The sequence below is a fragment of the bacterium genome, from assembly GCA_031082185.1.
Classification (GTDB): domain Bacteria; phylum Sysuimicrobiota; class Sysuimicrobiia; order Sysuimicrobiales; family Humicultoraceae; genus VGFA01.
This window is the reverse complement of record JAVHLI010000001.1, coordinates 1-55,931: the sequence shown is the minus strand read 5'-3', so window position 1 is coordinate 55,931 and position 55,931 is coordinate 1. Positions and strand designations below refer to the sequence as shown.

The 55,931-nt window shown below is 66.9% G+C and carries 57 protein-coding genes, 1 tRNA gene and 3 pseudogenes (1 of these 61 running past the window's edge); 11 read left to right on the top strand and 50 right to left on the bottom strand.

The features are described from left to right. The 5 genes from RDU83_00305 to RDU83_00285 form a co-directional block, all read right to left on the bottom strand. Positions 1 to 486: the 5' end (the start) of a tripartite tricarboxylate transporter permease gene (locus tag RDU83_00305; protein MDQ7839452.1), read on the bottom strand. 1,053 nt of this gene lie to the left of the window's left edge; only the first 486 of its 1,539 coding nucleotides appear in the window; its start codon is at positions 484 to 486; its stop codon lies off the left edge, out of view. Positions 487 to 496: 10 nt separating this feature from the next. Continuing rightward, positions 497 to 1,036 carry a tripartite tricarboxylate transporter TctB family protein gene (locus RDU83_00300; GenBank protein ID MDQ7839451.1) on the bottom strand — a complete coding sequence of 180 codons (540 nt, stop codon included), beginning with the start codon at positions 1,034 to 1,036 and terminating at the stop codon, positions 497 to 499. Between the two features lie 16 nt (positions 1,037 to 1,052). Beyond that, positions 1,053 to 2,039 (bottom strand): tripartite tricarboxylate transporter substrate binding protein, encoded by a 987-nt coding sequence (locus RDU83_00295; GenBank protein MDQ7839450.1) that lies wholly within the window; start codon positions 2,037 to 2,039, stop codon positions 1,053 to 1,055. Between the two features lie 84 nt (positions 2,040 to 2,123). After that, positions 2,124 to 3,140 (bottom strand): LLM class flavin-dependent oxidoreductase, encoded by a 1,017-nt coding sequence (locus RDU83_00290; GenBank protein MDQ7839449.1) that lies wholly within the window; start codon positions 3,138 to 3,140, stop codon positions 2,124 to 2,126. Further along, positions 3,137 to 3,883, bottom strand: a complete 747-nt coding sequence (locus RDU83_00285) for a FadR/GntR family transcriptional regulator (protein MDQ7839448.1) — start codon at positions 3,881 to 3,883, stop codon at positions 3,137 to 3,139. Before RDU83_00285 ends, RDU83_00290 begins: the two co-directional genes overlap by 4 nt. Before the next feature lie 119 nt (positions 3,884 to 4,002). Between RDU83_00285 and RDU83_00280 the strand changes: the two genes are divergently transcribed. Next, positions 4,003 to 4,872 (top strand): glucose 1-dehydrogenase, encoded by an 870-nt coding sequence (locus RDU83_00280; GenBank protein ID MDQ7839447.1) that lies wholly within the window; start codon positions 4,003 to 4,005, stop codon positions 4,870 to 4,872. 447 nt (positions 4,873 to 5,319) lie between these two features. On the opposite strand, the gene RDU83_00275 is transcribed toward RDU83_00280, so the two are convergent. The 14 genes from RDU83_00275 to RDU83_00210 all read right to left on the bottom strand — a co-directional run bounded on the left by RDU83_00275 (position 5,320) and on the right by RDU83_00210 (position 18,305). Next, the gene (locus RDU83_00275) at positions 5,320 to 5,502 is read right to left on the bottom strand and encodes a hypothetical protein (GenBank protein MDQ7839446.1); all 183 of its coding nucleotides are present in this window, start codon (positions 5,500 to 5,502) and stop codon (positions 5,320 to 5,322) included. A 556-nt stretch (positions 5,503 to 6,058) separates the two neighbouring features. Then, the gene (locus tag RDU83_00270; GenBank protein MDQ7839445.1) at positions 6,059 to 6,298 is read right to left on the bottom strand and encodes a hypothetical protein; all 240 of its coding nucleotides are present in this window, start codon (positions 6,296 to 6,298) and stop codon (positions 6,059 to 6,061) included. Next, on the bottom strand, positions 6,285 to 6,686 hold the full coding sequence (gene ssb / locus RDU83_00265) for a single-stranded DNA-binding protein (protein MDQ7839444.1): 402 nt from the start codon (positions 6,684 to 6,686) through the stop codon (positions 6,285 to 6,287). The genes RDU83_00270 and ssb overlap by 14 nt, the downstream gene beginning before the upstream one ends. 19 nt (positions 6,687 to 6,705) lie before the next feature. Then, the gene (locus RDU83_00260) at positions 6,706 to 7,014 is read right to left on the bottom strand and encodes a hypothetical protein (protein MDQ7839443.1); all 309 of its coding nucleotides are present in this window, start codon (positions 7,012 to 7,014) and stop codon (positions 6,706 to 6,708) included. 5 nt (positions 7,015 to 7,019) lie between these two features. Beyond that, complete coding sequence (locus tag RDU83_00255; GenBank protein MDQ7839442.1) at positions 7,020 to 7,688, bottom strand: CHC2 zinc finger domain-containing protein; 669 nt, start codon at positions 7,686 to 7,688, stop codon at positions 7,020 to 7,022. A 439-nt stretch (positions 7,689 to 8,127) separates the two neighbouring features. After that, positions 8,128 to 8,313 carry a hypothetical protein gene (locus RDU83_00250; protein ID MDQ7839441.1) on the bottom strand — a complete coding sequence of 62 codons (186 nt, stop codon included), beginning with the start codon at positions 8,311 to 8,313 and terminating at the stop codon, positions 8,128 to 8,130. Then, on the bottom strand, positions 8,255 to 11,026 hold the full coding sequence (locus RDU83_00245) for a type IV secretory system conjugative DNA transfer family protein (protein ID MDQ7839440.1): 2,772 nt from the start codon (positions 11,024 to 11,026) through the stop codon (positions 8,255 to 8,257). Before RDU83_00245 ends, RDU83_00250 begins: the two co-directional genes overlap by 59 nt. A 30-nt stretch (positions 11,027 to 11,056) precedes the next feature. Beyond that, on the bottom strand, positions 11,057 to 11,659 hold the full coding sequence (locus tag RDU83_00240) for a hypothetical protein (protein ID MDQ7839439.1): 603 nt from the start codon (positions 11,657 to 11,659) through the stop codon (positions 11,057 to 11,059). Beyond that, a complete protein-coding gene (locus RDU83_00235; protein ID MDQ7839438.1) occupies positions 11,650 to 12,729 on the bottom strand; it encodes a type IV secretion system protein in 1,080 nt (359 codons plus the stop codon). The genes RDU83_00240 and RDU83_00235 overlap by 10 nt, the downstream gene beginning before the upstream one ends. A 15-nt stretch (positions 12,730 to 12,744) precedes the next feature. Then, positions 12,745 to 13,671 (bottom strand): hypothetical protein, encoded by a 927-nt coding sequence (locus tag RDU83_00230; protein ID MDQ7839437.1) that lies wholly within the window; start codon positions 13,669 to 13,671, stop codon positions 12,745 to 12,747. 5 nt (positions 13,672 to 13,676) lie between these two features. After that, entirely contained in the window at positions 13,677 to 16,208 is a 2,532-nt protein-coding gene (locus RDU83_00225; GenBank protein ID MDQ7839436.1) for an ATP-binding protein, read from the bottom strand. Positions 16,209 to 16,217: 9 nt separating this feature from the next. Then, on the bottom strand, positions 16,218 to 16,538 hold the full coding sequence (locus tag RDU83_00220) for a type IV conjugative transfer system protein TraL (GenBank protein MDQ7839435.1): 321 nt from the start codon (positions 16,536 to 16,538) through the stop codon (positions 16,218 to 16,220). Positions 16,539 to 16,542: 4 nt separating this feature from the next. Further along, positions 16,543 to 16,836 (bottom strand): TrbC/VirB2 family protein, encoded by a 294-nt coding sequence (locus RDU83_00215; protein MDQ7839434.1) that lies wholly within the window; start codon positions 16,834 to 16,836, stop codon positions 16,543 to 16,545. A gap of 59 nt (positions 16,837 to 16,895) precedes the next feature. Continuing rightward, on the bottom strand, positions 16,896 to 18,305 hold the full coding sequence (locus tag RDU83_00210) for a hypothetical protein (GenBank protein ID MDQ7839433.1): 1,410 nt from the start codon (positions 18,303 to 18,305) through the stop codon (positions 16,896 to 16,898). Positions 18,306 to 18,388: 83 nt separating this feature from the next. Between RDU83_00210 and RDU83_00205 the strand changes: the two genes are divergently transcribed. From RDU83_00205 to RDU83_00195, 3 genes and pseudogenes are all read left to right on the top strand, one after another. Beyond that, complete coding sequence (locus RDU83_00205; GenBank protein ID MDQ7839432.1) at positions 18,389 to 18,964, top strand: hypothetical protein; 576 nt, start codon at positions 18,389 to 18,391, stop codon at positions 18,962 to 18,964. 154 nt (positions 18,965 to 19,118) lie between these two features. After that, on the top strand, positions 19,119 to 20,417 hold the full coding sequence (locus RDU83_00200; GenBank protein MDQ7839431.1) for a hypothetical protein: 1,299 nt from the start codon (positions 19,119 to 19,121) through the stop codon (positions 20,415 to 20,417). 55 nt (positions 20,418 to 20,472) lie between these two features. Continuing rightward, positions 20,473 to 20,805 (top strand): annotated as a pseudogene (locus RDU83_00195) (hypothetical protein). Positions 20,806 to 20,836: 31 nt separating this feature from the next. On the opposite strand, the gene RDU83_00190 reads toward RDU83_00195, so the two are convergent. From RDU83_00190 to RDU83_00175, 4 genes are all read right to left on the bottom strand, one after another. After that, positions 20,837 to 21,655 carry a serine hydrolase gene (locus tag RDU83_00190; GenBank protein MDQ7839430.1) on the bottom strand — a complete coding sequence of 273 codons (819 nt, stop codon included), beginning with the start codon at positions 21,653 to 21,655 and terminating at the stop codon, positions 20,837 to 20,839. Between the two features lie 55 nt (positions 21,656 to 21,710). Then, positions 21,711 to 23,105, bottom strand: coding sequence for a Na+/H+ antiporter NhaC family protein (locus RDU83_00185; protein MDQ7839429.1), 1,395 nt, complete (start codon positions 23,103 to 23,105; stop codon positions 21,711 to 21,713). A gap of 113 nt (positions 23,106 to 23,218) precedes the next feature. After that, a complete protein-coding gene (locus tag RDU83_00180; protein MDQ7839428.1) occupies positions 23,219 to 23,341 on the bottom strand; it encodes a hypothetical protein in 123 nt (40 codons plus the stop codon). Positions 23,342 to 23,496: 155 nt separating this feature from the next. Next, positions 23,497 to 23,883 carry a transposase gene (locus RDU83_00175; protein MDQ7839427.1) on the bottom strand — a complete coding sequence of 129 codons (387 nt, stop codon included), beginning with the start codon at positions 23,881 to 23,883 and terminating at the stop codon, positions 23,497 to 23,499. A 135-nt stretch (positions 23,884 to 24,018) separates the two neighbouring features. Here RDU83_00175 and RDU83_00170 point away from each other — a divergent pair, with 135 nt between their 5' ends. Both RDU83_00170 and RDU83_00165 read left to right on the top strand, forming a co-directional pair. Continuing rightward, positions 24,019 to 24,564: an integrase core domain-containing protein gene (locus RDU83_00170; protein ID MDQ7839426.1), complete on the top strand. Its 546-nt coding sequence runs from the start codon at positions 24,019 to 24,021 to the stop codon at positions 24,562 to 24,564. Positions 24,565 to 24,647: 83 nt separating this feature from the next. Continuing rightward, a pseudogene (locus tag RDU83_00165) lies at positions 24,648 to 24,746 on the top strand (alpha/beta hydrolase). Positions 24,747 to 24,762: 16 nt separating this feature from the next. Here the strand turns inward: RDU83_00165 and RDU83_00160 are convergent. The 7 genes from RDU83_00160 to RDU83_00130 form a co-directional block, all read right to left on the bottom strand. After that, complete coding sequence (locus RDU83_00160) at positions 24,763 to 25,800, bottom strand: Gfo/Idh/MocA family oxidoreductase (protein ID MDQ7839425.1); 1,038 nt, start codon at positions 25,798 to 25,800, stop codon at positions 24,763 to 24,765. Positions 25,801 to 25,816: 16 nt separating this feature from the next. Further along, positions 25,817 to 26,665, bottom strand: coding sequence for a carbohydrate ABC transporter permease (locus RDU83_00155; GenBank protein ID MDQ7839424.1), 849 nt, complete (start codon positions 26,663 to 26,665; stop codon positions 25,817 to 25,819). After that, on the bottom strand, positions 26,662 to 27,540 hold the full coding sequence (locus RDU83_00150) for a sugar ABC transporter permease (GenBank protein MDQ7839423.1): 879 nt from the start codon (positions 27,538 to 27,540) through the stop codon (positions 26,662 to 26,664). Before RDU83_00150 ends, RDU83_00155 begins: the two co-directional genes overlap by 4 nt. Positions 27,541 to 27,615: 75 nt before the next feature. Then, entirely contained in the window at positions 27,616 to 28,896 is a 1,281-nt protein-coding gene (locus tag RDU83_00145; protein ID MDQ7839422.1) for a sugar ABC transporter substrate-binding protein, read from the bottom strand. Between the two features lie 73 nt (positions 28,897 to 28,969). After that, a complete protein-coding gene (locus tag RDU83_00140; GenBank protein MDQ7839421.1) occupies positions 28,970 to 29,986 on the bottom strand; it encodes a Gfo/Idh/MocA family oxidoreductase in 1,017 nt (338 codons plus the stop codon). 200 nt (positions 29,987 to 30,186) lie between these two features. Further along, the gene (locus RDU83_00135; GenBank protein ID MDQ7839420.1) at positions 30,187 to 30,414 is read right to left on the bottom strand and encodes a hypothetical protein; all 228 of its coding nucleotides are present in this window, start codon (positions 30,412 to 30,414) and stop codon (positions 30,187 to 30,189) included. A 1,053-nt stretch (positions 30,415 to 31,467) separates the two neighbouring features. After that, positions 31,468 to 32,361, bottom strand: coding sequence for a hypothetical protein (locus tag RDU83_00130; protein MDQ7839419.1), 894 nt, complete (start codon positions 32,359 to 32,361; stop codon positions 31,468 to 31,470). 796 nt (positions 32,362 to 33,157) lie between these two features. On the opposite strand from RDU83_00130, the gene RDU83_00125 reads away from it, so the two are divergent. Together RDU83_00125 and RDU83_00120 are read left to right on the top strand one after the other, a co-directional pair. Then, complete coding sequence (locus tag RDU83_00125) at positions 33,158 to 33,469, top strand: hypothetical protein (GenBank protein MDQ7839418.1); 312 nt, start codon at positions 33,158 to 33,160, stop codon at positions 33,467 to 33,469. 458 nt (positions 33,470 to 33,927) lie between these two features. Beyond that, a complete protein-coding gene (locus RDU83_00120) occupies positions 33,928 to 34,593 on the top strand; it encodes a hypothetical protein (protein MDQ7839417.1) in 666 nt (221 codons plus the stop codon). Positions 34,594 to 34,758: 165 nt separating this feature from the next. On the opposite strand, the gene RDU83_00115 is transcribed toward RDU83_00120, so the two are convergent. The 4 genes from RDU83_00115 to RDU83_00100 form a co-directional block, all read right to left on the bottom strand. Beyond that, the gene (locus RDU83_00115) at positions 34,759 to 35,331 is read right to left on the bottom strand and encodes a hypothetical protein (GenBank protein MDQ7839416.1); all 573 of its coding nucleotides are present in this window, start codon (positions 35,329 to 35,331) and stop codon (positions 34,759 to 34,761) included. Between the two features lie 90 nt (positions 35,332 to 35,421). After that, on the bottom strand, positions 35,422 to 36,249 hold the full coding sequence (locus RDU83_00110) for a hypothetical protein (protein ID MDQ7839415.1): 828 nt from the start codon (positions 36,247 to 36,249) through the stop codon (positions 35,422 to 35,424). Positions 36,250 to 36,460: 211 nt separating this feature from the next. Continuing rightward, the gene (locus RDU83_00105; GenBank protein ID MDQ7839414.1) at positions 36,461 to 37,192 is read right to left on the bottom strand and encodes a response regulator transcription factor; all 732 of its coding nucleotides are present in this window, start codon (positions 37,190 to 37,192) and stop codon (positions 36,461 to 36,463) included. After that, positions 37,192 to 38,574 (bottom strand): sensor histidine kinase, encoded by a 1,383-nt coding sequence (locus tag RDU83_00100; GenBank protein MDQ7839413.1) that lies wholly within the window; start codon positions 38,572 to 38,574, stop codon positions 37,192 to 37,194. Before RDU83_00100 ends, RDU83_00105 begins: the two co-directional genes overlap by 1 nt. A 442-nt stretch (positions 38,575 to 39,016) precedes the next feature. Here RDU83_00100 and RDU83_00095 point away from each other — a divergent pair, with 442 nt between their 5' ends. Next, positions 39,017 to 39,205 (top strand): helix-turn-helix domain-containing protein, encoded by a 189-nt coding sequence (locus RDU83_00095; protein MDQ7839412.1) that lies wholly within the window; start codon positions 39,017 to 39,019, stop codon positions 39,203 to 39,205. Between the two features lie 312 nt (positions 39,206 to 39,517). Here the strand turns inward: RDU83_00095 and RDU83_00090 are convergent, their stop codons facing one another. From RDU83_00090 to RDU83_00060, 7 genes are all read right to left on the bottom strand, one after another. Next, positions 39,518 to 40,615 (bottom strand): tyrosine-type recombinase/integrase, encoded by a 1,098-nt coding sequence (locus tag RDU83_00090; protein ID MDQ7839411.1) that lies wholly within the window; start codon positions 40,613 to 40,615, stop codon positions 39,518 to 39,520. A 328-nt stretch (positions 40,616 to 40,943) separates the two neighbouring features. Further along, positions 40,944 to 41,021: transfer RNA gene (locus RDU83_00085), tRNA-Glu, on the bottom strand. Positions 41,022 to 41,053: 32 nt separating this feature from the next. Continuing rightward, the gene (locus tag RDU83_00080) at positions 41,054 to 42,436 is read right to left on the bottom strand and encodes a M20/M25/M40 family metallo-hydrolase (GenBank protein MDQ7839410.1); all 1,383 of its coding nucleotides are present in this window, start codon (positions 42,434 to 42,436) and stop codon (positions 41,054 to 41,056) included. Positions 42,437 to 42,451: 15 nt separating this feature from the next. Beyond that, complete coding sequence (locus RDU83_00075) at positions 42,452 to 43,261, bottom strand: SDR family oxidoreductase (protein MDQ7839409.1); 810 nt, start codon at positions 43,259 to 43,261, stop codon at positions 42,452 to 42,454. After that, entirely contained in the window at positions 43,173 to 44,018 is an 846-nt protein-coding gene (locus RDU83_00070; GenBank protein ID MDQ7839408.1) for a LytTR family DNA-binding domain-containing protein, read from the bottom strand. Before RDU83_00070 ends, RDU83_00075 begins: the two co-directional genes overlap by 89 nt. After that, complete coding sequence (locus RDU83_00065) at positions 44,015 to 44,647, bottom strand: histidine kinase (protein ID MDQ7839407.1); 633 nt, start codon at positions 44,645 to 44,647, stop codon at positions 44,015 to 44,017. The genes RDU83_00070 and RDU83_00065 overlap by 4 nt, the downstream gene beginning before the upstream one ends. Positions 44,648 to 44,748: 101 nt before the next feature. Beyond that, positions 44,749 to 45,471 (bottom strand): sigma-70 family RNA polymerase sigma factor, encoded by a 723-nt coding sequence (locus RDU83_00060; GenBank protein ID MDQ7839406.1) that lies wholly within the window; start codon positions 45,469 to 45,471, stop codon positions 44,749 to 44,751. A 178-nt stretch (positions 45,472 to 45,649) separates the two neighbouring features. On the opposite strand from RDU83_00060, the gene RDU83_00055 reads away from it, so the two are divergent. Beyond that, positions 45,650 to 46,453: an alpha/beta hydrolase gene (locus tag RDU83_00055; protein MDQ7839405.1), complete on the top strand. Its 804-nt coding sequence runs from the start codon at positions 45,650 to 45,652 to the stop codon at positions 46,451 to 46,453. Positions 46,454 to 46,456: 3 nt separating this feature from the next. On the opposite strand, the gene RDU83_00050 is transcribed toward RDU83_00055, so the two are convergent. The 7 genes from RDU83_00050 to rpsF form a co-directional block, all read right to left on the bottom strand. Beyond that, a complete protein-coding gene (locus tag RDU83_00050; protein MDQ7839404.1) occupies positions 46,457 to 47,596 on the bottom strand; it encodes a citrate synthase in 1,140 nt (379 codons plus the stop codon). Positions 47,597 to 47,674: 78 nt separating this feature from the next. Continuing rightward, the gene (gene dnaB / locus RDU83_00045; protein MDQ7839403.1) at positions 47,675 to 50,020 is read right to left on the bottom strand and encodes a replicative DNA helicase; all 2,346 of its coding nucleotides are present in this window, start codon (positions 50,018 to 50,020) and stop codon (positions 47,675 to 47,677) included. Positions 50,021 to 50,214: 194 nt separating this feature from the next. Then, entirely contained in the window at positions 50,215 to 50,661 is a 447-nt protein-coding gene (gene rplI, locus RDU83_00040; GenBank protein ID MDQ7839402.1) for a 50S ribosomal protein L9, read from the bottom strand. Then, positions 50,658 to 51,644, bottom strand: a complete 987-nt coding sequence (locus RDU83_00035; GenBank protein MDQ7839401.1) for a YybS family protein — start codon at positions 51,642 to 51,644, stop codon at positions 50,658 to 50,660. Before RDU83_00035 ends, rplI begins: the two co-directional genes overlap by 4 nt. Positions 51,645 to 51,692: 48 nt before the next feature. After that, positions 51,693 to 51,938: a 30S ribosomal protein S18 gene (gene rpsR / locus RDU83_00030; protein ID MDQ7839400.1), complete on the bottom strand. Its 246-nt coding sequence runs from the start codon at positions 51,936 to 51,938 to the stop codon at positions 51,693 to 51,695. Between the two features lie 37 nt (positions 51,939 to 51,975). Continuing rightward, on the bottom strand, positions 51,976 to 52,368 hold the full coding sequence (locus RDU83_00025) for a single-stranded DNA-binding protein (GenBank protein MDQ7839399.1): 393 nt from the start codon (positions 52,366 to 52,368) through the stop codon (positions 51,976 to 51,978). A gap of 24 nt (positions 52,369 to 52,392) precedes the next feature. After that, positions 52,393 to 52,863 (bottom strand): 30S ribosomal protein S6, encoded by a 471-nt coding sequence (gene rpsF, locus RDU83_00020; protein MDQ7839398.1) that lies wholly within the window; start codon positions 52,861 to 52,863, stop codon positions 52,393 to 52,395. 322 nt (positions 52,864 to 53,185) lie between these two features. Here rpsF and RDU83_00015 point away from each other — a divergent pair, with 322 nt between their 5' ends. Next, positions 53,186 to 54,841: a DNA methyltransferase gene (locus RDU83_00015; GenBank protein MDQ7839397.1), complete on the top strand. Its 1,656-nt coding sequence runs from the start codon at positions 53,186 to 53,188 to the stop codon at positions 54,839 to 54,841. Here the strand turns inward: RDU83_00015 and RDU83_00010 are convergent. Both RDU83_00010 and RDU83_00005 read right to left on the bottom strand, forming a co-directional pair. Next, positions 54,830 to 55,528 (bottom strand): annotated as a pseudogene (locus tag RDU83_00010) (IS1 family transposase). The gene RDU83_00015 and the pseudogene RDU83_00010 sit on opposite strands and share 12 nt — an antisense overlap. Positions 55,529 to 55,567: 39 nt before the next feature. Next, positions 55,568 to 55,931, bottom strand: a 364-nt coding sequence (locus RDU83_00005; GenBank protein MDQ7839396.1) for a transposase, incomplete at its 5' end; no start/stop codon positions are given.

The following is a 55,931-nucleotide window of genomic DNA, read 5'->3' as shown; positions in this document are numbered from 1 at the left end:
GGTCATGGCGGCCGACAGGCTGGCCAGGCCGAGCAGGGCCAGCCCGGTGAACTCCGGGCTTTGGAATTTCAGGGCCACCCCGGCTAGCAGCGGGGCGACGGTCATCAGCACCACGAACCCCAGCAGGCCGCCGAACCCCGAAGCCAGCGTCGCATAACCGAGGGCTTCCCCGGCCCGGCCCTTCTTAGCCATGGGATGCCCGTCGAGCTGCGTCACGATGGCGCCGGGCGTGCCGGGGATGTTCACCAGGATCGCCGAAACCGACCCTCCGTAGACACTCCCGTTGAACACCCCCATCAGGAACATCATCGCGTTGACTTCGTCCATGGCGAAGGTCAGTGGCAGCAGCACGGCGATGGCCATGGTCGAGCTGATGCCAGGCAAGGCTCCAAAGACGATGCCGATGACGACGCCGGCCAGCCCCATCCCCAGGGCGGCCGGCGAGGTCAACACGTGCTGGAAGGTGGTCAGGACGTGTTGGAGCATCCCGCGCCTCCTACGGCAGAGGGACCCTGACGAGGCTCTTGAACACGAAGTGGACCGCGCCCGTGACGACCGCGGCGATCACCAGCGATGCGGCCACGTCCCGCAGGAGCGGCCGTTGCTGCGCCTGGCGCGCCAGGATGAAGACCCACACCGTGCATAGGGCGAAGGTCGCCGGCCGAAAGCCGACCGCGACCAGCAGGCGCAGGTAGAGGGCCATCGAAGCGACAAACGCCGCCACCAGAAGCAGCCGGAGAGCGTTCTCGGGCCATCGAACAGACGGCGTCAGGACCCGGGCGGATCTCGCTAGCCGCCAGGCGCCCGCCGCCACGAGCACAATGCCCCCGGCTCCCACCACGAGCAGAAGCACCTCGGGGACCAGATAGGGACCGGGATCGGTGTCGAAGTCGAACTGCAGTTGGGCCTGCCCGGCGCGGACAGACGCCCGGCCAGCCCAGGCCACAACCACCAGAAAGAGCCCGGCAACGAGGTCCCCCAACACCTTGACGGCCTGTCCGGTTGGAGGCGCGCCCGGAGGATCACCGTGCTGCATGCATAGACCCCCGCTGCTACCTCGGCGTCCTCACCAGACCCAGTTCCAGGAGGATCGAGTAGATCAGCGCGTCCTCAGCCTTCAGGTATGCCTCGGTCAACCTCAGGCTCTTTGGGCTCACGATAAAGCCCGCCCGCCGCGCCCTGTCGATGAACCGCTCGTCCCGCAGCGTGGTCAGGAGCTTCTCCTCCAGCACGGTCAGCCTGTCGGAGGGGATCCCCTTCGGCGCCGCCAAGGTCCGCCACGTCCCGTAGACCACGTCGAAGCCCTGTTCCTTGAACGTTGGAACGTCGGGGGCGAGGAAGTGGCGCTCGTCGCCCATCACGCCGAGTATCCGCGCCTTACCCGCCTTGTGCACCTCGATCACATCGGGAACTGGAATGGTCGTGGACTGCGTCTCGCCCCCGAGCATGGCGACCACACTGGGCGCAAATCCCGCATATGGAACCTTGATCAGATGAATGCCGAGTCGCCGCTCAATCATCAGGACCGTGAGATGCGATCCTCCGCCCGGCGGATCGTTGGCGTTCCTGATGGTGTTTGGGGCCGCCTTGGCCGCGGTGACGAAATCCCGCAGGGTCCTCCAGGGGGTCTCTCCGCGAACCGTGAGGGCGCCGGGATCGAGACCGAAGAACGCCAGAGGCTGGATTTCATCGATCAGCGTGGGATTGGGGATCATGTACTGCTGCGCGATGAACCCTGAGCCGAACATACCGATGGTGTAGCCGTCTGGTGTGGCGTTGGCGATCTCGCGGTGTCCGATCGCCCCGGCGGCGCCTGGCCTGTTGACCACCACCACCGGCACACCAAAGTGGACCCGCGCGCGCTCTGCCAGGAGGCGCATGGCGATGTCGCTGCCGCCTCCCGCTGGCCATGGGACGATCAGGGTGATCTCGCGGGACGGAAACCGCTCCACTGGGCCTGCCCACCCGGTACCGGCGAGCCCGACCAACACCACGGCCAGCAACATGACACGCAACCTGTACGGCCATCGCCTGCTCATCGCCACCCCTCCTTGGACCTCTTCTCCTCCGGCCTTTGCCCCTTTGCCCGCCTGTCATGAACTAGGCTGACGACGCCTGCGACGTCACTTGATGATCCGCGGCCGGACCTCTCGCGCGAACCGCGCAAGCGTATCCCGGCCGGCCGCGTCGTCTGACCACACCTGCACCGTGAAGTCGGTGGTGCCGCCCCGAACAAGCTCTGCGCAGCGCTCCGCAACCTGGTCGGGATTCCCCACGATGACAACGCGATCGACCTCTTCGGCGCCCACGAAGCGGGTGGCCGCCTCCGGGCCCTCCTTCGCGAACGCCCCGTGCAGGCGCTCTATCACGTCGGGCCTGATGCCCATCCACGCTGCGACCTCGGGCGTCGTCATCCCGAGCAGGTAGGCCACCCACGCCCGCATGGCCTCGATGCCCGTGGCCCGGTCATCGGTGATGAGCACGCTCTGCCATGCGACGAACTCCATTCCTCCAAGCGTTCTGCCGGCGACCCCCGCGCCGGCCCGCACGCGTTCTAGCCCGCAGGCCTGCGACTCTGCCGTCACCAGGGATTCAAGCATGACGCCGTCTGCGACCTCACCGGCGACGGCCAGCATCCGGGGATTGCGCGTGCCGATGAAGATCGGCACGTCGACCGCGCCTTCCCGCTCGAGCCGGATGCCTCGCAGCGTCCACGCGCCCTCGTGGTGGACCGTTTCGCCCTGGATCAGCTGGCGGATGATCACCGCAGCTTCCCGAACGCGACTTGCGGCGTGCCGCCCGTCGATGGCTAGGCGCTCCAGAACATGCTTGCGGTTTCCCGCGCCCAGGCCGAGCAGGAATCGACCGCCGCACACCTCGGCCACGGCGGCCGCAGCCCTGGCGATCTGCACCGGATGTCGCGTGTACGGATTGGTGACCGCCATCCCGAGTTCAAGCCCTGGTGCGGCGGCGGCCACGGCCGCCAGCACGACGAAAGGATCCGAATGATACGTCTGGTCGGGCACCCAGAGTCGGTCGTAGCCGAGGTCGCGTCCATACCGCGCGAAGTCCACGAACCGCGCGATGGGTCCTGCCGGAACGCGCGTGAACGAGAACCTTGGACGCCCCGCGGTGCTCACAGTCTCCTCGCCACCCCGTCTGCCCGTCCGGCCGCTCGCTGCTTGCGCCGCGACTGCCGTTCGACCGAACGGACTTCCTCCCCGACGCGCCGGACATGGGCCCCCATCGCACAGCGCGCCTGCTCGGCGTCGCGCCGCTTCACTGCGTCGAGGATCGTCCGGTGCTCGGCCAGCGAGCGCTGCATACGCCCTGGGATGGCCAGCGTCGCCTCGCGGCTTCCGGAGAGGACCGATCCCAAGGACTCGATCATGTTGCAGAGCAGGTCGTTCCGACCGGCGCGCGCCAGCGTTCTGTGGAAGCTCGTGTCCAGACCTACATAGGCCGCGAGGAGCGCTTCGCTGACGTTCCCCGGGGCGTACCGGCTCAGCAGTCGCTCGGATTCAACCAGGCAGGCCTGCAGGCGGCGGAGGTCGTCTTTCCGGGCATTGTGCGCCGCCAGCTCCGCAGCCTTACCCTCGACGGCCTCCTGCACTTCGAGGTGGTCCAGCAGGGGGGGGGCGTGTTGCAGCACCCACTGCATCCATCGCGTGAACCACACCCCGTTGAGCGGGTTGCCGTCCGTGACGTAGATACCGGAGCCGTGCCGGATCGAGACGAGCCCGATCGCTTCCAAGGTGCGGAGCGCTTCACGGGTCGTCGGCTGGCTGACGGCGAACAGCTCTGTCAGGCTGCGTTCCGAAGGGAGGCGAGAGCCGGGTTTGAAGTCGCCCCTCCGGATCATCTCGGTGAGCTGCCAGGCCACCTCGTCAGAGCGCCTGAATGAACGAACTGGGGCGAAGGAAACCCCAGGAGAGCCCTGGAACTGATCAGGTGACCTGACCACCATGCGTAAATCCTAGCGCCTTGGAGGAGGGCTTGTCAATGATGAGGCAGGATGATCATCAGGCACCCTGCGGAGGGCACAAGGCGGGGCCGCCCAGCACGCGTCGTGATCCGGGTGCTGCAATGGAACTCGACGGGCGGGTGATCCTCGTGACCGGCGCCCGCCGGGGCATCGGGTACGCGATCGCCGCGCGCGCCGGGGCTGCGGGCGCGACAGTCATCCTCCATGCCCGAGAACGGGCGCAGGCTGAAGCTGCCGTGGTGAGCCTGCCCGGGCGCGCGACCGTGATTCCTGTGGGAGGTGATCTCGCCAGCGTGAGCGAGATCAGGCGGATGTTGGAAGCCGCAGGCGCGGCCGCCGGGCACCTCGACGGGCTGGTGAACAACGCCGGAGTAGCGGTGGTCGGTCCGTCCGCACAATTGGCTGAGAGCGACTGGGACCGTCAGTTCGATGTTAACGTCAAGGCCGCGTTCTTCTCGTCACAGGCCGCGCTCCCTCTGCTACTGAGGGGCACGGAACCGTCTGTGGTGAACGTTTCCTCTCTCCACGCCGAGACCGCCATTCCCGGGCGGGCGGCCTACGCCGCCTCCAAGGCCGCACTCAGCCATCTGACTCGCGCCCTGGCGGTGGAGTGGGCGCCGCTGGGCATTCGCGTCAACGCCGTCGCTCCTGGATATGTCAGGACCGAGCAGATCTCCGGACTGCTGGCGCGCAACGGAGCTCGGCTTGAGGCACGCACGCCGCTTGGCCGCCTCGCCGAGCCGGAAGACATCGCTGAGGCCGTGTGCTTTCTGCTCTGTCCGGCCGCGCGGCAAGTGACGGGGGTGGTGCTCCGGGTCGACGGGGGATGGGTGCCGTACGGCGGCTGGGATACCGAAGGAGACCGGGCGCCGGTGAGTCCACCTTGACCTAGCGCCCCCCAACTTGATGGACCGGAACTTGTGCAGCGGACACGCGGTGCTACCTGCGCGGCGGTTATGCCGGGGCAGATACCGGCTGATCCCGCGGCGGCGAGCGCGATGGCTCGGATCATCCGACCCATTGAGCACGAATCGCTTCATCGCGCCGAGGTGGGGCTCGATGAGATTCAGCCATCTGGCATACGTCGGCGTAGAAACCACGGTGATCCGGTGGGTCTGGTGGAAGGCACGCAGATCGGGACGCCGATGGGTGTTCAGATTGTCCATGATCACGTACAAGCGCCGTCGAGTCGTGTAGCAGGCACGGAGCCGCCGGAAGGTGGCCAACACATCGCGCGCCGTCTTCCGGCGCCGACAGGTGCCCAGCAGACAATCGTCGTGGACATCGTAGAACCCCAGGAACTGCTCGGTCCCCTGGGTGCGGCGGTAGGTGGCTCATAGGCGCCGCGGATGACCCACCCGTGTCCACGCGATCCCCGGCATGGGCCGCAGTTCCAACGGCCCGTGCTCGTCGAAGCAGATCACCGCTCGGCCTCGCGGCCGCCGCTCGTGGAGGCGGGGGATGCGCCTTTCTTCCTCGAACGGCGTCACCCCCTCGCGGCGCAGCACCCGTCGCACCAATTCGTCCGTGACCGGGGGTAAGAGCCCCCGCTAGCGGCAGTACGCGGCCAGCTTGGCGGTGGACCACTCGACAAAGAGGAGGCCCAAATCGGCGGGGCGGCTCAAGACGACCTTGACCAGCTCCCGAACCTGTCGGCTGGTGAGAATCGGCTCCCGCCCTCGAGGTTGATGGGGCACTCCAATGTCTCGGAGCGCGAGGTGTTGAACCGATGGGTCCGCAAGTAGGCGGTCTCCGCGTGACAGCCCACCCGGTCGACGATCTCGGGGACGGTGCGGCCCCGGGCGGCTTCGGCCACAATCCGGTACTGCTGGTACAGTCAGACGGGCAGGGCCGGGGTGCGGAGCTTGGCCTGCAACAGGCGCCGTTCGCCGGGACGCAAGCGGCGAAGCGTGAGAGGACGCATGGGGGCCTCCGCTGCTGCAACCCATGTATGGATTGGCTTGTTGCTCCCATCGTACCACGCTCGGTCAATCAACTTGGTGGAGCACTAGTCCAGCGCCGCCTCCTGGATGTGGACAGTGATGACGAGAGGCCAATCAGATTGCGCGTCACTCAGTGCGCCGCTGATACCATCGCGGCCAACGGCTCAGCCACCGTCGTATCGTGAAACCCCTCCTCCCGCGCACTCAGCCACACCGCAATCATCCAGTCCTCCACCGCCTCCGGCGCCCGGTCGAAGTCTCCGGCCACGGCCGCCAGTCGGCCGGGGGAGGCGCGGGCCTGAGCGATCGCCTCGGCAGGGACCACCCAGGCCCGCACCACGCGGTAGCCGTCGCCCTCAGAAGGGCACACCGGCCCCGACCTCCTCGGGCAGCGCCTCGGCGGCGGCGGACAGCTCCTCGTCGCTACACACCTCGGCAGGCTTGCGGTCGAGAAAGCGCACGCGGTCGGCGACCACCTCGGCGGCCTTGCGCCGCTTACCCTGCGCGGTCTCGTAGCGGCGGATCTGCAACCGGCCCTCGACGCCCACCAGCCACCCCCGCCGCAGGTGCTCGGCCACCCGCTCGGCCAGCGCCCGCCAGACCACGATGTCGATGAAGTCTGCCTCGCGCTCCCCCTGGCCATTGGCAAAGCCCCGGTCCACGGCCAGGGTGAAGCGGGCCAGCGCCTGCCCCGAGGGCACGGTGCGCAGCTCGGGGTCACGTACGAGTCTCCCGATGAGAATGACACGGTTCACCATCTGTCTGCCTCCCTTCTCTCTATCGTGCGATCCGCGCTGCGGCGCCGGGCCGCCGTCCCCGCGGGCTGTCTCCGTTGGCGGACAGCACCTCGCCGGTGCGACGGTTGATGGCTGCCCGGGGTGTCCCTGGTCCGACAGGAAGGACCTGAGAGCGCACCACCAGGGCGATCTGCACCAGGAACGACGCGGCCAGCGCGACGCTCGCCGCCACCGCCAGCACCTTCGCCGGAACCGGATAGTCGAGCGCGGCTAGGCCGTGAAACAACACGACGTTCCAGGCGAGGAACGCATACCACCCCAGCACCAACGGCCTACCTCTGTGCACCATCGCCATCACCTCCCATGTAGATGTGCCGACTCTCCCTGCGCGCCGGCCGGCCGAGGCAAGGGCGTCTTCTTCCCTTGCCGCAGGATGGGCGGCGCGCTACGCCTGTCCCCGAACTCCTCTGCCAGGCGCGTCGCAGCCTGGGGAATCGACAGCCCTTCCTTGCGGCTGACCAGATCCACCGCATCGCCCCACTGGAGGCACCCGAAGCAGAAGAAGCGGCCATCGGGGTAGCAGACGAACGAGGGCTTCGCGTCCTCGTGGAAGGGGCAGCGTCCGATGGAGCGTGTCCCGACGCGTCGCAGCCGCGTGTAGCGGCCGGCCACCTCCGCCAGGTAGGGCCGGAAGCGCGCGAGGGGCTGCGGGCCGCGAGAGCGGCGCCGGCTGGAAGAGTGGGGAAGGGATACCCCCGCCCACAACGTCTCGACCGTGCGACGGGAGAGCCGGACGTGGCGGGCCGCGTCATCGACCACGCACGAGAACGCCTGGAGGTCGAAGGTGCCATCGCGGAGACGCCGCGCCGCCATCTCCAGCAGGTCACAGGCCACCCGGAGGTACGTCCCGTCCAGATAGCGGGCGGGTGGACCGATGACCTCAAGCGCTCCAATCGGCTCGGACAGGGCGAGCTCGGCGATCTCTCGCAGCATCCACTCTCCTTTCTCGCTCGACGAGCTCATCGTGATCCTCCTCGGACAGCGCAGCAGCCCCTGGGACTCAGGCTGCTGCAGTCACGAGCTCCTCACCCCTCGAATGTGAGACCATAGACGCGAACTCCACACCGCCGGGGCGCAGGACGGGCAAGTGATCTGGGCTTGCCCGGACGAGTCCCGGCGGTAGGTCCTTGGCATCTTGGGCCCATTAGGCCCGTCGCCACCGTTCCTCGGGCCCCACCCGGGACACGTGGGACCACCGCAGTGACGGTGGTGGGAGTCTAGGCCCTGGGCCCAAACGCGCAACACCGCGTCCCGTCTGGGAAAACGGACTGTCCCGCCCCTTCGCATCCCGCGCGCGGTGGTCCAGCAAGTGTCCCGCACTGGTCCACGTTCCTCGGAGGAAGATGAAGGGCTGCGGCCCCCGCCATGGCGGCGTCTCGCTCGGCTCCGGCATCGGAACAGGTTAGGCATTGATGTCGTTCCGCTGACTGCGCCACTGCTGGAACGCCTTGTGCTCGGCGATGATGCGGTGTAGGGCCTGCTCGACGATGTACGTGCGGTCCGTCGCGCCACCCAGGAACGTCGCCAGTTCATCCACCTGCTGGAGCAGCGTCTCGTCCAGCGTGACGCTCAGCTTCCGTCGCTGCACCGTTGTCTTCGGAGGAATGGGTTTCATGCTCGCTCCCCTCCACAGTCGTGTCACTTGCGCGGTGTCCCGTCGCGGTCTGCCAGGCGCCCCACGTGAGGGCCAGCCAGCGCCGCCGTCGGTTCCCAATCCTGAGCCGCAGAGTCACCCCATCGGGGTCGTGACGGAGCCAGCCTCTGGCCCGCCACGCCTCCCACAGCACCTTCGAGTCACCGCCTCGTGTGAACCGTGCGAGCAGCCGGGCGGCGAGGCAGAGGGACACGGCGACCAGTTCCTCATGCCGATACACGCCGTACACGGGCGATGACGTGGTGCGGGCGGGATGTCCGTCGAAATGCCGGCCGTGCTCCTGGATCCATCGACACAGCGCCTCAAGCGCCAGGAGCGGAAGATCTCTGATTCCTCCACGTGGAGCAGGTTGAGTCGTTGCAGGAGCCGTCGACATCGCCGGTTCGCGGCGCCGGGCCGATCCGAATCGACGCCGCAACGCGGCCTGCAGGTCTACCGGCAGACACCGGCAGGTCGCCTCCGGGAGCACCACCTGGAGGCCTGCCGATCGTACCAGGCCGGCGTCCAGCCAGCGCAGCAGCAGCGCCGGGCCGTCTGCGCCCGCCGCCGCTATGGCCTCGCGCGGGAGTACGAGCTTGGTGAGCCGGCCCCGGTAGTCAAAGGCGCGCGCCTGGATGGCCCAGGCCGGCGAGGTTTGGACATCCGCCAGCGCCCGCAGCAGCTCCACCAGCGGCGCGCCCGCTGGGCCAGGCCCAGCGGGCGCAGAGAGCTCCCCGCGCGCAGGGCCTGGATCTGCGGCTCGGGACTCTGAAGATTGCTCAAGATCGCGCTCAGGAGCCGGCGGGGGCTCAAGTGCTGCAAGCCACGGGAACCGCGCCTGCGTCCACCGGCGGTGCGCTTCCTGGACCCGTCGGAGATCCAGTGGAAGCGCCATCAAGGAGCGCAGGCGGGCAAAGGGATCGGCCCGCAGCCAGCCCGGCCGGTCGAACCAGCGGGGCAGCCAGACCCGCGCCGGCCGCAGCCCGGTGGTGATCAGGATGGCTCCGTCGTCCGGCGCATCCGCGAACTCTTCCGGCGACAGCAGCGGCCGCAGCACCGGCCGCTGGTAGGTGGTGCGCTGGTGGGGCAGCACGCCGCGCCGGGTGGTGCCGCGGGTGAGCTGCTCGGTTGTCGCGTTGCCCAGCGCCTCGCTGAAGTAGCGGGCGTCGTCGAACTTGAGCCAGGCCGGGAACAGGAGCACCGTCTGCAGGTTGTTCAGAAACGCGCGGAAGCCGGTAACCCCATAGACCTCCTCACCCTGGGCGCGCCCCTGCAGCACGAGGTGATAGGCCACGCGCCGGCTGCGGAATGTTGCCAGCGTCTCCCCGATGCCCGGGATCGGCCCCATGGAAGGGAACTCGTCGAGGTAGACGCTGGTGTGCACCGGGAGCCGGCCGCCGTAGCGTTCCGAGGATCGCATCAGGGCGTCGTTGAGGATCCGGACCAGGACCTGCAGGAGCAGCTTGCCCCGGCCTCCAGCCAGCCGCGTCTGGGAGAGGGCGATGAAGAGCAGCGTGGGGGCGACCCCGAGCTGCTGCGGATTCACCTGCTCGCGCGGGTCGTCGGCGGGCGTCGTCGCCCGGTCCAGCAGCGGGTCGGCGAACAGCTCCAGGCGGCCGGCCAGCCCGGCCATGATCCCGGGTAGGCGCTCGTCCTCTAGTCCGAAGAGACCCACGACCTGCGCGCGGACCTCCGCATCGGGGTGCGTCAGGAAGTACTGCTGCAGGTCCTGGCCGCTGCCGGCGGCCAGCCGGTAGATGCGCCCGAGCGTCGCCGGGCCGCGGTAGGGATCGCCCGCCGGCCGCAGTCCGTCCCGGGCCACGCCCAGGATCAGGGCCGCGAGCAGCTTGCGCTCCAGGTTGAGGAAGAACGGGTTCTCATACCGGCGCTCGGTGTGGCCGATCACGAGATCCCGCAGGTCCATCGCGTCGGTCAGCGTGTTGACGCCCTCCAGCAGCGGGAAGCGCAGCGTGACTTCAGGGTGCCAGGGCGCGAAGAGCTGCACGTCGCGGCCGCAGGCGAGGAACGCCGGCAGCACGTCCACCAACCCCTCGCGCGGATCCGGGAACTTCACGTCGATCACCACTGCCGAGTGCCCGTCGCGGGCATCGGCCAGAAGGTTGGGCTTCATGTAGCGGGAGGTCTTGCCGGCGCCGGTCCCGCCGATGAGCAGGACGTGCGAGCAGCGCCGCCGCTCGGGCAGGCGCAGGACCCGGGTGCGCATCAGGCCCGGGATGCAGCCCACGTAGCCGGCAGGCCGCTCGTCGGGGCTGCAACGGAGCTGGCGCGCGACCTCCCGGGGCAGCGACCAGCGCGCCGCGCCGGGCTCGCGGTGGGGACCCCGGGCGGTGCGGTCGGCGGCCACGCGCAGTGTGCCAGCAGCAATGAGTAGGCCCCCCGGGACGAGCAGCCGCCACGGATGGGCCAGGTCGCGCCATGCTGCCACAAACGCCGCCTGGCAGGCCGGCTCGCCCTGGCAGGCCAGCAGCCACCAGCCCCACCCCGGCCGGAATCCCTGAACCGCTGCGGCCCAGCCCGCGTCCTGGAGCAGACCCGCCACGCGCGGGAGCAGGCGCACTGCCTCAAGTCCCCACCACCCACCGAGCCCCAGTGCGACACCCAGCATCGCCCACTTGAGCAGGCTGAGTTGGACCGGATGGGCGCTCATGCGGGGTCTGCGTTCCGCTTCCTGCCGGAGTTACCGCACGTCCGGAATCCCGTAGCCCTCCGGCACGCTCACCACGCGCGCATAGCAGCCGGGGAAGGGAAACCGCCACTCCCAGCGGATGAGCAGGAATGTCGCGAACCCGTAGCGCTCGTAGGTGCGCAGGGACGTCACGTAGGGCCAGGCCGCCTTCACGGCCTCGTAGCCCGGCGTCCCCGGGGTGATCGCCTGGGCCAGCGCCCGGGCCACCATGGGCTGCGTGGGTCCGAGCTCCCGGACGAGCCCGCCCAGGCGGCCCAGCACGTGCACCCGCACGAACGCCGCCGGCTCCGTCTCTGGAGCGTAGTACGAGGACAGCATCGCCCACGGGGGCGGCAGATCCAGGGGACTGGTAAGCAGGATCAGGATGGCGCCGTCCCCGGGCAGGCAGGTGTTCCAGAAGTAGAGCCGGTAGGGGACCACCTGCACGTCTATGGGCCGCCCCGGCCAGTAGCGCGTGACCTCCACAACCCCACCCGCGGCATCCACCGCGCTGAGGAGCGCGTTGGTCGACCCGGGCGGATACAGCGCCGCCGCGGCGGCCTGTCCCATCACGAGGACGACCAGGATAGCGAGCAGCCCCGGCCTCAGCGCCATCGCGGCCCTCCCGGCGGCGGCCCGCCGACCGGCACCACGTACAGCGGCGCCTCCGGGGACCGGCCCAGGTCGGCGCCCCGGAACCCCGCACCGGCGATCGCGCCCTCCACCTGCCGGCCAATCGCCCTTGCGGCCACGACGTTGATCGGCAGCGCCGCAAACGCCGCCATCGCTCCTGCCCCGGCCGCCTCGATGAACTGCGCCGAAAACGTCTCCACCCGCAGCAGGCACAGCACCCCGAACAGCAGCGCCCCCAGCGCCCCCACCGGCAGGATGACCAGCTGCCAGAGCGCCTGGAAGGTCTCGTTGAGTTGCTCGCGCCAGCGGCCGGGGTCGGCCAGGTTGAACGAGAAGGAGATGTTCTCAGACGGCACGATGATGCCCAGGTACAGCGCGGCCGACAGCACGAGGTTGGCCAGGAACACGATCAGGCAGGCGTGCAGCACGGCCCGCAGCCACCGCCACGCGAACGCCTCGGTTCGAGGGTGCACCACGCCCGCGAACGACAGCGGCGCCAGCAGGCTGGCCAGCATCAGGATGATCTTGGCGGTGAACGTGATTACGTAGAAGACCGCATACAGCAGCGCCAGCAGCAGGCCGACCAGCAGCATGCCAGTGCGGATCATCTGGCCGAGCACGTCCGCTCCCTTGCTGATGGCCGAGAGGATCCACACGTCCTCCACCGCCCCCGCGGCCGCCTGCCCCAGCAGGACTGTCAGGTTGATCCCGCCGATGGTCGCCAGGATCCGCAGGATCGCCCGCTCGAACGCCTCGGCGCTCGTGATGTTGCCCAGCACCTGGAAGCCGGCCTGGGAGAACGAGGCAAAGGTCTGAGCGGCGGTCTCGCTGATCGCCTCCACCGAGAGGAGGAGCGTCCCGGCGATCAGCAGGCGGATGAATGCCTCCGCAATCTCCCGGCCGTCCCCGCGCGTCATCGCCCGCGCGATCCCGAGCAGGAACAGGACCGCCAGCAGCCCCCACCCCAGCCGGTCGATCGAGGCGGCGATGCCGGTCGCGTCCACAAAGCCCTGGATATGCTCCAGCAGGGCGTTGAAGTCGACGTTGAGCACAGAGACCTCCTGGTGCTACCGCCGCCAGCGCACCAGGCGCAGGGCGTGCTCGGGCCCCTCGGGCCGGCGCAGCAGAGTCGCAAACGGCGCCGCGCCCTGGCTGTAGGTATGGCCGACGATCTCGCTGGTGAAACTGATCGCCACCAGGTCCCCGGCCAGGCGCTCCTCGCGGTCCTTCTCCGCCCGGATGATCTGGTGGTTCAGCGCCCAGCTCAGCGCGTGCAGCTCGCGGGCCGAGAGGGCCTCCTGCTGGCTCAATCCCTGCAGGCGGTTGGCCAGGCCCTGGGTGTAGGCGGCGTGCTGCTGCATCTGCGCGGCCATCGCGGCGATCAGCATCTGGATGCCGGCGCGGGTGCTGGGGATGTTGGTGGCCGCGTTGGCCAGCGCCTGGGCCGCCGCGACCGCATCGAGCGCGGCCAGCGGCAGCGTCGCATCCGTCACCAGCTCCCGGGCCAGGTCCCCGGACATCTCGGCCATCGCCCGGGTCTCGGTCGTGGTCGCGGCGGCCATCACCTCGGAGGCCACGAGCTGGCGCGCCTTCTCCCGAATCGCCGGGTTCTGCTCCGCGTACCGGCGGTAGATCCATCCCGGCGAGCCCGGCGCCGGGGCAGGAAGCGCCTGCAGCTTGGCGAGCAGCGCCCGCAGCGTCCCCTGGAAGCGGAGCGGCAGGCGCGCGAGCTGCTGCCGGATCGCCTCCGCCAGGTCCCCGATCTGGTAGAGCGGCGCCAGCGGCTCCAGGACGGTGGCCTGCCAGGCGTCGATCTGCTCGATCAGGAGCATGCGCCACCGCTCCAGCTCGTCGAGGAACCCCTGGAGCCGGCGCAGCCACTCCAGCAGCCGGGTCAGCTCGCCCGCCTGGGCGGCCATCGGCGCGGCGAGGGCTTGGGTCGGGACGACGACAACCAAGAGCAGAGCGATCACCACCCGCAATACAGCCGGCATCGTCCTCACCTCGTCGGATCTCTGCGGTCGTAGATGGTGCGGCCCCCGGCGTCTGAGCCCCTGGGATGCTCGGCGGCCAGGAACTGCACGGCGGCCCAGAGGTCGCCGCAGGCGCGCACCTGCTCCTCGCGGAGCTGGACCTCGGTCGCGTCCGTCGTGGCGATCCAGTAGTCCACCGATGTCGGCCGCACCACCAGCACCCCGCCCTCGCGGCCTCCGGCGAAGTCCACCAGCGCGAGGGCCTCGCTGTACCGGCCCTTCTCCTGGGAGAGGGTAGCCAGCAGGTCCCGCTGCCGGTCGCCGAGCCCCAGCAGGCGCGCGGCCTCCTGTGGGTCCTTGACCCGCAGCAGGTAGCGGTACTGGGTGTTGGCCAGGATCCCCGCCGCATACGGGCTGCCCGCGAAATCCTGCGGCGACTGCGAGATCGAGAGCACCGCCGCCCCGAACTTGCGGAACCGCCGGTACAGCTCCTCGATGAACGGCCCGGCGGCCCGATCGGCCAGCAGCGTCCACACCTCGTCGAAGACCACCAGCTTGCGCCGGTTCGGGTGGGCCTGGACGCGCCGCCACACCAGGTCCGTGATCAGCAGCACCACCACCGGCAGCAGGTCCGGGTGCGCCTGGAGCCCCTCGGTGTCGAAGTAGGTCAGGTCGCGGTCGAGCCGCACGGTCGTAGGTCGGTCCAGCAGGCGGCCGAAGGCGCTGCCCCCGGTCCACCCCTGCAGCCGGGTGGCGAGATCATCGGCCAACACGCGGTCTGCGGGAGCGGCCTGGTGCTCGCCCATCTGCTCCAGGGTCCGCAGTGTGCCTACCAGATGGCGCAGCAGCACCACGTCGCCATCGCAACGCCGGTAGGTCTGCCAGATCGCCGACTCCACGATGGCCCGCGACTGCTTGCTCAACGACTCGTTGCGCTCGGCGGCCATCTGTGCCACGAGCGCCGTCAGGAACGCCACCTTGTCGGCATCCGGCTCGGCCTCGCCCGGTGGGAGGTCGAAGGGGTTGAGGGCGAGATCACCGGCCGGATCAAAGCGGATGTGCTGGCCGCCCAGCAGCGCAGCCAGCGTGCGGTAGCCCCCGCCACGGTCGACGATGACAACCTCGGGGTCGCAGGCCAGCAGCTGCAGGACGAGCTGGTTCGTGAAGTGCGTCTTGCCCGAGCCGGACTCGCCGACCACGACGCCGTTCCAGGCCGGGGCCCGCGGGTCGTACGGGTCCAGGGATGTCAGGCCGTCCCAGCGGTTCCCAAACAGCGCCACCGGCCGCGCCGACCCCCGCCAGGGGCCGGCGGCCGGCCAGAAGTCCGCGGCGTTCTCGGTCAGGCACTTGAACAGGCGCAGGTTCGGCCGGCCCGAGAACGGCGCCAGGTGCACGAACTGCTGCATCAGGCCCCCGGCCTCAACGGTCGCATCCGCCCCGGGGATCTGATGGAAGGCGTCCAGCGCGTGCCGCGCGGCTGTGCAGGCCGCCTCCTCGGTCGGTTCCGCCAGCACCACGGCGACGCCTACCCGGAAGACGCGGGCCGCGCTGCTATGCAGCCGCTGGATCACCCCCTCCAGCTCCTCGGACACCACGCGGGATCGGGGGTCTTCGCGGTCGCTGAGAATGTTGGACCAGCGCGCGGCATACGCCCGCTTGGCCTTGGCCTCCAGCGCCTTGACCGCCTCGCCGCGCGGATCGTTGATGATGTCCAGCACCAGATGGAACCGGTGCGGCAGCACCAGCAGCGGCAGAAGCAGGTTCGGCGCCGTCACCTCGTCGGGCAGCGATTCCATCGCCACGACCTTCACGTAGCGCTCGTCCAGGTAAAGGAAGTCGTACCGGCGTACCGCGTCCGAGCGGGCCGCCCGCGTGCGGACCGAGGGCCGGGCGAGGTGCGGGGCCTCCCGCAGGACCTCGGGCGGCATCTCGAGCGCCCCTCTGAGGTCAGGGACCTGCGGGGGCGGCAGATAGCCCTTGCGTGCGGGGTTGAAGTAGCCCCAGACGATCTCCAGCAGCTCGGCATCCTCCAACGGGCGAGCGGACAGTCCCGCCCGCGCGCAGTTGGCCAGCAGCACCTCCCTGCGAGTGGCCATCTCGCGCAGGTGCGCCAGGTAGGTCTCGCGCCGGACCGGCTGCCATCGCCGGTGGCCGGCGCCATTGGGCCGGTAGGTGAGGCCAAGAAACAGCCGGTATGTGATCAGGCGGCCGGCCTGGTGCTGACTGAAGAGCGCCTGGGTCCGGGCCTGGTGCAGCGCCCGCACGACCGGATGGGGCGAGGTGCACTGCCCTCCGTAGGCGCGCAGCAGATCGGCATTGTCTGCGTGCGCCTCCAGCACCACGCGCAGCCGCTCTCCTTCAGGGACCGAGTGGTTCAGCAGCAGTTGCAGCTGGCCCGCCAGGGCCGCCAGGCGGGTGGTGTCCCAGGTCTCGGTGGCCGGGAGGTCGGCTGCAACCCCGAACTCGTAGGTCCCGTCGGCCAGGATCACGACCCCGTCCTGGATGCCCCAGTACGGCAGGGCGCGGGTGAGCGATCCCTCATCAACCGCCAGCTTCATGCGCGGACCTCACAGCACATGGGGAATGACCTCGTCGTCCGGGGTGGCCCGGTAGGTGTCGGGCTCGCTCAGGTACGCCACGACGTGCCGGAAGAAGTAGCGCGGCCGACCGCTCCGGAATCTCCGCCACAGGAAGAACAGCACGGCACTGCACAGCAGCGCCAGCAAGAACTGCAGCCGCAGCACGCCCACGGCCACCGCCACAATCCGCGCCAGCCGGCTGCAGACGATGAACCCGCCGGCCAGGATGAAGATGTCCTCCGGCTCCACGCCCATCAGGTGCAGCGGCTGGTCGATCTGCCGGTAGATGCGGTGGGTAGAGACGGTCATGCCACTACCGCCCCGCGATGAACGAGATGATCGTCTCCGACCCAAAGAGCAGCGCGGCACCGACCGCCACGTAGATCACCCAGCGGGCCGCGTGCGCCCCGCCCAGCGCCACGCTGATGGCCGCCGCCGCCAGGGCCACGATGGAGACCGCCAAGCCGAGCGGGCCGGTGAGCGTCGTCCGGATGGCCTCCACCAGCCGGGTGAGCGGTGAGAGGATGTCGCTGGTCTGGGCGAACGCCGGGAGCGCACTGCCGGCAATCATCCACGCGGTGAGGATGAGCACTCGAATCCTGCGCATCACAATCCTCCTTCGGTCAGGTGCGAACTGAGGGCCTGAAGATCACGCGGGCACACGAGCTAGCGGCCGCTGCCTGCCTGCAGCACGAGGATGGTCAGCGCGGCGCCCGCAGGCATCTCGGCCACCTGAATGGGACGAGCGGCCTCCTGGGCGCGCGGCGCCAGCAGCTCCGCCAGCCGTGAACCCAGCAGCATCCAGAACGGCGGCACCTCGCCGGTTGTGATGGTGGCCCACCCGTTGGCGATCGTCACCTGTCGCTGCTGGAGGAGGGCCTGGACGTAGTCCGTGGTCGAACGCAGCGCCGCGCCCACCACCGCGGCTGCCGTGTTGCGGGCCACTGTCCTCACCTGTGCCTCCAGGCCCGGGCGGCGCGAGGTGGCGTCCAGCGCGACGGCGCGCACCGGCACCGACGTTTGCTCGCCGATTGCGGTGTGGAAGGTGATCTGGACCAGGCCGTCGGCCCCCAACACCGCCTCCCCCAGCCAGGTCAGGGCCGGAGAGTCGCTTGCCGCCAACACGGGCATCGCTCCGGCTCCGGGCACCAGCGCCAGAGCGGTGACCAGCCGGGCCGCGGCCAAATGGCCCGGGCGCAGCGCCGGCGTGGCTGGGGTTGAGGGCACCGTCCCGGTCGTAATCTGCCCGCCCCGGTCGTACACGACCGCACCCTGCGGTGGTGCGCCCGCAACCGGTGATGCAGAAGCCTGCTGCGCCTGGTAGACGACTAGAGTGCGTGAAGGCTCGGTGCGCTCAGGCGCCTCCTGGATGATGAGGCGTGGCGAACTGGAGGCCGGTTGCAGGTCAGCCGTGGGGGGGGCAGCCAGCCACGCCGGTATCGGCGGGGCGTCCGGGAATGAGGGTGGACCTGCGGGTCGCCGAACCGCCGCCCCCGGTGGTAGCGGCGGGATGCTGCCTGCCGGTCCCACTTGAGGGATGTGAGTCGCCGGCATCTCCGGCAGGGGCGAGGAGGGAGGAGCCATCGCTGCCGGCACGGGGATACGTGGCCGTTCCGGCGCGGTGGGCATCGCTGGGACGGCCGGACGTGAGGGAGCAGGCGGGGCGGCCTGGCTAGACGCCGCGGGCACAGGAGGCTCCTGGGTCACCGGCGGCTGCCAGACGGCCTGGTTCACGGCGAACATGGCCGCCAGCAGCAGCGCCATGGCGCCGAACGCCGAGGCCAGGATGCGTCGTTTGTCCCAGATGACGTCCCCCGCGAACGTCTCCCGCTGCAGCCAGCCGAACAGCAGGCGCCGGATCAGGGCCTGCCTGTCCAGGCGCCGCTCGTGGCGCTCTGAGGGGAGCTCTACCGGCGACGCCGAGAGCGCCTCCAGGATGCCCCGGCGCAGGTCGGGGTGCTCAGTGGCCAGGCGCTGCATCAGCATGCGGAACTCCTCGGAGGTCGGCGGCGGCAGCGGCCCGCCCAGGGCCTCCTCGATCTCCCGCCGCATTCGGTCATCCATGGACCAACCCATAGTCGTCCCTCCATGCGCCTGGCCGGCGGATCTTCCACAAGATGGGGACATTCTGGTGTGACGCTTCCAGTAGGAGAATGCCGATGGAGCAGCCGGATTGGGACACGGCTACCTGGCAGCTACTGGCCGATCTCGAGGTCGATGCCGTCCTCGCGCTCAGCCAGGTGCGGCGGCGCTATGTGCCGACGGCGAGGGAAAAGGAGATAGACCTGTGGTTGAGAGTATTGCGGCGGCGAGGAGCCATCAACCTTCGCAGAGTCTGGGTGCCGCGCACGGCCAGAGCCAGGCTGGCAGAGGAGATCGTGGTGATCGAGCCTCCAGGTGCGTCGATCCGACAGGAGGAGATGGCGCATCGGCTCGGGCTGGCGGAGATGCGATGGCGCCTGCGCGACGGACTGCGCCGGTGGGAGGTGGTCGCCCAGGCTTGGCCGGAGAAGCGCACCCACGGAGAGCGCCCGGATGCGATGGCTGAGGATGCGGCGGGTCTTATCGCCGTGGAGTACGACCACGGCGCCTACGGCGCGGCAGATGTTGTGCGGAAGCAGCGCGCCTTTGCGGCACTGACTCCTCGGCAGGTGTGGGGTACGAGTTCGGAGCCTCGACGGCGATGGTTACACCGACATCTGCGGGGCCAGAACATCATGGTCGTGGTGTGGTGATTTCTCTCCCTACCGCTTCGGCTTCGCGAGCCCAGAATCTAGAATCTACGTGCTAGGGGGAGCTGGGACAGGGCGCGCGTGTGCGGGATCAGCCGGCGCCCCGGCCTTCTGGTAGACTTCTACGTGGATCCCCAGATCGCGTGGAGGTAGAACAATGAGCATCGGACTCGCTGTTACCCTTCGACCGAATGCGGTCGTCATCGAGCACCTGGAGATCACCCGCCGGGAGGTCATCGAGTACCTCGGCGCGTTCCCGGAGGAGTCGCGCCCCGACGCCCTGCGGCGCGCGGTCGAGGTGGGCGTCTTCTGCCTGCAGCGAGCGACAACCGCCCAGGATGTGGACTTCGTCCGCCAGCAGATCCAGGCGCTGCTTCACGAAGTGCAGCAGGCCGCGGCTGGAATCGCGCCCGCCGTCGAAAGGCAGCTGGTCGGCAAGCTCGGCACCGGTCCCGGCGAGGTGCTCGCGCCCGTCATGCAGACCGTACAGGTCGCCAGCCAGACGATCCAGACGCGCCTCAACGAGGTCGATCGCAGCCTCGATCCGGCCAACCCCGATTCCAAGATCGCCAACGCCGTTGCGGACTTGAAACGGATGCTCGACCCGGCGAGGAAGGACTCCGTCCAGAGCGCCCTGCAGGACGCGGTCCGCACCGTCACCGCCGTAGACGGAGAACTCGCCAAGAGCGTCGGGTTGCTGGTCGGCGCCGCCGTAGGGCCCCTCGCCGAACGCGTGGACAAACTCGCCGCTCACCTCGGAATCAAGGAGGCGGTGAGAGCCGCGCTTGAGGACACCGCTGCCAAGGGACGGCCCTACGAGGAGGATGTGGTGGAGGCCCTCCGGGCCTGGGGAGCTCGCGGCGGCGCGCAGATCGACCACGTCGGCACCGACAATAAGGCCGGAGACGTTGTCCTGACGTTCCCCGCAGACGACCCCGGGGCCGACCCCCTGCGGGTTGTCGTGGAAGCCCGGGACCGGACGGACCCCCTCGGGCGCCAGCGGATTGCTGCCGACATCGATGCGGCCATGCAGTACCGCGGGGCAGGTGCCGGGGTGTACGTCTCGAAGACCCCAGCCGGCCTCGGCCTGGAGGTGGGCGACTGGTCCGAGGGGGCTGGCGCGCGAGGGCCCTACGTCGCCACGACGCACGAGCTCCTCGTTCTCGCTGTGCGGTGGGTGGTCTGCCTGCTGCGGCTGCGCGCGCGCCGCGCGGGAGCGGCCGCGATCGACGTCGCCGCGGTCGAACCTCAGCTGCGCAGGATCCAGACGGCGCTAGGAAGGATCACCACGATCCGTCGGCGCCTGACCGAGGGGCGCGGGCTGCTGGATGCGATCAACTCCGACGCCGAGCAGATGCGCAACGACATCAGGGATGCGCTCGACCAGATCGAGCAGGCCCTCAGCCTGCCTGCGACCCAGGCCGAGACAGGTCCGGAGGGCTCGCCCCAGGCCTAGCCGACGTTTGCGCGCGACGGACTCAGATCTCTTGATCTGACTGGAAGGAGATTCCGTGGCCAAGGCCGAGGCGAAGTTCGAGGCGCTCAAGCGGAAGATCCTGACGCTCGGCTTCGTCCGACCCGGAAGCCTCGTGCGCCGCTGGATGCCCTGCGGGAATCCCGCCTGCCGCCGCGCGGCCCAGCCGCCCCGCCTGCATGGACCCTAATACCAGTGGACCTACAAGGTCGCAGGTACGACCAGGACGTTACGCCTCTCGGAGGAGCAGGCGCGGCTATGCCAGATGTGGGTCCGCAACCACAAGCGCCTCAAGCGCCTGGTGCGTCAGATGGAGCGGCTCTCCCTCAAAAAGACCGACCGTGCCCTTGGCGCGATATCGCGTCCGTGAAGTGCGGAAGATCGGCGACGTCAGAGACGAATCATGAATTGCCGGTCATTACTGCATCGTAGGCCGCGCGGCTGACCTCCGCAATCAGCGCCGCCGCCTCGCCACCGATCAGGCCCTGACCGAGGGGCGTGTTGAACTCCTTTGTCAGGGCCGCGATGACGAGCAGGCCGTTCTTGGTGAACACGATCCCCACGTCGTGCCGCACCCCGGGAAGCTCGCCGGTCTTGTGGCCGACGGCGACGTCCGGGGGGAGGCGGAGGGGAATGCGGTCACGCACCTGCTGCCTGCGCAGGATGCCGAGGGCGAGGTCGCATGCCTCTGGTGTCAGGATACGCTTCCCCGCCAACAGCTCCAGGAGGCGCGCCATATCAGCCGGGGTGGTGAAGTTGTCCAGGCCCCGCTTACGCGCCTCCATGTCCATCATCTTGCGCTGCAAGGTCGTCTCTTTGAGGCCAAGCGCGGCCATGGTCTTGTTGACCGCCGTCATCCCGACGCGCTCTATGCACAGGTTGGCCGCGGTGTTGTCGCTGCTGATAATCATCAAGGTGAGCAGGTCGAGGAGGGTCAATTCCTGCACGCTCTCCAGGTCCTTGAGGATGCCGAACCCGCCCACCTTGTCCTCGGCCCTGACGGGCAGGCGCTCGTCGAGACGGAGCGCGTCCGACTGCGCCTGCCGCAGGGCTTCAACCAGAACCGGCACCTTGATAACGCTGGCGGCGGGGAACCTTTCTTCCGGTGACCACTCAAGGACCAGGCCGGTCCCCAGATCCTTGATGACGAGGCCCACCCGACCGGGCGCGCCCTCGATCAGGTCTTTGATGGCGCTCCGTGCCGCATCCAGTCCGCTCATACCAGCGCTCTCCTCAGTACGCACACGATACGGTCGCGACACACTTACGCTGCGCTCACGTCAAGATCAAGAAGAGGATAAGGAACAGGATGCAGTTGACGCCCATGATGGCCCACCCGTTGTACATCTGCATCCTGAGGTCCTTTGATCGGGCAAGCCCCATTTGGCCGATCATGTCGGCATTGGGGAATGGGCCGAACCAGTCGATCTGCGAGCTGGCCAGCAGCACGGCCACCCAGGCAAGGGCGGGAATAGCCAGCTGCTGCACTGTGGGCCCGAAGACCTCGTTCATAAGCACCACCTGCGCCACTGCGGCGCCGGACACGCCGAGCCAGCCGATCAGTGTGGCCACGACGACGAACCCGTAGGATCCGACCACCTCCAGCAGCGGCTTCACGGCCTCCAGGAGGGCATCGTAGGCCTTCGTCTTCCCCACGAGCACGACCAGCGGGTTGAACAGCCAGAACAGGAAGAACAGCCAAATCAACCGGGAGGCACCTGTGTAGATGGCCTGAAGGACCTCTACTAGACTGCGCCGTGCCGCCAGCCCTGTTGTAAAGGAGGTCACTAGCATGGCTAGGATCGCGTAGGAGTACCCAGCTTTGATGGTGATGCCGTAGATCACCATGATGAGAATCGTGAGGGTAAACGCCCATGTGCCCCAGCGGGCCTCCGGGCCCAACACGCGGTCCTCTCTCACGAGATCCGACTCGTCGTACGTGTAGACGCCCTCGGTCCGCCGCTGGATCCACCGGACCATGAAGAACCCGGTGATCCACGTCACGATGGCCATCGGCAGGCCGACCGCGAGCAGATACGGAACGTAGGCGACCTTGGCGGTCGCTGTCAGCGTTACGACCGGCGGTGTGAAGGGGCCGATGAAGAGCCCTGGCGCACCAGCCGCGTGAAGCATTGCAGCCAGCGCCGGCGGCGTGAACCCCAGAGCGGCCACAATGGGAATCACGATGGGCGCCAGTATGGCGTTTGCCCCTGCCAGGGTCCCCAACGCACCCACCAGGATGGTCGAGGTGAGCATCACCCCGATCTGGACCTGCGTGCGGGTCTTCACTCCGATCCGGTGCATGATCGTTCGTACCATATGCTCCGCCACCCCGGTCTCCCGCGTGACCTGACCGAGGCCACCCCCCAGCATGATGATCATTCCGACGACCGTTATGAACGCTCCGAGCGACTCCGCCATGAGGCCGGCCAGGGCCTTAGGGGCCGTTCCGGTCATGATGATGGCAGTCACCAGGGAACCCAGTGTGGCGAGGACCACATCCACGCCCAGCAGGACCAGCACTGCGTACAGGATGATGGGAACAAGCCCCCACAGCGTGGGAGGCTTGATGGCAGTGTAGATGTACAGGGCTAGCAGGAGGGCTGCGACGAACAGTACGATACTCCAGGACTGCTGTGCCCTACGCATGTGTTCACGCTCCCTCTTCACAGCCACATGGAGACGGGCCTACAAGGTCGTTCCTCCTCACTCACCTCCCAGAGCACCACGCCAGCAGGTGTCCCGAGGGTAGTTGATATCCTGGGAGCAACCCCCGGCGCTCATTACGCCACCCGCACCTCCTTCCTCTGCATGACAGCGGTCTTGAGCGCGATGCGCAACTGTGGCAACGCCCGATAGCGGGCGTGTCCCAGGGCCAGTTGAAATGTGAGAGCAGCCCCAGCCATCACTACGCCACCATCACCTCCTTCCCCTGCGTAATCCTCTGCTTCAATGCCACCCGTAGTTACGGTAACGCACGGTAGCCGCGCAGACGACTTAGTCGGGGTTCGATCTCCAACAGCGTGGTCGGTAGCCGCCGTTGTTTGCGGTCACTCGTGGTTCAGCGATCGACTTTGCCCACCCGCTGCTCCACCACGGCCAGGATAGACTCGAGCCCGTTGGTCGTGTTCAGGCTCACCCCCAGGCGATCGGCGAGGCCCACCCGATGGAGCGTGCGGGTCTCCTCGAGCCCTTCGGCCAGACTGCGGGCTGCGTCTTCATTGCGGGGCCGCAGGTCCTGGTGCAGGCGCTGCAGCTCCGCGTGGGCCGCGGCGTACGTCGGCAGCCGGTAGGCCCACTGCAACTTGGCCCGCCACAGCGGCTGCAGGGGCTGGGGCAGATAGGCCACGACGTTCTCGCGCTTGTGCCAGGTGCCCCGTTGGACGAGGGCCTGCTCCCCGAAGACCTCGTGGACGGCCCGCTGCAGCCCCTTGCCGCCACCGATCACTACCAGCAGGCCCTCGGGGATCTGCAGAATCCAGGTCGACCTGGTCCTGAGAATCCTGCAACATGCCCCCGAGCAGTTCGCAATCGGGCCTCACTGTTGTGAGGTCGCAACCCCGCACTTGTGAGACGGGTGCCGATGCCGTACGACGGGACGATCATCCCCGAGGCGCCCGACCGCCTGTGGGGCACGGACACCACAATGGCCTACACCCGGGACGACGGCTGGGTGGGGGCGTTCGTGGCGATCGTTCACCATACCACCGAGGCCTGGACGACGGTGGCGAAGCGCGGCGATCGCTTTGCGGCCACCGAGCCGATCTACGATGCGGTGCGTCAACGGTTCGGGAAGGTCGCCCCCGACGTCGCCCGAGGGATCGCCCTGGGGCACGACTGGGGGCCGCAGTACACCTCAAGCCACTTCCAGGGCGCGCTGCGCTGGCTGGGGATCGAGGCGTCCCCGGCGTTCGCTGGGGAGCCCCCCTGCAACGGGTGTGCCGAGAGGTTCATCCGGACGCTTAAGGAGCAGTGCCTGTGGGCCCAGACGTACGTTGATCTCGACGACCTGCGCACGGCGGTCCAGGCCTTCGTCGAGCACTACAACACCCAGTGGCTCATCGAACGGCATGGGCACAAGACGCCGCGGGAGGCCTACGCGATCGCCACGCAGGTGGTGGCAGCATGATCAACGAAACCAAAACAGCATCTAGGTCCCCAATTTCATAAATACTGACGTATCTGCTTCCCGGACTCCGGCCCGAACCTGGTCCCAACGCCACGCACCTCTTCGAAGAACCCGGGGCCCTGGAAGCGGTCGCGCGGCTGGCGGCCGGGTGGTTCACCAGGTTCCTGGCCCCAGAGGCCTGAAGCGGGCGGTGAGTGCTCATCGTTCATGGCCTGCAGGCCGCTGTATGTCGAGTGGGACTCCCTCGTGAGCCGATCGCAAGATGGCCACGCCGGCCTCGGTCACCCGCAGGCCATCGACACCCGTAACCTCGGGGTCTCGGCGATCGCGTGCGCACTCCACGAAATGCCAGATACTCTTCATCACGAAGCCATCGATGCGTCCCGCCACCACGGGCGCGGCAAAGAGATCGGGGTAGGCGATCCCCTCGGGATGGGCGATGACCAGGCTCTCGTTGTGTGACGTATCAACATAGATGGCGCCCCGCTCGCCGATGATCTCGCTCTTGAAGTCCTTGATCGCGGGCCCGCCGGGCGGGAGAATCCAGCAGTTCTCCAGCGTCGCCCTCTGGCCGCCGGAGAACTCCAGGGTCGCCACCACGTAGTCGTCGGTATCGATGCCCTGTTCCTTCAGGACACCGCTGCCGGCCACGGCGGAGACGCGCTCGACCTCGGCCTCCAGCAGCCATCGCAGCAGATCGAGGCAGTGGCTGCCCAAGAACCAGACGACGCTCGATCCGCCGGACCACCGGAGCATCTCCGCGGGCACGGTAATGGCGTTGTGCAGCCGCATGTAGATGTACTTCACCTTGCCGATCTGGCCGGCTTTGATCGCGTCCCGCGCGGCGCAGAATGGCGGGTTCCACCGGTTGTGGAAGTCCACCATGAGCATGACGCCGTTGCTCCTCGCGGAGTCGATGATGGCCTGCGCATCCTCAACCGTGGTGGCGAGGGGTTTCTCCACGAGCAGGTGCTTCCCGGCCCGGGCGGCCGCCACCGCCACCTCGCGGTGTGACTGGTCCGGCGTGACCACCGAGACGGCGTCCACACCTGGATGCCGGAGCATCAACGCCACGTCGGTGTACACCGCGCCTCCGAACTGCGCGGCCAGGGCCTCTGCCCGGTCACGCTGGATGTCACAGATCGCCAGCAGCCTAGCGTCCGGATGCCCGGTATACGCCTGCGCGTGACGCCGCCCGAAAATCCCTGCACCGACAATGCCCACTCCAACGCTCATGGACCCCTGCCTCCGGTTATCCTTTGACTGCCCCGCCCGTCAGCCCGCCAACCAGATATCGCTGCACGAAGAGAAATGCGATGGCCGGGGGAAGCGCAAAGACGGCTGAGGCGGCCATGGTTTGCTGCCACTCGAGCACGTACCAGCCTGAGAGCGAGCTTAGGCCAACGGGCACCACCCACTTCCACTGGCTGTTGATGAACGTCTTGGCGAAGAAGAAGTCGTTCCACGCGAGCACGAAGGCGAACACGCCGGTCGCGGCCAGACCCGGCAGCGACAGCGGCAGCGTGATCCGCAGGAACGCGGTCAATTCGGTGCAGCCGTCGATCTTAGCCGACTCCTCGAGATCGCGAGGGATCGTGTCGAAGAATCCCCGCAGGATCCATACCGAGAGGGGAATCGCGAACGCCGTGTAGACCAGCACCAGCCCCGCGAGGCTGTCCAGCAGCCGCAGGGTGCGGAAGAGGAAGTACATCGGGATGACCAGCAACGTGGCCGGCAGCATCTGCGTGGCCAGGATCGCGATGGAGAACGATGTCAGCGCAGCGCTCCGAAACCGCGAGAGGACAAACGCCGTCGGCGCCGACACCGCGATGGACAGCATTGTCGAAGCCAGGGAAACCATGGTGGAGTTCAGCAGCCACGTCCCCAGCGGCTTCTGCGTGAAGATCTGAACGTAGCTCGTCGCCGACGGATGCGTGGGCAGGAACTTCGGGGGAAACGAGAACTGGCTTTCGCCTCGAAGCGACGAGATCAGCATCCAGTAGATCGGAAAGAGCAGCACCACGATCAGGACCAGCACCGCCAGATTGGCGGCGGCCATGCGGCCCTGCCGGTACGCGCGATACCCGCGGCGGCCCGTCATGTCGCGCTCTCCGCCGCCATGGTGAAGCGGTAGTAGAAGAGCGTGAACACCAGCGTCACCGCCAGCATGGCCACGCCGATGGCCGCCGCGCTGCCCATGCGGAAGAACTTGAAGCCCTCGAGATAGGTCAACACCGAGAGTGTCTCGGTGGCACGACTCGGCCCGCCGGCGGTCATGATGTAGATGAGGGCGACGCGCTTGAACGAGTAGAGGGTCAGCAGCAGGAAGACGACCGCCGAGATGGGCCGAAGCCCGGGCAGCGTGATGTGCCGGAACTCCTGAAACGACGTCGCGCCGTCCACCCGCGCCGCCTCATAGAGGTCCTGCGGAATGCCCTGGAGGCCGGCCAGGATCATCACCGCGGCGAGCGGGTAGTCTTTCCACGCGGTTACCGCCATGACCGCGTAGAGCGCCAGGTCCGGGGACAACAGCCAGCCGATCTTCGGCGGGAAGTACCCGGTCAGCGACAGCAGATAGTTCAGGACTCCCCACTGGAAGTCCAACATCCAGGCAAAGACGAGAACCGCGACAACCTCCGGAATCGCCCACGGCAGGAGCAGTAGCGTCCGCGCGATCGGCCGGGCGAAGATGGCCGCGTTGAGCAGGATGGCCACCAGGAAGCCGATGCCAAACGCCGTCACCACCGTGCCGGCGGTGTAGGCCAGCGTCACCTTGAACGCATGGCGGAAATCGTCGCGCATCACGAGGTTCGCGAAGTTCGACAGCCCCACATACCTGGGCGGCGGCCCCAGCAGCGGGATGTCGAACAGACTCATCCAGACGCCGTGAAGAATGGGATAGAACAACACGACGCCGATCAGAATCGCCGCCGGGGCAACCAGCCCGAAGGCCAGGCGTCGAGTGGATGCGGTCATGAGGTTCGCAGTAATACAACGAACCCCGGAACGGGCGCCGATCCCGGTACTTGCTCCGGGGCCGTCATGCTCTCGCTACTTCGGCAGCGTCGCCGCCCACCTTTCCAGCGCGGTCTGGCAGGCATCCATCGCAGGCTTCACCGCCTGCCGCCCGGCCAGTACCTGCGCCCAGTGATCTATAACGATCCGGCGGAACTCAGGGCCGTACTTCTCAAACCCCGACGGCGCGTAGCCGAAACCTGACTTCTGCTTCGCGGCAATCTCGTTCATCGTGTTGACCCACGGGTTGTCCTTGAGGAACTTCTCCGTGGGCTTCACCACGGTGCCGGGGATCTGGACAAGCTCCTCCAGCCAGCGGCGCTGCCACTTGTCGCGGTTGATGAACTCGATCCACTTCCAGGCCTCCTCCTTGTTCTTGGCGACCCGTGGGATGGTGTAGAAGGCGCCGCCCGTGATCGACCCCGCGTCACGGAGCGCAAACGGGACCGGACCGTATCCGATCGACGGGTAGAGCTGCGAGTTGCGGTCACGAATGTACGTCATCGTGTACGGACCGTCGACAATCATACCCAGCTGCCCTTCCCAGAACATCCGCCGGAACATGGAGACGGTGACACCCCGCGGCGCAAGATCGGCGTCGAGCAACCGCTTCAGCCACTCCAGCGACTCCACGATCTTGGGATCGTTGCAGTTCGGTTTCCCGTCCCTTGAGAAGTCGGATCCGTTCCCGATAACCCACTGCATCAGCGAGATGTACGCCTGGAGCACATCCGCCGGGTCGCTGGCAAACGCATACCCGAACAGCCCGGTCCTGGCCTTGATGGCCCGGGCGGCCTCGAACAACTCCGCAGGCGTCGTCGGGACCCGCGTCACACCTGCCGCCTCGAGCAGCTTCTTGTTGTACTGGAAACCGTGGGGAGAGGCCGTCAGTACCACCCCGTACACCTTGCCGTCCCGCACAGCCACCTTCTGCACGCCGATGAGCTTGTTCTTGAACGGTGCGTTGTCAAACCACCTGTTGAGCGGCTCCAGCAAACCCCGATCCATGAAGAACGGCACGTTGTTGGTGAAGAGCTTGAGAACGTCGGGGGCCTGACCGGACGCTAGGGTGATGATTATCTTGTCTTCCCACTCGCCGGCCGGAATGGTCGTCTTCTTGATCTTAACGTTGAAATTCTCACGTTCGAACTCGGCGATCGCGTCGTTGAAGTACTCGCCGACTCCCGGCTCAGACCACATCCAGCTCGGGAAGTCCAAGGTCACGGGGGTGGGCGCCGCCTTGGTCAGCGGCGCGACCAGGACAACCAGCAGTACGACGAGCCCCATCGCAAGGGTCCTGACGTGCCAACTTCGCATTGTCATCGCCTCCTAACCATCACCGGCAGTGCCGGTTGATCGCGCGTCGTCCTCATGCGTGTGCTGCGTGGCCTCACGCATAAGACAGCGTCACGTGGTGCTGACCTTCGATCGCCTGCTGGATCCCTTCCGCCACCTCCACGGCCCTCAGGCCGTCGTTCACGGAAACCAGCGGAGCGGTCCGTGCGGCGACGCAGCGCACGAAGTGCTCGATCTGTGAGCGCAGGCAGCCCGCGAGTTGCGCCGTCGGCAGTTCGGTGAAGTACTCGGTCAATAGATGCGTGTGACCCGTCTCGTCGCTGACCGTGACTGCGGGCAGGCTAAAGTCCACGCCGACTTCACCTTTCTTGCCGACCACCCGCACCCCGGTGCGCAGCGGCGAAGGCGTCGACGACGGCAGCGCCCACGAGTGCACCAGCGTCGCGGTCATGCCGTTGGTGAACTCGAGGATGGCGGTGACGGCTTCGGCCCCGCCTGCGCCGGAGCCCGGCGAGGGAGCATTGGGACAGGCCGCCTGGATGCGGAGCACTTCGGCGCCCGAAAACCACCGCAGCAGGTCGATATCGTGTACCATCAGGTGCATCCGCACGGACGACCGGCTGACGTAGCGGGTGGCGGATGCGCGGGTACTCTCGCGCCAAGCAACGGCATACAGGGGCGCGCCGATGCTGCCGGCCTGGAGACGCTGGTAGGCCGCAGCATAGTGGGGCTCGAACCGGAGCAGGTGCCCGACGGCCGCGATCCTGCCGGACGCCTCGGCCGCAGCGGCGATGCGGTGCGCTTCGGCGGACGATCTGGCCAGTGGCTTCTCGACGAGGAGGTCCTTCCGGGCGGCCAGAACCGCGCAGGCAATCTCCGCGTGCGTGTCTTCAGGCGTACACACGCAGATCGCATCCACGTCGGGCCGGGCGATGAGCGCGTCGGTTGAACAGCTTTCCGCACCCAACTGCGCGGCGAGGGTGTGCGCTTTGGAAACGTCGAGATCAGCGACGGCGACGACTTCGCAGGCAGGGAGCGCGGCGAGAATCCGCCCGTACCGTTCCCCCATCAGACCGAGGCCGATGACCCCTAGTCTTGCAGAATGGATCACTCCGTGGACAGTGTACACTCAAATTACCGGGATGTCCGGCGTATGTACTGGTCCGAGACTGTCAAGCCCTGGGTGGCACTTCCCCTGGCCTATGATGTACGTGTTCACCTCGCTAGCCTCCCTTGGTGATCATCGGCGTGTGCCCAGCCTCACACTGAAGGGGCCGGCTCGCTTGGCCCCCGCTCACCTCCAGCCTCCTCTCAGGCGGGCCGTCCGACGTCGCGCAACGTCCGGCGTAGCTGACTCCGTGCTCCGGAGGGCGCGGGCAGCCGCACCTCCAGCCAGCCTCCGGCTTCCTCACCACCGCTCGTGCGCTGCACGGTGCGCATCGCCTCGCGTACTTCGGGCTGAAACGATCGCCACCCACAGACCTCCAGGAGGGTGTCCAAAGGGTAGTTGATTTTCCGGGAGCAACCCCCAGCGCTCATTACGCTACCCTCACCTCCTTTCCCTGCATGACAGCGGTCTTGAGCGCGATGCGCAACTGTGGCAACGCCGGACACCTGCGCAGCCGACGCAGCCTGGGTTCGTTCTCCAACAAGGTCGTCGCCAGCCACCGCTGCTTCTGGTCACTCGTGGTCCAGCCCCAACCGATCGGCGAGGCCCAGCCGATGGAGGGTGAGGGTCTCCTCGAGCCCTTCGGCCAGGCTCCGGGCCGCGTCTTCGTTGGCCCGGGGCAACTCAGCGCATACAGGGCCCGCCGCAGCGTCTCTGTAGGCGCTGGGCTATCTGGCCCGAAGCGGATGAACTGGCATCGCAACCTCGCGCCTCATCAACGAGTACCGGCAGACCCCTTTGGATCTGGACTGACAAGTGACGAGGTCTCCACACAACCAACGAGGAGCCAGCCACCAGCCTCTGCAAACTCGAATTCTGAGGGGCTGAACACGCACAGCACCGCTCCCTCACGTATCAGCGCCGGGCGATGCCGCTTGAGGAGCGTGTGGATGTGACAGGTTGATGGCCTGGCGCCAAAGACCTGCACGGCCAGCGCCGGGCCTGAGATCCCGCGATACAGTCCTACCCCGCCACGCCAGCCCCCTATCCGCCGATACCCTTGTGCCACCAACTGCGCATGGCACCGCCGCCACAGCACCTGACGGAGGGCTTCCTGCGGGCGCGTGCGCCAGTTGGAATTGATACCCAGGTGTCGCTTGCCTCGGGGGCCTAGCGCATAGACCCGTCGGCCATTGTCATGGCCGACGATCTCGACGTACCCTGCCCGCACGATCTGCAGAAGGCGCATCCTCAGCGCCGACGCTGAGGGAAACCAGGGAAGCAGATCCTCGGCCGTGGCTGCTCCCTGATCCTTCAGATCGAGGAATATGCTGTGGTCTCGGGGCGTGAGCGAAAGGGACATCGCCAGAAAAGGTGGTGGGGGAAGCGAACCGGGGCGTCGAGTCTCCGCTCCCGGTGAGGAGCTGGACAGTGTCCAGCCCTCCGCTGGGAGTGGAGGTGGCGGCAGTAGATTTGCTGCTGCATCATGCTGCAGGTACGCCCTCGAACGCCACCGACGTCGCCTCCCCCGCTGGCAGTACCGGGGCGGCAACCGGCGGTATGACCTTCCGAGCTTTCAGGCGAGCAAGAAGCTGCTGCCTGAACTGCTCCACGGCCTGCGGCCTGAGCCAGGCCACCGTGCGACGAAGATCGGAAGCGTAGAGATCCGCCTCCTCGCTTCGCCTGCCTGTCAGCCGGAGGCAGCGCTGCGAGAACCGCTCACACGCCTCGATCTTGCGGTAGAGCCGGGCCACGAGTCCGGGCAGCCGGGCGAGGACCTCCCCGGCACACGCCGGGCAGTATCGATCCCCGACCACAGCCACCAGGCCCGCAGCCAGCATCCCGCATCGGGCGCAGAAGCCAGTCTCGCGCTGCCGTTCGACCGCCGGCCTCTCGCGCAGCCGCCGCTCCTCCAGACACGCCGTACAGAGGAGCGAGCGTCCGCGTCGCCAGCCGGTCGAGGCGTCGCCGCCGCATGCCCCGCAGACGAAGAGATGCCGGTCCTCCTCACTGCAGGTCGACAACAGCGGCTTCGCTCGGGCGGCCTCGGCCAGGGCCCACTCCACGCTGACGAGGTGGAAGCAGGTCCCCGCGCGCCGCCACAAGCCGCAGGTACAGGAGCGCCCGTTGCGTCTGGAGCCGGACACGTAGCGGGTCAGCACCACGCGCCGGCCGTCCGGTCCGCGACGGCGCAGCACCTCTGTCAGGACGATGCCACCGCGCGCGTCCGGGTGCAGCCGATAGTACAGGCCCGGCTGCGGCTCTTCAACGACAGGCCGCTCCTCGTCCGACGCCAACAGGCCGTACGCTTCCGACGAATCCGCGGACTTAGCAGACCCGTCCTCAACCTGTAGCCGGTCACCGTATGCACTTGTCACTTCCGCACTCCCCCTCCGCCACCACCTCCTTCACCCGGAAATGTCCTCGGCTCTCGCCGTCGGGACAGGCTACCTTGCACGTGATGCCCGTGACCTCCAGACGACTCGCCGCTTTGCCGCAGATCGTCCCGCGCCACCTCGCGCTTCAGGCCGAGCCATCGAGTGCGCCGTCCCGGCCGCGCGGCGACCGGCGAGACGGAATCCGAACGTCAGGGCGGGACAGCGGAGGTGGCGAGGGTCTGACCTTGCTCCTGCAAGCACTGCCGGGACGCCTGCGAACACAAGTCTGGATGGTTACTGCTTGGCGAGGTGAAGAAGGTGGCCGAGCATCCGAAGATAGATCTGAAAGTGCTTTTCGCCACGCACCTCATGGGTGACTTCTGGGAGGACTCCAAGGACTACGGCAAGACCGTCTTCGTTCTTTCCCCCGACCATTGAGGGGGGCTGTGATCAAAGCGAGGGCTTCAGCCGCCACGCGTGGCGTCAGGCCCAGGACACCAGCGACCGCACCGGCGGCCATCGAGCCTGGAGACATGACCATTCGCGAGCGGTTCGGGTCGGGTTTGAGCGCGAAGAAACGGCTCATCAAATGTCGCGAGTCATGATGGAAGATGCGCAGGGAAAAGTATTGCCTGTCTGGAACACGAAATCATGTTTCAAGAAAGCGGAATTGGGAATGGGTAACGAGAGCGGCGGGGCGAGATATCGTCTTGCGCCAAGACTGCGCCTCCTTCGGCACATCCGGAAGTGCGCACGATGCCGGCGTAATGCTCTGTGTCCAATATACGAAGCGCTTGTGGCAGAGGGGGAAGGGCTGCCGCTGCCGGGCAGGATCGTGCTCAATGAGCTGGAGTACAGGGCGCTGGCCGCCTACCTGGAGGGCAAGTCTTACGAGGAGATGGCAGGCAGTCTGGGCCGTAGCATGAAGGTGATTGACAACGCTCTCCAGCGCATCAGGCGCAAGTTCGAGCGGGTGCCCAGGCGGGGAGGCCGGCGCCCTTTGACCGCCTTTGTTGTGGAACACCTGCTCTGTTCCAACTGCGGGCTGGCACTCTTGCATATGGGAGACACGGAACTGCGCTGCCCGCGGTGCGGAATGGCGGGGTGAATCGCATGAGATGTTGCCTGGAGGTCGCGCTTCAGGGAAGGTACTTCCTCCGCGTTGCTGCGGTGGCTGTGCTTCAGGGCTGATGTTACCTGGCATCAAGCCAAGTAGCGGCACCTGCTGGGTCAGAGTGGAGGACGGGCCGTTCAGCAGGGGAACTCGCAAGAGCACAGCAGATGGAAAGCGTGTCGGATATGGACCTCCAAGGAGGGAACGGTTCCGCGAGAGGTAGGCTGAATGGTTACCCAGCAACACCCGGAGGCAGGACGCATGAAGACGCCGTTCGAACGATTCTTGGAGAAGGCCCTCAGGGAATTGAGCGCCACCTGGGAGTCGCAGCCCTCAAGGGGCGGCTCGTGGGCCATCGCACAAGGGACGCCAGGCAGTTCGCCATGTTCCTCCTAGGCTGGCCCCACCCGAAGCACGGGGTGACGAAGGATCGAATCTAGGGGGCGCCCGACATGGCGATCGGCGAATATCTAGTTGCAGTATGTGACGTGCTGGGGTTCTCCCATTTGGTCAGGACAAACCCGCTGGAAACGGTGTACGAGAACTACCTTGGGCTAAGGAGGCAGGTTCGATCCTTTCAGTGTATGGTCGGCTACAAGCCGCGAAGTGAACCCCTGCTCATCGTCGACGGCGCAGTATTCAGCGACACGGTCCTGCTCTGGGCGCCTGCCGAAGGCGCGATGGACGTGCTTCCGATGCTGCTCTGCTTCCTTGTTGGACAGAGCATCGGTTCCATGCCCCTCCGCGTCGGCGTCGCGTTCGGGAAGTGCGTGATAGATTCGCAGAACGACATCTTCATCGGTCAGCCGATTATCGACGCCCATCAGACGGAGACGCGCCAGCAATGGGTAGGCGGGGCCTACCATCATTCCTGTCAAACATTGCCCGGCTTCACGGAGTGGCTCTGCGACCACCGGGCTGCTGTGAAATACCCCGTCCCGGCGAAAGAGGGCGATCCGCTGGAGTACGCCCTTGACTGGACCTGGGCCGCCGAGGGGGATGTATTGGCCACGCTACGGAGGCAGGAGCAGGACGCACCACGAGACAAGGACAAGGAGAAATGGCAGAGGGCCAGGACGTTCTGTGAGATTCGCTTCCGAAGTGCGGACGCGACCTGACCATGTGCTCGCGAGCGCTCCACGAGCAATTCGACAGTTTGAGCTGGATTGATTTCCGCAAAGACGACAGAGCCGGATAGGTTCGGCCTCTAGCGGAAGTATCTCCAGGCAACGCACCAGTTGAGTCTATCAAGGTGTGTTGCCGGAGGACTCGAGCTCGATGTTTCAGGAGGGAAGCCTGTGACTGGCTCTACCCGCGGGTTCACAACGTCCACGCCGGAAGCACGCATTGTCTCCTCTCGAAAGATCGGGTGTAGTCGGAACCACAGCAGCGGTGCTGGAATTGAGCCCCTTTGAGGCGGGCTGCGCCGGCGGCGTGCTGGCTGGGGGTACCGAGGACTCCTGGGGCGGGGCAGCCGGAGGTGGGGGTGGCGGGGTCGGCTGCTGCGTAATCACCTGGACGATGTCAGCGGTGCGTTCAGCGCGGTTGACGACGATCTCCCACACCGTCCGGACGTCCCCCGCCCATACCAGGAGGTTGGTTCGCCCTGACGGGCGGAGAGCCTTCATGATCAGGTCCGTTTCCCGAACCGCCGTGGCCACGAGGGTGTCATCGCCGATGCCCACCGTACCGATCGGCCGGTCAAAGGCCAGCACAAGAGCGTAGTCGGGCACCAGCTTCAACACCACGCGCAGCGGGGGCTGCCTGACGACCACGGTGACGGTCGCCGGTGCTCCGGCAAGCGCCAGCGGTGCGAGCAGAATCAGGATCAACGTGAGTGCGGCCACAACCCTCATGGAATGCCTCCTCGCAGGTCTCTGGGAATGGCAGAGCAACCCTGACGCCATCGGTACGGCCTCTGCCGGGTCCCATCTCACCCCGATATGTCAACTTCCCCCTGCGCGTGGGACATCGCGCATCACTTCTTCCAGGGCCTCGGCCAGCGACACCGAGTTCGGGTCCAGCCTGTCGCGCTGCGCGATCCGACAGACCGCAGCCTGCAAATGCTCCCAGATCGCCCGCTCCGCCCGCTGTCGGCGCTTGCGCAGCGCCTCGTAGCTAACCCCCCGCTGCCGGGCCAGGACCGGCAGCCGCTCGCCCACGACGCGCGTCGCCAGCAGGATGGCGGCATCCTCGCCGTCCACCACGCCGATCCGCACCAGGGCCTGGAGGTAGGGCATGGCCTCGATCATCTCAATCGACACCTCGTCGTCCGCACGCCGGGCACGCGGCGTCTTTCGCTGGCCGTGGTGCGCGTGGAGCCAGCGAAGCGTGCGGCGCAGGGTGTCCAGGAGCAGGTTCTTGGCCACCCGGTGCGGGCGGCGGGCGAGGCTGTACGAGGCGGCTACCTCAAGCAAGGACACCGTGATCTGCGCCCACAGCTCGGCGTCCTCCAATCCCGGCCAGCGCCCGGCGTGCTGGTGGAACAGGTGGCTCAACCCTGGCTGGAGGGCGCCCAGCAACAAGAGCGCCGGCCGGTGAGGGTTCCCGTCCCGCTGATAGGCCTCCACGAACGCGCGTAGCAGCGCGTCCTTGGTCTGGTAGTCGCCGCCGGCGACGTCGCGGAGAAGAGTGACGGCTTCCTGCAGCGAGCAAAACCGCCTGAGGGCCTCACAGGAGCCCTTCAGCGAGTGGTGCAGCGCCCGGGCTTCGGACCCTGCAAGCCAGGTGGCAAACGCATCGTTGAGCGCTCGGCTCAGCTGTCGGCCATCCATGATGGACTCAGAAGACGATGAGGCGCGACTCCTGCTGCGACCGTTGGTGCGTCTCTACGCCAGACTGTCCTGGCGACCCGGGAGGTCTGGCCGTGGGCGCGTCTTCCACTCGAATCTCTCAGGCAGCACCGACCACACAGACCCCCACCGGCCTTGGTGCGTGCCCACCCTCTGCGCCTCACCGTCTCTTGCGGAGGCGCACCTGCCGGCGTCAGCCGGAGGGCTCTGTCAGCCCGCGCTCGATGGCGAACAGCACCGCCTGGGCGCGGTCGCGGGCAGGGAGCTTCGCGTAGATCCGGCTGATGTAGTTCTTGACCGTGCCCTCCGCCAGATAGAGGGCCTGAGCGATCTCCTGGTTCGACCGCCCCCGCGCCACCAGGCGGAGGATGTCTTCCTCGCGGGGCGTGAGGGGCTCGGCCAGCCGGGCCCCTTCGGTCGTGACCCCTGATCGCGCCATCTCGGCTACGCTCGCCTGCTCGGGCCGAGGACCCCCCTTGGCTAGATCACCCAGCACCCTGGCTGCGATGGCGGGAGGGATGAGGATGCCTTGGCTGTGGTGCACGGTCCGGATCGCCTTGATCAGCTCCTCGGACGGGAAGTCCTTCAGCAGGTATCCGACCGCTCCGGCCTTCAGCGCCTCGATGACGTAGACGTCATCATCAAAGGCCGAGAGCATGAGGACCTGCACCTGCGGGGCGATCTCGCTAATGCGCCGGGCGGCCTCGACCCCATCCATCTCCGGCATCCGCACGTCCATCAGTACTAGGTCGGGGTGCAAAGCCTGGACCTGCGCCACGGCCTCTGCGCCGGTGGCGGCCAGGCCCACCACGCGCAGGTCCGGCTGGGTCTCCAGGATGGTCTGCAGCCCCTCCCGCATCAGGGTATGGTCGTCGGCAATGAGGATGCGGATCGGCTCCGTGCGGACTGCACGCTCGCGCACCATTAGTAGCCCCTCGGATCTGGCTGTGGCGGCTGGGCGGACGAGGCCTCAGTCGTCTGCGCCGGCACGAACACGGTCACCTGGAACCCCTCCCTGGGCCGCCCGTCGAACCTGGCCCATCCGCCCAGGCTCTCGGCGCGCTCGGCGATGCCTGAGAGACCGACCCCAGGGCGGAACGCGTTGGTCCCCCTCCCATTATCGGTGACGCGCAACTCCACATCCTCACCGGCGTACTGGACGGTAGCCTCCACCCGCCGGGCCTGCCCGTGGCGGGCGGCGTTGGTGAGCGCCTCCTGCAGGGCGCGATAGAGCACCACCTCTGCTGCGGCAGGCAGGGGACGGGGTGAACCTTGGGTCTGCAGCGCCACCGTGATGCCGGTGCTGTCCTGAAACTCCTGCGCCAGCCGCCGCATCGCCGCCAGGCCGCCAGCGGCCTCCAGAGCCTCAGGCCGCAGGGCCTGGACTGTGCGCCGGACCTCCTCCATCCCCGCTCGGGCCTGCGCCTCAGCCTTGCCAAGGGCATCCGCTGCACGGTCCGGCTGCTCATGCATCAGGCGCCCGGCGGCATCCACCTGGACGATGATTCCCGTGAGGGCGTGGGCGACCGTATCGTGGACCTCCTGCGCCAGCCGAGCCCGCTCGCGTACGACGGCGAGCTGCTCCACCTGGGCGGCGTGGCGCTGCAACTCCCGGTGCGCCTCTTCCAGGCGCCGGTAGAGGGTCGCGATCTCGCGGCGGCCCCGGTCGTGCTCCGCCACCAGCAGGCTAAGGCCGGCAAAGGCCGCAAACCCGGGCGCGTAGCCCAAGAGCGGCCCGGCAACCGCCCAGAAGAACGGCGCCGGGGTCGCCAGCGCCAGGTTGACCCCCAGCAGGGCATAACACGCCGCGACTACAGGCATCGGCCGGGCAAACGCAAAGACCGCCTCGGCCACCGTGATGAAGTACAGGATGGCAAACAGCCCCCGGGCCTGGACGAGCACCCCGATCGCAAAGATCAGGACCACTTCCGCGGCAACCAGCCCCTGGGCGACGGTCCGGCTCCGGAGGCCGCGGCCCAGCACGACACCGATCAGCGCGAGCGCCAGGAGGAGACCCATCACCAGGGGCAGCCGGCCAGGGGGAAGCGGAGGCCAACCCGTAGCATATGAGATCATCAGGAAGAGATAGAACCCATACCGTGCGAACGAGAAGAGACGCAGCACGCCGCCTGACATCAGATCGCCACCTCCTGCATCGCCTGCCCCACCCGTGATGAGGCGGGCTCGGCGGAAGACTTCGACACGCGGTCTCCCATCCCGGCGCCTGCGGCCGGCTGTGGGATGGAACATCTCCACAGGGTCGAGGTTCGCCAGGCGGGCCAGATCGATAAGGAATCCTTCAAACACCGCTCCTGTCGGCCTCCGTCGTGTCTGTCTGACGCTCTCAACCTAGCGCCGCAGGGCGTCCCTGTCGTCTCACCCCAGTCACATCTTTGCGGGGCGGGGATATGACTGGGGTCATATCCTGCCGGCCGTGTAATCCATCGCCCGTCTTCCATTGAGGAGCGGCACCGCGGAATGTCCCCATCGGACCCGTCGCGGGCATTCCTCTTTGAGCGAGTACAACCGCAGGGTGTCTACGTGCGCTGCTGCTCGACGAGCACACGGCCACCTGACTGTCCCGAGGTTCCGTATGGCGAGCGGGGTGGCGGAGGGCGACCATTCGCCCCTGACCGGGACCAACATCGAGTGCCCTACGGGTAACCTGATCGCCGCCGGATACGTCCTCGGCTCATTCACCGGGACCAGGTAGGTTCGAACTTGCACCGGAAGAAACGGGTGATCTTCGATGAGGATGCTGCTCGCGCAGGAAGCCGCACAGATGTTGCGCCTGCCCAAGGCCCGGATCTACGAACTGGTCCGCCAGGGGAGGCTCCCGGCCGTCCGCGTCGGTCGTTTGGTGAGGATTCACGAAGAGGAGCTGCGCGTTTGGATCGCCCGGGGGGGGGCAGGCCGACCCCGGAGCCCGAGGAGGTAACTGCCGCCGACCAATTTGCCGAGAAAGGAAGCTGCTGATTCCTCGAGTCGGCTGGATGTCCTCATGGTCGCCAAGCTCCTGACGGCAGATGAAGTCGCTGAGTTACTGGGCTTGAGGGTGCGTACGATCTACCGCCTCTGCCAGATTCGGCGGCTACCCCATCTACGTCTCAATGAACGATGTCTGAGATTCGAGCCTGAGGCCGTTCAGAAATGGCTTGAAAACCATCGGAAGGGATATTGGACGATCAGAAACTCGAGCGGGCGTCTGCACAAGACGAGCTCCGTACACAGTTCCTGAATACTGCCAATCCTACATAGTTGGAGGATATCCGGTGCCGACTGTCCGCACTAACGCTTCGCGGTCAGGAATTGACCGGTACGCCTGCTCGAGATTCCGAACCCTGGCTTCAATCGCTATATGGGTGTAGCGTTCAGTGGTGCTAAGCAGCTTGTGTCCGGCCAATCTCTGCACTCGGGCCGGTGGCACTCCGTTTTCCATCTGCTCGGTGATGTACGTGTGGCGTAGGTCGTGGAGCGTGAGTTCAGGCGCAACCTTCTTCAAGATTCGCTTGAACGCCCGCGTGATGGTGCTTGGAAGGAATGCGCGACCGTGCTCCGAGAACACGAGTCGGCTCGTTCTTGGCATTGTCCGAAGTTCTTCCATCACCCATTTCGGCAGCGGCACAGCCCGGGCATCACGCTCCTTCGGCCGCCATGTGTCTTGATCGAACTCGTCTATCCTGGACAGCTCATGCTCTTCCAGCTTCACTTCCTGAATCAGGACGCGATCTTCCAAGACGTGAACCCAAGGCAGCAACCGAGCCTCATCTCGCCTTAGGCCGCCAAACCGATAGAGCAGGTACATCCACCAGAGCTGACCAGCGAGGAGTCCGCGGTCTTCCCATATGAGACGCATGACCGCTTCATCCTCTTCAGGCGTTAAGGCCCGCGGAAGCCGCGCCATCTTCGCGGAATCCAGTTTCCCAACCCTGCGTGCGGGATTGCGGCCGTCCTCAAACGCCCCGTCAAGCAACTGCCAGAGAATGTTCAACTCGATATTCACGGTCCTGTTTGACACTCCGGCCCTCTTGCGCTCGGCCTTCCAATCCTCAGTATCCTCCGTCGTGACAACCTCCGGGGTAATCCCACGCCTGGTGAGATGGTCGACGAGCTGCCGGGCCCTGCGCATGTTCTCGCGGTGCGTGTTCGGCCGGCAGTGTGTCGCCGAGTACTTCTCGTACTTTTGCACGAGCTTCTCCCACGTCAGATCCGGCGGGCGTCCAAGGAACTGCTCCGCCTCGGCGGCGGTCAGCAGCCCAATCGCATGGAACATCCGCACATCTGTTTGATCCAGGATGGCGCGCTGAGACCGCGCTTCCAGCTTTTCGGCATCCCGAAGCAGCACCACCGCAGCGCTCCTCGTCTTGACATCCTTGGTCTTGGTCAGGACGCGTCCGGATGGAAACCAGAGACGGTAGGCAAGGCGGTAGAACATGCGGGCCGGGTAGCGATACTCCCTGCCGTTCACCCGCACCATGCGGGGCTGCTGGTGGATGGTCCACAGACTCGCCATATCGGAACCGGATGGTAGCACCTCTTGCAACGTCTTTTCAACGTCACTAGAGGGCGGAAAACGGCAGTGTTGGCCACAAGTGGCCACTGGAGAGAAGCAAGCATGAAAACGCCGGAAGCCTGACCAGAAGCGGGTTTGAGCCCCAAATGCAGGGTAGAGGAGGTGGTGCCCCCAGCGGGATTCGAACCCGCGTTACCGGCTTGAAAGGCCGACGTCCTGGGCCCGGCTAGACGATGGGGGCTGACCGGCTTTCAGCAGTATAGCACGCGGGCGCTATGTCCCGGCGAACCGCTCCAGGAACCCGGCCACCGACCGCTCGAACAGCCGCATCCCTTCAACCGTAGCGTACTCGTTGGGGCTGTGCGCGCGGCCGCCGTGACCCAGCCCACCCATCACGAACGGCATTCCCAAGACATCGGAGAACAGATACATCGGCGCGCTGCCGGCAATGCGCGGCCAGGTGTAGGGCGCGACACCCTGGTCCCGCATCGCTCCATCCAGAGCCTGCACCACCGGACTGAGCCAGGGGGTCTGGGCCCAGGGATAGGCCTGCCACAGGTCAATCTCGATGTCCTCATAGCCCAGGCCATCCAGATGATCGCGCAGCCGCTTGAGCGTGCTGCCGATCTCCATGCGCGGGACCAGGCGGACGTCCACGCGCGCCCGGGCCTCGTGGGGTAGCACCGTCTTGGATCCCGGGCCAACCCAGCCGGAGACCATACCGTCAATGTTGAGCGTGGGAAGCGACAGATAGTTGCGCAACAGTGTCTCGCCGTGGCCCTCGAGCTTGAACCGCCGCACGTCGTTCTGCGATAAGATCTCCCGCTCGTCGAAGACCTCTGTAAGCCGCTCCAGAAGACGCTCTTCGTCCGGGCTCAGCGGGATCACGTCGTCATAGAAGCCCTCGACCAGGATCTGCTCATCGCGTCCCATCATCGAGGCCAGCGCCTGCAGCAACCTCCAGGTGGGGCTGCCTATCCAGACGGCGTTGCTTCCGTGGATCATGCGTGACTGCGGCCCGCCCCACTCACCGCCGCGGCAGACGAGTTCCAGGAACGCGATGCCCTTCACCCCCAGGTACATCGCGGGTATCCCTCGAGCGTCCTGCCCGTAGAACGCGAAGTAGGCGGCATCGGCGCGCAGCCGATCGCAGTGCGACTCCACGAACGCGCGGAGGTTCCGGCTGCCCAGCTCCTCCTCGCCCTCGACCATGAAGACGACGTTGACCGGCGGGCTTTGGCCCAGCGCGCGGTAGGAACGCAGCACGTTGAGAAAGCCGACCATAGGGCCTTTCGAGTTGAAGACGCCGCGCGCCACCATCGAGGGCCCGCACCCCGGAAGATCCACCACCTCGCCCGCAAACGGCGGCACGGTCCACGCCTCGCCCTCAACCGGCTGCACGTCGTACATGCCGTAGAAGAGAAGCGTGCGGGGCGCGCCGACCTCCAGGCGGCCGGCAACAACGGGGTGTCCCGCGGTGGGCACGATCTCGGCCTGTCCGCCGACCTCCCGGATCGTCTCCGCTACCAGATCGGCCATCGCGGCGATGCCGGTGCCGTCGGCGCTGATGCTGGGCTGCCGGATGAACGTACGCGTGCGCTCGAGGTGCTCCTGCTGGTGGGCATCGAGATACGCCATGATGTCGGTCGCTGCCACAGTTCGATCCTCCCCTCAGAAAGGCCCGCGCACCGCGCCGCCGTCCACCTGGAACGTGCCGCCGGTGATGAAGCTGGAGCGTTCGGATGCCAGGAAGACTGCCAGGTTCGCGAACTCGGCGGGTTCACCCAGCCGGCCGAGTGGTATCTGGGAGATCCAGAGGCGCTGCACCGCGGCGTCGTGGGACAAGCCCTCGCGCTCCGCGTACTGCCGGGTGAGCGCCGCCAACCGATCGGTGGCGATTGGACCAGGGCAGATCGTGTTCACCAGGATGTTGTGGGGAGCCAGCTCAATCGCCTGAGTCTTGGCCAGACCCACGACCGCCATGCGCACGGAGTTCGAGAGGCCCAGGTTGGGCACGGGTTGCTTGACCGCGAACGAGGCGACGTGCAGGATCCGTCCCCAACGGCGTGCCTGCATCGAGGGAATGACCTCCCGAGAGAGCCGAACCGCGGAGAGCAGGAGCGACTGGACGGCCGACTCCCACTGCACGTCCGCCAGCGAGGTCACCGGTCCCGAGGGCGGGCCGCCGCTGTTCGTCACCAGGATGTCCACGCGGCCCCACCGCTCCAGCACCTGCGCCGCAAACCGCGCGATGTCCGCCTCGCGGCTCACGTCCGCGACCACGGGAACTGCCTGCCCTCCGGCGGCGGCGACCTGCGTGTTGGAGTTGATGGCCTCGGCCGCGGCAATGATCGCGCCTTCGGAGCGCGAGCAGATCGCAACCGCTGTGCCCTCAGCGGCCAGCCCTTCGGCGATTGCCCGGCCCAGCCCCCCGCTGGCGCCGGAGACCATCGCCACCTTCCCTCGAAGCCCCAGATCCATCCCTGCCTCCTCCTGCCTGCGCCATCCAGATCACGCTGGATCGAAACGCGGCAATTCGTGACTTGGCGACAGGGACGTGGGTCTCCTTCCCGCCGTCGAGCAGGGCGCTGTGCACGTGGCGCGACCACGGCACCAACGCACGTACTCGGTGCAGGTTGACCAGGTACGCCCGGTGGGTTCTCATGAAACCGAACTGCGCCAGCAGCCGCTGAAGCCGGGACAGAGAAACCCGCACCACCCGCACGCCGGCATCGGTGTGGATCAAGCTGGCGCCATCCCGCGCCTCCACGTACAGGATGTCCTCGGGCGCCACCGCCACGTGGTGTTCGTCCGCGGGTACGAAGATACGCGACACGGGCGGAACGGACTCCGCCCGGGGGCGGTGCGCGAGGCGCGCCCGAACCCGGCGCACCGCTTCATCCACACGCGCCGCGGAAAGCGGCTTCAGCAGGTAGTCGGCTGCGTTTAGATCGAAGGCCGCCGCGGCGTAGTCGGCATATCCGGTCGTGAAGATAACCTCCGGCCCTCCCCCGGCCCGCAGCAGCCGGCCGACCTCGATGCCGTCCGGCCCGGGCATGCGCACGTCCAGACAGAGGAGGTCTGGGTCCATCGCGGCGACCGCCTCGAGCGCGGCGCCGCCCGACTCGCACTCGCAGACGGTCTGCACGCCGGCACCAAGGAGCAGCGTGCGCAGGTGCGCCCTCGCGCCGGCTTCGTCATCGGCGATGACCGCGCGCAGGCCGCCGGGGGCGCTCACGGCGTGAGGAACACCGCGGGTATGCTGATCGCTGCCATGGCCCCGGCTCCATCCCGGCCCAGGAGCCGCAGCCTGGCCGAGGACCCGCAGAGCGCGACCAGCCGCATCCGGACCCCAACTAATCCCCAGCCGGCGCGGCCGCAGGAGACCAGCGGGCGCCGCACCCCAGGGCCGTCGTCCGACACGACCAGATGGAGAACCTTCCCGGTCACACGCGCGGAGATGCGGACACGGCCCCCCTGTGGACGCCTGGCGATCCCGTGGCGGACGGCGTTCTCCACCAGCGGCTGCAGCACCAGGGAGGGAACCTGCGCTACCAGCGATTGTGGAGTACATGCCACTTCGAGGCGGAGCCGGCCGCCCAGCCTGGCCCGCTCGATTCCGATCACAACGAGCACTGCGCGCAGTTCGTCCGCCAGCGAAACCAGGGGCAGGCGGGGGGCGACCTGGTGGCGCAGGTGGTCCGCAAGGTACGCCAGCAGGTCCTCGGCCGCTTCAGGACGCCGGCGCAGGAGGGCGCCGACCAAACTGAGCGCGTTGGACAGCATGTGCGCCCAAGCGCCGGATTGAAGCGCGGGAAAGATGCGCAGGACTCGGTCCTGGTTGGGACCCCGGCGATGGCCGGACATCGGACTCCTGCCCTCCAGTGGCGCGCCGCGGTTGGGGACGCCCAATGAGGGTGTCCCAACGCCTGTTTGCGGTCCGGTGCGGGGACCCGCCGCCCGCGCGATCAGCCCGCCCCGACCGTAACCGGCGGAGGGAGCGGACATATGTGGACGGAGGCAGGGGTACGGTTCGGGGTGGGCGCGGGCGCCTCCTGCCTTCCCCTCTCTCCCTGCCTGCCCCCTTTACCCGGGGTGGACGCCACGCGACGCGAACAAGAGACCGGCTCGCCGGTGAGGAAACGCCGCATGCGGGCCAGCCCTCGTGTCTGGATTTCCGCCACCCGTGTAATCGAAATCGAGAGGTGCACCGCCACCTCGCGCAGCGGCAGCCCGCGGACCATGCGCAGAACCAGTACCTGACGATCGCGCGGCGGAAGCGCTGCCAAGCCCAACCACACCTGCCGCCTGAGATCGGCTTCCACCGCGGCGGCCTCTGGGTTTCGCTCCTCGCCGTCGGGCACCATCATGGCTTCGTCCAGCGCCAGGAACTGGATCCGGCGGATGGGCTCGCCATTCTGGAGACGCCGGTATGCGCGCGGCAGCGGGTCGCGCCTACGCAGTCCGTCCAGAATCGCGCCGCGGATCCGGTGGCCGGCGTAGGTCGAAAAGCCGACGCGGCGTTGCGGATCGTAGCGGCTCAGCGCATCCATGAGGCCGAGCACGCCGTCATTGATCAGGTCGTCCACCTCCACGGTTGGAGGCAACCTGCGTCCCATCGCCCTGGCGATCGCCGCCACCAGAGGCAGGTGCGGCTCCACTGCGGCGGATTTCAGTGCGGGCTGTTCCATGGCTCCTCCCCATGATCAGGCGGGCGATTCGGCCGCCATGAGGATGCCACGGTGGTTTCTGGAAGGGACCGGCAGAGCGCCAACTGGGGCCAGATCCAGGCCAGGCGGTTCCCACAGGGACGTAAAGGGGATCAAACGCACGCACGTGCGTTATGATGGGAAGAAACAGGGGTGGCGCGTGCACACAGAGGTCGGCGGGATCAGAATGGGCTACGACATGGAGGGCAATGGGACGCCGCTTGTGCTGCTCCACGGGTTCCCGCTGAATCGCGCGATGTGGCGTGTTCAGGTGGCCGGGCTGCGCGACCGGTTCACGGTGATAGCGCCAGACTTCCGGGGATTCGGCGACTCGGAGATCCCAAGGAATCCCATGAGCATGGACGCCTACGCCCAGGATGTGCTCGCGCTGCTGGACGCGCTGGGCTGCCCGCGCTTCGCGCTGGGGGGCCTTTCCATGGGTGGATACGTGGCTTTCCGCGTGATGGCCCTCGCCGCGGACCGCGTCAGCGCCCTCCTGATCGCGGACTCACGCGCAGAGCCGGACACCGAGGAGGGTCGCCAGCGCCGCCGCGCGGCCATCGCGCGCATCGAGAACAAGGGCCCCGCGGGGTATCTAAAGGAGTTCGCCGGGCAGTTGGTCGGTCCCACCACCAGGGCGCAGCGGCCCGGGGTAATCCAGGCCGTGTTGGAGATCATTGGGACCCCTACGGCACGCAGCCTCACCGCGGCGCTGTCCGCGATGGCATCGCGGCCGGACAGCAGGTCACTGCTGGGTGAGGTCAAGGTACCGGCCCTCGTGGTTGTAGGCGAGGAGGACACGCTGACTCCCCCGCAGGCGGCCGAGGCAATGGTCGCGGCGCTGCCGAACGCCCGCCTCGTCCGGATTCCCTCCGCCGGGCACATGTCGAACCTGGAGGCTCCGGAGGCGTTTACGCGCGCGGTCCGCGAGTTCCTAACAGCCGAGTTCCCGACGGCCGGGTAATCATCAGCCGCGCGCCTCAAGGGGCACATAGGAGCGGTCGTTCGGGCCCGTGTAATGAGCAAGCGGCCGTATGAGGCGATTGTCCGAGTACTGCTCCAGCACGTGCGCGGTCCATCCCGCTATGCGGCTTACCGCAAATGTCGGGGTGTAGAAATCCATCGGGATTCCCAGGGCGCGGTAGACCGACGCGGAATAGAGGTCCACGTTGGCGAAGATGTGTCGCCGTGAGGTCATCACCTCTTCTACCCCGCGCGTCAGACGGTACCACAGGGGATCGCCGCTTTGCTCTCCCAGTTGCTCCGACATCTTGCGGAGGAACCCTGCGCGCGGATCTTCGGCGCGGTAGACCCGGTGACCGAATCCCGGGATCTTCTTCTTCGCCTCCAGCATCTCAAGTAGAACCGGCTCGACCCTGTCCGGGCTGCCGATCCGCTCGAGGAGGCGCATCACGTCCTCGTTGGCTCCCCCGTGAAGCGACCCCTTGAGCGTCCCGATCGCGGAGACGATCGTCGAGTGGAGGTCTGACAGCGTAGCCGCGGTCACGCGCGCGGCAAAGGTGCTGGCGTTGAACTCGTGGTCGGCGTGCAGGATGAGCGCTACGTCGAGGGCGCGTGCCGCCTGGACATCGGGAGCTTTCCCTCCCAGCATGTGAAGGTAGTTGCCGGCATGGCTGAGTCCGGCCCGCGGTGCCAGCGGATCGCCGCCGGTGCGCAGGCGGTGGAACGCGGCGATCACGGCGGGAACCTGCGCGGTCAGGCGGACTGCCTTGCGTGCGTTGGCGTCGGGCGAGCCGTCTCCGGCCTCGGGATCGTAGTGCCCCAGCACCGACACCATGGTCCGCAGCACGGCCATCGGTTGCGCGCCTGCGGGAATCTCCCGAAGCAGGGCAAGAGCAGGCCCCGGGATGGAGCCGGCCCGCAGCAGGGCGGACCTCAGGGCGTCGAGCGCGCTCCGCGTGGGTAGCTCGCCGTGCCAGAGGAGGTAGGCGACCTCCTCAAACGTGACGTGCTCTGCCAGGTCGGCGACATCGTAGCCGCGGTACACCAGCCGCCCGCGCTCCCCGTCAACCAGGCAGATGGCAGAGTCCCCGGCAACGACGCCTTCCAGACCTTCCTGTGCCTGTACATTGCTCGCCCCTGACACGCGTGCGGCCACCTCGGTAGTTCTCTAGGGAATGACGCCACAGGGCGCGCGGTTATTCCCCGCCCGTGCCCGGGGCTCCTACGATCCCGCGGTGCCCGTGTGCTTCCGGTCGAGATCTCGGAACCGGCCGTGCTCCTTGTTGAAGAACATCTCGACGTTCCCCACTGGCCCGTTGCGGTGCTTGGCGATTCGTATCTCGGCGAGGTGCTGCTTGCCTTCCGCCCGCGCCTTGGCCTCGTCATAGTACTCCTCGCGATATATGAAGAGCACCAGATCCGCCACCTGCTCGAGCTCGCCACTCTCGCGAAGGTGAGAGAGCTGCGGTAGGCGGCTGCCCGTTGCCTCCACCACCCGGGAAAGCTGCGAGATCCCGATCACCGGGACGTTCAGCTCCTTGGCCAGCGACTTGATCGAGCGGGCGATTTCCGAAACCTCCTGGGTCCGGTTCTCCGACCGCTTGTAGGATTGAATCATCTGAATGTAGTCAATGATGATCAACCCAAGCCCATGCTCGGCCTTCAGCTTGCGGGCCTTGGCCCGCATCTCGATCGCCGATAGCGTGGATGAGTCGTCAATGAAGATCGGCGCCTCGCTCAGCTTCCCCATTGCGGTGGCCAGACGCGGCCAGTCGGCGTCGCTCAGATGGCCGCTGCGCAGCCGGGAGGAGTCTACCTGCGCCTCGCTGCAGAGCATCCGCTGGACGAGCTGCTCCTTGTTCGTTTCCAGACTGAAGATCGCTACCGGTATCTGGTGCTTAACCGCGGCGTGCTGAGCGATGTTGAGGGCAAGGGTGGTGTTGTGCACGCAGACGTCGTTGGCTACGAAGTTGTGGGTTTCCGGCACGGTCAGGTCGTAGACCTGGAAGAGCCCGACCTCCTCAATCGAGACCACCTCTTCCCACATCACGTCAATCTCGTCGAGCAGCGAACGCTGGGCGTTGCGTGCCCACCTCCGCAACCGCTCCCAACCGAAGATGCCCGCCTCCCGTACCAGAGCGAGCGTGGCGCTGATGCCCAGATTGAGCGTGCCGTCGCGGCGCGCGGCGGGTACGCCGAAGCGCAGGAGGAGGTGCTGGACGCCGCGCGCCATGCGCGCGGATGGAAATATCGCCTGCGCCTGGTAGCCGTGGGGCTGCTCGCTGACCTCAGCCAGGGCGCCCATCAGCCGGTTGAGGAACAGCGCCAGCTTCTCGCGGCGCAGCGTGAATACCGCATTCGGCAGCGCCCGGAGGTGCGGCGGCTGTCCCATCTCGGGGTAACGCCATAACAGATCGGCCACCGCGGCCCCGCCCTCGCTGCCCCCGCTGATGCCGGACTGCGCCACACGCCGGCCCCGCGCCCCGGCCAGGATCGCCTCGGCGGCCGCGGCGGCGTCGGAGAAGTCCTCCGCAATCTGCGGGCGGGCCGGAAGCCGCCCACTGCAGAGGTAGGCCAGCAGCTTGACCTCGTGATCAGGCAGGTCTGCCCGCCCATACACTGGGAGCCGGCGCGGGACGGCAATCAGCGCCCCCGGTGCAAGCGCGGCCAGGGGTTCCCACCCTGACGGCGTCAGAAAGGGATGCGTCAGCGTGGTCTCGACCGACCGGCCACCGCTGGTCGTGACCCGGAAGACGGGCTTGACTCCGTCGTCCACAAACAGACTGGGAGCAGCGGGCCGGAACCTGTGGTCGTGACCCAGCGTGAGCAGCGCGGCCTGCCCGGCGGCCACCATCTCCTGGATCGTCCGGACCTCTCCCGTGGACGCGTCCACAACCTCGGCATCGAACTTCAGGCACTTGCCCATTGCGGGCCTGGCCGCGATGATGATCAGGTCGGAAGGCTGCAGCCCCGCGGTGATCTTGTCGAGCTCGGCGAACCCGGTGGGCACTCCGCTGATCGTGCCCTTGTCTCGGTAGCGGCGGTCGATCTGCTCGAAGCTCTCGCGCAGGACCTCGGAGATCGGGAGGAAGTGCTGCCCCATCCTCCTGCTGGCGATGCTGAAGACCATCTTCTCGGCCTGGTCCAGAAGCTGCTCGACGTCCTGATCTTCGCGGAATCCCATGCCGACGATCTGCGTGCCGGCGGAGATCATCTGCCGCAGCATCGCCTTCTGCACAACCATCCGGGCATAGTACTCCACATTGGCGGCAGTGGGCACGGCGTGCAGGAGAGAGGTCACGTACGCCGCCCCCCCGGCGTCGTCGAGGAGGCCCTGAACGCGCAGACGATCGGTGACGCTGATCAGATCGGCCGGCTCTCCGCGCTCGAACAGCCCGGTGATGACCTCATAGATACGACGGTGCGCATCGCGGTAGAAATCCTCCGCTCTCACCAGCTCCACGACGCGCGCGATGGCGTCGCGTTCCAGCAGCATCGAGCCCAGGATGCTCTGCTCGGCTTCCAGGTTCTGCGGGGGTACCCGGTCAACGGGCGGGTTTGCGCTCACGGCGAACTCCTGCTTGGGGGCCTGGCCCACCCATGATATCGAACATATGTACGGTATGTCAATTGGGCACGGACTTCGTTCGTGTAGTGCTTCGGCCGAGCGGCTGTGCATCTCCTTTGGGATGAGCTGTGGGTAAGTGGAAAATTCCGCGGGATACGATGGGGATAACGCGTGGACAGGATGTGGGCTACCCCCTACCGCGTGCCGATAACGTTGAGATCTATTCTTATCACCCTACCCGGCCGGACGCGCACCGGTACCCGGTAGAAACCCTGGACCCGGATGGGCTCCTCCAGTTCGATCTGCTTGCGGTCCACGGCGAAACCCCGCCCGGCCAGCGCCTCGGCGATCTGTTGGGACGTGACCGAGCCGAACAGCTTCCCGCCCTCGCCTGCCCTGCCGCGCACCTCAAGCACCACGCCCTCCAGCCGGCTGACTAGGCCGTCGGCCTCGGCGCGGTCGCGCTCTGCGCGCCGCTGCGCGGCCTGCTGCTTGTACTCGTGGGCGCGCAGGGCCCCCTCGCTGGCAGGCACGGCCAAGCCGCTGGGTATGAGGTAGTGGTGCGCGTGGCCCTCTTTGACCTCACAGGTGGCTCCGGCCTTGCCGGTCCCGGGGACGTCCTTGAGCAGGATAACCTTCATGCTTCTTCCTCCCTGGCGGATGCCTGTGGAACTCCCCATCGCTCCCGAACCCTGAGCGCCGAGTCCAGGATTCCGAGCATCAGGGCTACGATGCCCAGCGCAGGAACCGTCATGACGATGACCACCGCGAGCACCTGCGCGAATCTACCGAATCCAAGGTTGCCCAGGATCATCCAGCCGGCCAGGATCCCCTGCAGCGTGAACGCGCTCTGCGTGGCCAGCATCAGACTCCATCCGGCGCTCTGCAGGACGGCCGGAGCTCCAGGCCGCAGGCCCAGCGCCAACAGAAGGTAGGCCAGCGGCACGAGCCAGATTCCAGCAGTCGGGATGCGCCAGGTCCGCACCGGGGGCAATGGGTCCAGCCGGTATCCGATCCGGGCAAGCACGCGGCGGCCCACCTCGTAGTTCAGCCATGCCGCGAAGACGGCGCCGAAGACCAGCATCGCCGGCAGTAGATAGGGAAGCAGCCGCGCGAAATCCCGCATCTGGGCGGAGACCGAATCTATGTGGGCCTGGGATAGGCCCAAGCGCGCGTAGAGGCCGGCGGAGGTCTCCACGCTGCGTTCCATGGTGCGGGCCATCTCGGCCATGCTAATCCTAGTGCCGCCCATCAGTCCCAGGTAGTTCAGAATGGTCGAAACGAAGGCCACAAGCCCGCCGGTCAGTACAACCCGCGTTGCCGCCCAGCCGCGGCGGGCGCCTATGCCCAACACAATTCCCATCGGGGCGAATGAGACCAGAATGGCGAGTCCCAGCAGTGGGCCGGCCAGCATCGCACCGACCAGGCCGGCTGCAATGCCCGCGACCGCCGCCACTCGCAGGCCGTGACGAATAACCAGAACCGCCAGCGGCAGCGGGCAGAGCAGGGCCGTGGCGATGCCAACCAGGGGCAGATATTGGGTGGCGACGGCAAAGACCGCCACGAGCGCCGCCAGGATGGCGCCCTCTGTCAGGCCCTGAGTGCGCATGCGCCGCGCCGGCATCACCGGGCTGCGGGCGCGCGCCAGGAGGTCCTCTCCCGGCGGGCCGGCCTACTCTCCGGCGTAGGGGAGCAGCGCGAGTTCGCGCGCCCGCTTGATCGCCACCGCCAGGAGCCGCTGGTGCTTCGCACAGTTCCCAGACACCCGCCGCGGTAAGATCTTCCCGCGGTCGGTGACGAACCGGCGAATGCGCAGGGCGTCCTTGTAATCAATCTCTTTGGCCTTTTCCGCGCAGAACGCACAGCTCTTCCGCTTGGGCTTGCGTCCGCGCCATTGCTTTCTGGGTGCCTCTGCCATGCAAATGCCTCCGTGTCACAGCTCTGGTGCGCGTCAGCTAGAACGGCACTTCCTGCTCGTTCTCCTCGGCGAACTCCCCGCCCTCGGTGGTTCCAGTCGAAGCACCGGTCGCTTTCCGGTCGAGGAATCGGACCGCGTCCGCCACCACCTCGGCGACCTTCCTCTTCTGGCCGTCCTGGGTCTCGTAGGATCGGATCTGCAACCGGCCCTCGACGGCCACCAGGCGCCCCTTGCTGAGATGCTGGCTGACCTGTTCGGCGAGCTTGCGCCAGGCCACGATGTCAATGAAGTCGGTCTCGCGCTCGCCCTGCTGGTTGGCAAACGGCCGATCCACCGCCAGCGAGAACGAGGCAACCGGATGCCCGCTGGGAACGTACCGCATTTCTGGGTCACGGGTGAGCCGACCGATCAGTATGATCCTGTTAAGCACAGCGCTCCCTCCCCCTCAGGCGGTCTAGGTGCCAGGCGGCGCAGGTTGCGGCGGCTCGGGCTGCAGCGGCTCCGGCTGCGACGGCTCGGGCTGCGGCGGATCCGGCTGCGGCGGCTCAGATTGCAGGGTCTCGGGCTGCGGGCCGGCAACAACAACCGGCACTTCGGAAGGTGCTGGCGCCGGCTGCGCAGTCTTCGGGGGCGCGATCGCCCCCACGGCGACGGTGATCGAGGTGCGCAGGATGTCCTCGATGACCTTCAGGCCGTGCCGGATCTCCGGGATGCGGTCTCCGGACACCGAGAGCCGGACAAAAACATAGTGGCCTTCCCGGTACCTCTGTATCGGGTAGGCCATACGGCGCTTCCCCCAGACGTCCGTGTGCTCGATCGCCGCGTCCTGCTCGATCAAACGCTGGGTTGCCCGCTCTATGACCGAGCTCATGGCCTCGGCGTCGAGATCGGGCTTGACGATATAGACAAGATCATACTGAGGCAACGCAGCCCCTCCTCCTCTGGTCTTTCAGGCCCATGGAACTGGACCTGAAGGGCGTTCCGCCCGCAGCCCCCCTTTCGGTTGGCACCTGAGGGGGGCAGGAGGAACGCGCGGCATTCCGCCCGTTGTCGGACGCGCCGCGCGTTCTGCAAGCGACGCCAATTGTACCATCGGTCGGGGAGAGACACAAGTACAGGGGGCGTGGGGTGGTGGGTCAATTTGACGAAGCTCCGGCCGGAACCCGTCCTTCCTCCCAGGCAGGTTGAACAGCCGGTTCGGTCGAACCCGGCTCCTGGACGGGCGGGTACTGTCCCAGGAGCGAGCCATGCAGGGCAACCTTCTCTACTACGGCGACAACTTGGACATCCTCCGCCGCTACCTCAAGGACGAGACGGTAGACCTTGTCTACCTCGACCCACCCTTCAACTCGAACGCGAGCTATAACGTGCTGTTCGCTGAGAGAGATGGCACGCAAGCTGCGTCACAAATCAAAGCCTTCGAGGATACGTGGCGTTGGGACGAAGGCGCAGCCCGCGCCTTTGAGGAAGTGGTCGAGTCCGACGGGCGTGTGTCGCAAGCGATGCAAGCGTTCCGAGCGTTTCTCGGCGAAAGCGACATGCTCGCCTATCTCGCGATGATGGCTCCGCGCCTCCTCGAACTACGGCGCGTCCTGAAGCCAACCGGATCGATCTATCTCCATTGTGATCCGACCGCCAGTCACTACCTCAAGATCCTCATGGATGGCGTTTTTGGCCCGCAGAACTTCAGGAACGAAATATCTTGGCGGAGGTCAAATCCGAAGAGTCTCCACAAGGTAAACTTCCCAAACTGTCGCGACGTGATTCTCAGATACTCGAAGAGTGACCACGTCACGTTCCACATGGTCTATGCGGAGCACGATCCAGACTACGTCGAGAAAGCGTACCGCCACCACGACAGCCACGGACGGTATCGCCTTCTGCCGTTACTCAATCCGAATGATGACCGGCCGAACCTCACGTATGAGTTTCTCGGAGTGACCCGCGTCTGGCGATGGACGCGGGAGCGAATGGAGCGCAGCTACAAGGACGGGCTCGTGGTTCAACTGAAACCCGGCGCAGTCCCGCAATACAAAAAGTATCTGGCCGACTCTGAAGGACGAACCGTTACGGACGACTGGACCGACATCCAACAAGCGGCCGGTAATGAGTCTCTCGGCTACCCGACACAGAAACCCGAAGCGCTTCTAGAGCGCATCATCGAGGCCAGCTCGAACGAAGGGGATCTTGTGCTCGATCCGTTCTGTGGCTGCGGGACTGCCATCACGTCGGCGCAGAGGCTCAACCGGCGGTGGATCGGCATAGACATCACGCACCTGGCGATCACCCTCATCAAGCACCGGCTTCGGGACGCTTTCGGGGATAGTGCAGCCTACCGGGTCACCGGCGAGCCCGTCTCGCTGCCCGACGCGGAGGCGCTCGCAGCGCAGGATAAGTACCAGTTCCAGTGGTGGGCCTTGGGTCTCGTGGGGGCGCGGCCAATCGAACAGAAGAAGGGCGCAGACAGGGGCATAGACGGCCGCCTCTACTTCCACGACGAGGCCGAGGGCGCGAAGACCAAGCAGATCGTCCTGTCGGTGAAAGGCGGTGGCGTCGGGGTCAAGGATGTCCGCGACCTTCGCGGCGTGATCGAGCGGGAAAAGGCCGAGATCGGCGTGCTCCTCACCCTGGAGGAGCCGACGCAGCCGATGCGCGTCGAGGCGGCCGGGGCGGGCTTCTACTTCTCGCCTGGGTGGGGGAAGAAGTTCCAGCGCCTGCAAGTCCTGACCGTGGCCGAACTGCTTGGCGGCAAGCGGATCGACTACCCGCCGTCCGCTCAGGTGAATGTGACCTTCAAGAAAGCTCCGAAGGCCAAAGCAGAAAAGAACGCGGAGCAATTGCCGCTCGTCGCTGAACCTAAGGCGACGTACCGCACGACGCACAAGAAAGGATCAGTTCGGTAGGAGAGCGACCAGCTCGTCTATGGACCAGATGTGATCGGCTACGCCTGCGGCCATGGCCGGGGTCATCTTTAGGGTCTGATGGATGCGGCAAGAATTGTAGTGCATGAAGTGGAGGGACAGGGCGCAGGCCAGGTTCTCGGCCTTCTTGGAGAAAGCATTGGTTAGCCGAGTGAACCGCCGCATGTGCATCCGCATCGTGAGGTTCTGCCGCTCGACATAGCTGGTCGAGATCAGGTTCGGGTCAGGCTTCCCCTCGATCACCTTGGCGTTCGCCCCGATGCAAACTGCCGGGCTGTACCGGGTTTCCTTGGCCGGTTCCGTACCGTAGGGCTTGATGAGCATGGCGTAATCAATGTCATACTTGAACGCGCCCTCTACGGCGTCCAGGTAGGCCGCGTGACCGTCTGTGGTCAACTGGATTCGGTGCGTCAGGCGCTCGGCTAGGTTGGCGATGAAGACCGAGGCGTCCTCCGCGTCCCGCCGTCCCAGGTACCAGGACGGGACCAGCTTGCTATCGGCGTCCAGGGCAACCCACGTCCATACATCCCCATAGCCCCACTCGCCCTTATGCTCGTCGGGGACATTCCTCTCCTTGGCGTAGCAGAAGGCCCACACCTCGTCACACTGAATCCGCCGGCAGGTGGGTCTGCGAGGAACCTCGTCCTGATACTCCGCGCAGGCCACGCCGATCCCTCTTATTGATCCTTGCCTAAGTAATGGTACACTTTAGAGCTCCAGCCCAGCCGCCCGGAAGAACGCCGCGAGGACGTGCCGCTGTCCCCGCGTGTGGGCGAGGGAGGTAAGCACGGCGTGTTCCAGCGCGGGGAGGTTGTCCGGCGTGAAGTTGGCCAGGTCGCCGTACTTGGTGTGGCCCCAGACATGCTCCACGGGGTTGAGGTCGGGAGCGTAGGGCGGGAGCCATTCGACGACGATCCGCCGGCGCGGGGCCAGCCACGTCTGCACCCGCGTCGCCCAGTGTGGACGGTGGCGATCCCAGATGAGCGTGAAGCCGCGAGGCAAGTGGCGGCGCAAGACCTGGAGGAACCGGAGGACCTCGGCGGTCCGGATGTTGTGGGCGTACTGGGCCCAG

What these genes read in the sequence shown, in the direction of transcription:
- RDU83_00300 (MDQ7839451.1), bottom strand. Translation starts at nt 1,036, where the DNA reads ATGCAGCACGGTGATCCTCCGGGCGCGCCTCCAACCGGACAGGCCGTC.
- RDU83_00295 (MDQ7839450.1), bottom strand. Translation starts at nt 2,039, where the DNA reads ATGAGCAGGCGATGGCCGTACAGGTTGCGTGTCATGTTGCTGGCCGTG.
- RDU83_00280 (MDQ7839447.1), top strand. Translation starts at nt 4,003, where the DNA reads ATGATGAGGCAGGATGATCATCAGGCACCCTGCGGAGGGCACAAGGCG.
- ssb (MDQ7839444.1), bottom strand. Translation starts at nt 6,686, where the DNA reads ATGGTGAACCGTGTCATTCTCATCGGGAGACTCGTACGTGACCCCGAG.
- RDU83_00260 (MDQ7839443.1), bottom strand. Translation starts at nt 7,014, where the DNA reads ATGGTGCACAGAGGTAGGCCGTTGGTGCTGGGGTGGTATGCGTTCCTC.
- RDU83_00255 (MDQ7839442.1), bottom strand. Translation starts at nt 7,688, where the DNA reads ATGAGCTCGTCGAGCGAGAAAGGAGAGTGGATGCTGCGAGAGATCGCC.
- RDU83_00245 (MDQ7839440.1), bottom strand. Translation starts at nt 11,026, where the DNA reads ATGAGCGCCCATCCGGTCCAACTCAGCCTGCTCAAGTGGGCGATGCTG.
- RDU83_00240 (MDQ7839439.1), bottom strand. Translation starts at nt 11,659, where the DNA reads ATGGCGCTGAGGCCGGGGCTGCTCGCTATCCTGGTCGTCCTCGTGATG.
- RDU83_00230 (MDQ7839437.1), bottom strand. Translation starts at nt 13,671, where the DNA reads ATGCCGGCTGTATTGCGGGTGGTGATCGCTCTGCTCTTGGTTGTCGTC.
- RDU83_00225 (MDQ7839436.1), bottom strand. Translation starts at nt 16,208, where the DNA reads ATGAAGCTGGCGGTTGATGAGGGATCGCTCACCCGCGCCCTGCCGTAC.
- RDU83_00220 (MDQ7839435.1), bottom strand. Translation starts at nt 16,538, where the DNA reads ATGACCGTCTCTACCCACCGCATCTACCGGCAGATCGACCAGCCGCTG.
- RDU83_00215 (MDQ7839434.1), bottom strand. Translation starts at nt 16,836, where the DNA reads ATGCGCAGGATTCGAGTGCTCATCCTCACCGCGTGGATGATTGCCGGC.
- RDU83_00210 (MDQ7839433.1), bottom strand. Translation starts at nt 18,305, where the DNA reads ATGGGTTGGTCCATGGATGACCGAATGCGGCGGGAGATCGAGGAGGCC.
- RDU83_00205 (MDQ7839432.1), top strand. Translation starts at nt 18,389, where the DNA reads ATGGAGCAGCCGGATTGGGACACGGCTACCTGGCAGCTACTGGCCGAT.
- RDU83_00200 (MDQ7839431.1), top strand. Translation starts at nt 19,119, where the DNA reads ATGAGCATCGGACTCGCTGTTACCCTTCGACCGAATGCGGTCGTCATC.
- RDU83_00190 (MDQ7839430.1), bottom strand. Translation starts at nt 21,655, where the DNA reads ATGAGCGGACTGGATGCGGCACGGAGCGCCATCAAAGACCTGATCGAG.
- RDU83_00180 (MDQ7839428.1), bottom strand. Translation starts at nt 23,341, where the DNA reads ATGGCTGGGGCTGCTCTCACATTTCAACTGGCCCTGGGACACGCCCGC.
- RDU83_00170 (MDQ7839426.1), top strand. Translation starts at nt 24,019, where the DNA reads ATGCCGTACGACGGGACGATCATCCCCGAGGCGCCCGACCGCCTGTGG.
- RDU83_00160 (MDQ7839425.1), bottom strand. Translation starts at nt 25,800, where the DNA reads ATGAGCGTTGGAGTGGGCATTGTCGGTGCAGGGATTTTCGGGCGGCGT.
- RDU83_00155 (MDQ7839424.1), bottom strand. Translation starts at nt 26,665, where the DNA reads ATGACGGGCCGCCGCGGGTATCGCGCGTACCGGCAGGGCCGCATGGCC.
- RDU83_00150 (MDQ7839423.1), bottom strand. Translation starts at nt 27,540, where the DNA reads ATGACCGCATCCACTCGACGCCTGGCCTTCGGGCTGGTTGCCCCGGCG.
- RDU83_00145 (MDQ7839422.1), bottom strand. Translation starts at nt 28,896, where the DNA reads ATGCGAAGTTGGCACGTCAGGACCCTTGCGATGGGGCTCGTCGTACTG.
- RDU83_00135 (MDQ7839420.1), bottom strand. Translation starts at nt 30,414, where the DNA reads ATGAGCGCTGGGGGTTGCTCCCGGAAAATCAACTACCCTTTGGACACC.
- RDU83_00120 (MDQ7839417.1), top strand. Translation starts at nt 33,928, where the DNA reads ATGGCGATCGGCGAATATCTAGTTGCAGTATGTGACGTGCTGGGGTTC.
- RDU83_00115 (MDQ7839416.1), bottom strand. Translation starts at nt 35,331, where the DNA reads ATGAGGGTTGTGGCCGCACTCACGTTGATCCTGATTCTGCTCGCACCG.
- RDU83_00110 (MDQ7839415.1), bottom strand. Translation starts at nt 36,249, where the DNA reads ATGGATGGCCGACAGCTGAGCCGAGCGCTCAACGATGCGTTTGCCACC.
- RDU83_00105 (MDQ7839414.1), bottom strand. Translation starts at nt 37,192, where the DNA reads ATGGTGCGCGAGCGTGCAGTCCGCACGGAGCCGATCCGCATCCTCATT.
- RDU83_00095 (MDQ7839412.1), top strand. Translation starts at nt 39,017, where the DNA reads ATGAGGATGCTGCTCGCGCAGGAAGCCGCACAGATGTTGCGCCTGCCC.
- RDU83_00075 (MDQ7839409.1), bottom strand. Translation starts at nt 43,261, where the DNA reads ATGGATCTGGGGCTTCGAGGGAAGGTGGCGATGGTCTCCGGCGCCAGC.
- RDU83_00065 (MDQ7839407.1), bottom strand. Translation starts at nt 44,647, where the DNA reads ATGTCCGGCCATCGCCGGGGTCCCAACCAGGACCGAGTCCTGCGCATC.
- RDU83_00060 (MDQ7839406.1), bottom strand. Translation starts at nt 45,471, where the DNA reads ATGGAACAGCCCGCACTGAAATCCGCCGCAGTGGAGCCGCACCTGCCT.
- rplI (MDQ7839402.1), bottom strand. Translation starts at nt 50,661, where the DNA reads ATGAAGGTTATCCTGCTCAAGGACGTCCCCGGGACCGGCAAGGCCGGA.
- RDU83_00035 (MDQ7839401.1), bottom strand. Translation starts at nt 51,644, where the DNA reads ATGCCGGCGCGGCGCATGCGCACTCAGGGCCTGACAGAGGGCGCCATC.
- rpsR (MDQ7839400.1), bottom strand. Translation starts at nt 51,938, where the DNA reads ATGGCAGAGGCACCCAGAAAGCAATGGCGCGGACGCAAGCCCAAGCGG.
- RDU83_00015 (MDQ7839397.1), top strand. Translation starts at nt 53,186, where the DNA reads ATGCAGGGCAACCTTCTCTACTACGGCGACAACTTGGACATCCTCCGC.